Consider the following 56,852-nt stretch of genomic DNA (forward strand, 5'->3'; position numbering starts at 1 on the left):
CGCAGTCCGCGACCGCGGCCGAACATCATATGCAGCTGCTGTGCGTGCAGCGGCTGGACGGCGGCCTGACCATCGGCGACACCCACGAGTACACCGAGCCGTTTGCCTTCGATGTCGACGAGGCCCCGTACGCGCATCTGACCGCGGTCACCGAGCAATTCCTCGGCCGGCGGTTGCCGCCGGTGGTCCGGCGCTGGGCCGGGGTGTACAGCCAGTCCACCGATCCGGCGGCCGTTGTCACCCGGGTCCGGGCCGATACCCACGTCTGGGTCGTGACCGGCCCGGGTGGTCGCGGTATGACCCTCGGCCCGGCCATCGGCGCCGATACCGCAGACCTGCTGAACCTGTGAGGAATACCGTGTCCGAACCCGTACAAGTCGCCGTCCTCGATATGGCCGGTACCACCGTCGCCGACGACGGCCTGGTGGTCGCCGCCTTCGACACGGCGGCCACTGCCGCCGGGCTACCGGCGGACGGACCCCGTCGCGACCGGGCCCGCCGGTATGTGCTCGACACGATGGGGCAGTCCAAGATCGAGGTCTTCACCGCCCTGTTCGGGGACCCGGACCGGGCCGCGGTGGCCAATCGTGCCTTCGAAACCGCCTACGCCGAGCTCGTCGACGAGGTCGGGGTGGCCCCGATTCCCGGTGCGGCCGAAGCGATCCGGACTCTGCGCGGCAGTGGGGTCCGGGTGGCGCTCACCACCGGGTTCAGCCGCGCCACCCAGGACCGGCTGCTGGCGGCGCTGGGCTGGGCCGGCCTCGCCGACCTGACCCTGTGCCCGGCCGAGGCCGGGCGCGGGCGACCGTATCCCGATCTGGTGCTCACCGCCGGCCTGCGGCTGCAGGCCGATGCGGTGCACCGGATCGCCGTACTCGGCGACACCACCAGCGATATCGCCACCGGGCGGGCCGCGGGCGCGGGCCTGGTCGTCGGGACGCTGACCGGTGCGCACCGCGAAGATCGCCTGCGTGCGGCCGGAGCCGGCCACATCGTCGGTTCGGTCGCCGACTTCCCGGACCTGGTGCTCGGCACCGGCCCCTGAACCCGCCGCCCGCGGCGGGCCGTGCCCCTACGATCCCCGTCCCTTCGACTCATCCGCAGATCCATCCGAAAGTTGCAGTAATCATGCGTAATTCGAATGTATTCGGCCGCGGCCTGTCCCGGACCGCGATCATGCTGGCCGCCGCGACCGCCGTCGCCTTCACCGCCGCCTGCGGCGGTACCGGCGCCGGATCGTCCGACGGCGAAACCGTCACCGTGTACTCCGCCGACGGGCTGGGCAGCTGGTACGAGACCCGGTTCGCCGCCTTCGAGGAGGCCACCGGTATCGCCGTCGACCTCGTCGAAGCCGGTTCCGGGGAAGTGGTCAACCGGGTGGACAAGGAGCAGTCCAACCCGCAGGCCGATGTGCTGGTCACTCTGCCGCCGTTCATCCAACAGGCCGCCGCATCGGATCTGCTGGAACCGTCCGGAATCGACACCACCGCCCTCCCCGCCGCCGACCTGGACCCGGCCGGCCGCTACCTGCCGCTGGCCAACAACTACCTGTGTTTCATCGCCAACCCGGCCGTGGATACCACCGGGATGACCTGGGACGACCTGCTCGACCCCGAATACCGGGGCAAACTCCAGTACTCCACGCCCGGCCAGGCCGGTGACGGCACCGCGGTCCTGCTCCTGTTGCAGCAGCAGCTCGGTAAGCAGGGTGCGCTCGACTACCTGGCCCGGCTGCAGGCCAACAATGTCGGCCCGTCCTCGTCCACCGGCAAACTGCAGGCCAAGGTCGACAAGGGTGAACTGCTGATCGCCAACGGGGACGTGCAGATGAACCTGAACACCATCGCGCAGCAGGGTTCGGAGTTCGACCTGTTCTTCCCGGCCGACGCCGACGGACAGCGCGCCACCATCGCCATCCCCTACACGATGGGACTGGCGAAGGGGGCGCCGAACCGGGATGCCGGTATCGAGCTGATGGAGTTCCTGCTCGGCGAGGAGTCGCAGCGCAGCATCGCCACCGAGGCATCCGCCATCCCGGCGCTGGCCGAGCTGCGCGAGACGGCCGAGACCGCCGCCGTGCTCGAGGGGGTCACCGTCCTGCCGGTGGACTGGGACGCCGTGCTGGCCGACCTGGATGCCGATATCGCCGCCTACCAGCGGGCCATCGGCGGCTGACGGCGGCGGGCGAGGGGAGAACCGATGTCCACCGGAGAGCTCCGGACCGGCCGGGTGGCCGGTCGCACCGATACCGCGGCACCGGCCGGTGCGGACCCGGCCATCGTGTTCGACCGGGTCGGGGTCCGTTACGGGCGCGGCCGCAGCGCGGCCGTGGCGCTCGCCGACTTCTCGCTGCGGGTCGCGGCGGGGGAGACGGTGGCGCTGCTGGGGCCCAGCGGCTCCGGCAAATCGACCGCGTTGAAGGCACTGGCCGGTTTCGTCCGGCCGAGCTCCGGGGCGGTGCGCCTGGGCGGGCGTGATGTGACCGGCTGGTCGCCGGCCCGCCGCGGTATCGGGGTGGTGGTGCAGTCGTATGCGCTGTTCCCGCATATGACCGTGCAGGCCAATGTGGCGTTCGGGCTCCGCGCTCAGCGGGTCCGCCGCAGCGAAGTAGGGCCGCGGGTGAGCGAGGCACTCGATATGGTCGGGATGGCCGGGTACGCCGCCCGGTTGCCGCGGGAGCTCTCCGGCGGCCAGCAGCAGCGGGTCGCGATCGCCCGGGCACTCGCGATCCGGCCGAAGGTGCTGCTGCTCGACGAACCCCTCGCGGCCCTGGATGCGCAACTGCGGCAATCGATGCTCGGTGAACTGCAGCAGCTGCGGCGCGCCCTGCCCGATACCGCGATGCTGTACGTGACCCACGACCAGACCGAGGCGCTCGCGCTCGCCGACCGGATTGCGGTGCTGCGCGAGGCCCGCCTGGTGGATCTGGACACGGCCGAGAACCTGTGGCAGCGGCCCCCTTCGGAGTTCACCGCTGCCTTCCTCGGCGGGGCCAACCTCCTCGGCTGCCGAATCGAACGGGTCTCCGGGGGCGCGGCCCTGGTGACGGTGGGCGAGCACACCCTGCGTGCCCGGGCCCCCGAACCCGGTGTCGGCCGCCCGGAATGGGCGTCCGGCGCCGATGCGCTGCTGTGTGTGCGCCCGCACGCCCTCACCCTCGGCGCGCCGGGTGATCGGGAGGTGGTTTCGGGCGTCGTCGAATCGAGCATGTGGCGGGGTGCCGGCACCCGGGTACGGGTCGCCGTGCCCGGCTGGGCCGAGCCGCTGACCGTCGAGGTCGCCGGGCACCATGCGGCCGAAACCGGCGACCGGGTGGGTGTGCGCTTCCCCGATCCCGCCGGGGTTCTGGTCCCGCCCCCGCTGACCACGGCCGGTGGCGCGGAACCGAAGGAGCCGGTCCGATGAGGGCGCGGCATCCGGATCGCCACCGGGTCACCGCGGCGGCGTGGTGCCCGGCTACCGGGCAGCCGCCGGCCCGGCTTCGTCACGCCCCGGCGCTGTCGTCCGGTGCACCGGCCCATCAGGGGCGGCGCCGAATGCGGTGGGCCATATCGCGTGCGGCCGGTCCGGTCCCGCTGTGTGCGGTGCCGGGCGAGCGAGCCGCGAGGGCTCCGGCCCAGAGTCCGCAACCGACGTCGGGTAGCGACCTGTGCCGGAGGCGATGATGAGCACCGCAACAGAGGCGGCTGCCCCGGCCGTCGCAGACCACGCCGCGCCGGTCCGGCGCTGGGGACCGGTGCTGTGGGCCGCGCCGCCGGTACTGATCGTGCTGCTGATCGCCGGGTATCCGGTGCTCCGGATGCTGGCCGAGTCCACGGTGACACCGGACGGTCGCGGCACCGGGACCTGGGCGGCCGTGCTCGGGTCCGAGGCGTTCCGGGATGCCCTGTGGCGCACGGTGTCGATCGCCGTCTCGGCCACCGCGGGCTGCCTGGTACTCGGCACCTTTCTCGCGGTGGTGCTGGCTTTCGTGCCGTTTCCGGGTTCGGCGGTGGTCGGCCGGCTGATCGATACGGTCCTGACGCTGCCGTCGTTCCTGATCACCCTGGCATTCACCTTCCTCTACGGCACCGCCGGTGCGGTGAACGCGCTGATCAACCGATTGACCGGCGGGACCGAGCCGGTGCTGGACTTCCTGACCACGCCGCTGGGAGTGATCCTGGCCGAGATCACCTTCTTCACCCCGTTCGTGGTGCGGCCCCTGCTGGCGGCCTTCGCGCAGGTGCCCCGGGAACAACTGGATGTGGCGGCGAGCCTGGGCGCCTCGCCGTGGCGGGTACTGCGGCAGGTGGTGCTGCCCGAGGCGTGGCCGGCGCTGGCCGCCGGCGGCAGCCTGGTGCTGCTGCTGACCCTCAACGAATTCGGCATCGTCCTGTTCACCGGCGCCAAGGGGGTGATCACGCTGCCCGCCATGATCTACACCCGCGGCATCGTCACCTTCGACCTGCCCGGTGCGGCCGTGCTGGCGACCGTGCAGGTGCTGCTGTCGCTGACCCTGTACGCCGGATTCCGGCTGATCACCGCCCGGCTGACCCGGGCCACCCGAAAGGAGTGACGATGCTGCTGTGGACCCGAGGCGGCCGGGCCGCCGTACTCACGGCCTTCGCGCTGACCGTATCGGTGGTGTTCGGTGCGCCGATCGTCACCGTGCTGGCGGCGGCGCTGGCCGGCAGCTGGACCGGCCCGCTGCCCTCGGACCTCGGCTTCGCGAACCTGGGGCAGGCACTCGAAGGGCAGCAGGCGGCGAGCCTGTCGGTGAGCCTGCAGACCGCATTGCTGGCCGGGGCACTGTCCCTGGTCCTGGGCACCTGGGCCGCCCTGGCAGTCCGGGACGCGCCGGGTTGGCTGCGCCGCGTCACCGATGCGGTGTTCCATCTGCCGGTGGCGGTGCCGTCGGTCGCGATCGGCCTCGGCGTGCTGATCGCCTTCAACGAGCGGCCCCTGCTGCTGGGCGGCACGAAATGGATCGTGATCCTGGCGCACACCGTGCTGGTGCTGGCCTATTCCTACAGCTCCGTTTCGGCGGCGCTGGACCGCCTGGATCCGGCGTATCATCTGGTCGCCGAATCCCTGGGTGCCGGCCCGGTACGGGTGCTCTGCCGGGTGACGCTGCCGCTGCTGCTGCCCGCGCTGGGCGCCGCCGCCGGGCTGTCGATCGCGCTGTCGATGGGGGAGCTGGGCGCCACCGTCATGGTGTATCCGGCGAGCTGGAAAACCTTGCCGGTGAGCATCTTCGCCCAGACCGACCGTGGCGAGGTGTTCGATGCGGCCGCCGGCACCACCGTGCTGGTGGTGTTCACCCTGGTGGCGCTGCTGGTTCTCGGCCGGGTGCGTGGCCGCGCCGCCCTACGCTAGGGGAACTGTGTGGGTGGTCCGGTCGACTCGACCACCGGCCGTCATCGCAGCCTTCCCGGGCCTGACCTCACCATGGCGCCGCTGATTCCTGGGGCCGCCGGTTCCTACCGCCGCTGTGCCGCAGCTGGGGCAGATGTGCTCGCACTGCGATGGGCCGACGGCGTGCAGGCCGACGCAGGGGTCGGGTTCGTCGTGGACCGGCTACCCTGCGGGCGGGCGATCGTTGACGCCGTGCCGGAGCGCGGCTGGGCGGGCCGGCGGTGGCGGGTTCACGGAATGATCGCGAAAACCGTTGCGGGTGACCCGGAGCCGCCACGGTGGATCGCCCCGCCGGCCAGCACCCAGGCCCCGGTCACCGGGAGATCGGCCAGGTGGGCCAGGCATTCCAGGCTGATGCGGTGCTCGCGGTACAGCAGCCGGGATACGGCATAGCTGTCGTCGGTGCCGATGTCGGGTCCGAACGTGTCGATACCGAGGGCGCCGCGCCGGCCGAGCCGCCCGGTGTCCAGCAGCCATTCGACGGCGTCCACCGCGAACCCGGGCTGATGTCCGGCTGCGGCGCCGGTGCCCGCGAACTCGGGGCTGCCCCATTTGGCATCCCAGCCGGTCCACGCAACGATCGCGGCCTGCGCGGGGATCCGGCCGTGTCGGGTCTCCCAATCCCGCAGCAGCGCCGCCGTGATCGCGAAGTCGCGGTCGGATGCGCAGCTTTCGCGCACATCGATTTTTACGGCGGGCAGCAGCAGATCGTCCGTCTCGAGTTCGTCGGCGGCGAGCCCGTCCGGATCGAAATGGATCGGCGCACCCCAGTGGGTGCCGGTGTGCTCGCCCTGGGTGACGCACCGCAGGTAGTAGCCGTCCGCGGCGACGGTTGCCACGGTGTCGGTGCGGAAGGCGGGGTCGCCGGGGTAGATCGGCGTGGTGGCGGGGTCGTGCACATGCGACAGCCGCACCACCCGGCCGAACGGCGCGATCATCGGGCCTCTGGGCGGAGCACCGCAGCGTCGAACCAGTGGCAGAGCAGCAGGGCCATCTCGACGTCGAGGCGGTCCTCGGCGATCGGCCGGCCGCGCCGTTCGACCGCCCGGTTGACCCGGTACTTCACCGAGTTGGCATGCAGATTCAGTGCGGCCGCCGCGGCCTTGTGGCTGGCACCGGCGCCGAGGAAGACCCGCAGCGTCTCGCGCAGCCGCGCATCGTGTTCGTTGTCGGCGGCCAGCGGTCCGAGGACCCGCTGCACCCATTCGCGTGCCTCGTCCAGGTCGCGACCGAGCAGCGCGGCCGCAGCCAGCCCGGGGTCGCTCGCAGCCGTTACCCGGGCACCGGCCGGGCCCGCCGCCAGCGCGACCTCACGGGCCCGGACCGCCTGCCGGTGCGAGGAGCGGAAACCCGCAGTCCCCGGCGCCGGAATACCCGATGCCAGTCGCGGTGCCTCCGGGTGCGCGTCGGCGAAGGCGCGGACGCGCTCGACGATGGACGATGCCGCCGCCGCGCCGAGCGGCAGCCAGCCCCAGCCGGTGAGCCGGTCCGCCGCGACGAACAGCCCGGGCCCCAGCGCATCGACGCCCGCAGCCAGTTCCCGGACGAACCGTTCCAGCCGGGCCAGCTCGTCGCCGCCGTCGGGCACCCAGAGCACCAGACCCAGGTGGGTGCGGTGCAGCGGATACCGGATGGCCTCGCTCACCGCGTCGGTATCGACGGCTGCGCCCTCGAGCAGTTCGCGCACCCGGACCGCGCGGGTGCTGTTGCGGTTCTCCAGCCAGTGGTCACGTTCGTTCTGATAGGTCGCGACGACCTGCTGGGAGATCCAGTCGATGTAGCCGAAGGTGATGGTGGTGATCTGCTCGAAAACGTCCAGCTGTACCTGCGGCGTCAGCTGCAGCGCCCGGACCTCCTCGGACACGATGCCGAGCAGCTTCTGTTGGCCGAGCCGGTAGGCGCGGACCAGGGCGTTGGGCGCGATGCCGTGCTGGGCGAGGCGCCGGGCGTATTCGAGCGCCGCGGTCGGCGGCTCCACGTTCTCTATCGGGATGTCGTGCTGAATCGCGGAGAAGATCGTATCGACATTTCCTTCGACGCTGTCGCGCAGCAACTCACGCAACTGGGCATCGCCGCGCAGATCCTCGATCTCGGCCAACAGATGCACCTGGATCGTGCGGCTGACCTCGTCGAGCCGTCCGGCGAGGCGTTCCACGGCGACGGCGGCGTTCGGGCCGACGGCCGGCGGTTCGGCTGCGGTGGGCATGCCCAACAGTAGAACGCCGTGACCGGGCGGTGGGGTGAATGCTGCGCCGCAATCGGCGAGTTGTCCCGGGGAGACAAGCGGGGCGCCGAGCTTCATCGTCGCGCGACGGTGTGATCGAGGTCTCATCTCCGTACCGTCGGGAATCAGTCCTTATGAGTACCGCCAGGAGTGATCATGACCCTCGCTCTGTTGCCCGATCGCCGGGCCGCGCACGATCCGACCGGCCCGGCCGTGGCCGACGACGAGATCGCATACGACAATGCCGGATTCCTGGCGGCTGTCGGCCGGGCCGCCGGGACGCTGCACGCGCACGGGGTCGGCCCGGGTGACGTCGTGGCCGTGATGCTGCCGAACACGGCCGGCCTGGTCGTCACCCTGTTCGCCGCCTGGCGACTGGGCGCGGCGGTGACCCCGCTGAATCCGGCGATGGTGGCCGAGGAGGTCGGCTACCAGATCGACGACGCGGGCGCCGACGTTCTGGTCGTCGTCGAGCCACCGGCCTACCAGGTGCCCGCCGCGGTGGTGCTGCCGGTCGACCGGCTCACGGCCATGCCCGGGCACACCGAGGTGCACGCCGGTACCGAGGACGACCTGGCGCTGGTGATCTACACCAGCGGCACCACCGGCCGCCCGAAGGGCGTGATGCTCGCGCACGCGAACCTGAATGCCATGTGTGCCATGGTGATCGGCGCCTTCTCGCTCGGCCCGGCGGACCGCAGCCTGCTGGTGCTGCCGCTGTTCCATGTCAACGGGATCGTCATCGGCACCCTGTCGCCGCTGCTGGCCGGTGGCAGTACCTGCATCGCGGGCCGGTTCGATGCGAAGGAATTCTTCGACCGGCTGGCCGAAAGCGGGGCCACCTACTTCTCTGCGGTCCCGACCATCTACACGATGCTCGCCGACCTACCCGACACCGGGCAACCGGACACCTCGCAGGTCCGGTTCGCCATCTGTGGCGCGGCGCCGGCCAGCGTGGAACTGCTGGCGAAGTTCGAATCCCGCTACGGGATCCCGATCGTCGAGGGCTACGGACTGTCCGAGGGAACCTGCGCCAGCACGGTGAATCCGCTGTACGGCGAACGGCGGCCCGGCACCGTCGGGCTGCCGTTACCCGGTCAGCGGATCCGGATCGTCGACTCCAACGGGGCCGACGTCGATCCCGGCGCGGCCGGTGAGGTCATCATTTCGGGCCCGAACGTCATGCGCGGCTACCTGAACCGGCCGGTTGAGACCGAACGGACGGTCGTCGAGGGCTGGCTGCACACCGGCGACATCGGCCGGTTCGACGAGTACGGCTATCTGGTGCTGGTGGACCGCGCCAAGGACATGATCATCCGCGGCGGCGAGAACATCTACCCGAAAGAGCTCGAATCGGTCGTCTACCAGCTGCCCGAGATCGCTACTGCGGCGGTGGTCGGCCGCGCCGATCCGAGGTACGGCGAGGTGCCCGTGCTCTACGTCGCACCCCATTCCGGGACCGAGGTGGATACCGAGCGGGTGCTCGGCCATCTGCGGGCCGCCCTGTCCCGGTACAAGGTGCCCGTCGAGGTCACGGTTCTCGACGAGTTGCCCGTCAATGCCGTCGGAAAGCTCGACAAGCCGGCCCTGCGGCGTCTGGTCCGCGGCGCCGGTCGATAGCAGAAGGAGTCGAAATCATGGGTTTCACGAAACCTGATCTGCCGGCCGTAGACCCGGACGAGTTCCTGCGGCAGCCGCTCATGGAGCGGATGCGCATCCTGGCCACCGACTGGGCCGAGAACGGCTTCGGTTCGCCGAGGATGGTGCATTGCGTCTACATCATCAAACTGATCGTGCTGTACGCCATCGGCGGTGTCACGGTGGCAACGCTGACCTCCGGGCTGCCCCCCTTCTGGCAGGTGGCCGAATGGTGGAACCAGCCGGTCGTGTACCAGAAGCTGATCCTGTGGACCGTGCTGCTCGAAGCCATCGGCATAGCCGGGTCCTGGGGGCCGCTGGCGGGCAAGGTCAAGCCGATGACCGGTGGGATCCTGTTCTGGGCCAGGCCTGCAACGATCCGCCTGCGGCCGTGGAAGTGGGTGCCGGGCACCGCGGGGAACCGGCGGACCTGGTTCGATATCGCGCTCTACCTCGCCCTGCTGACGAGCCTGGTCGTCGCACTCGTGCGGCCCGGTGTGACGACCGACGCCCTCGCCGCGGCCCTGCCGGACAATGTCTCCGGGCTGGTGAGTCCCGCCGTGTTGATCGCCCCGATCGTGCTACTGATCCTGAACGGCCTGCGGGACAAGACGATCTTCCTCGCCGCCCGTGGTGAGCAGTACCTGCCGGCGCTGATCTTCTTCGCGGCGCTGCCGTTCGTCAACATGATCATCGCGCTCAAACTGCTGATCGTGGTGGTGTGGGTCGGCGCCGGGTTCTCCAAGTTCGGCAAGCACTTCTCGAACGTGGTGCCGCCGATGGTGAGCAACAGCCCGTCGATGCCGTTCAAGGCGATCAAGCGCGCACACTACCGCGATTTCCCGCGGGACCTGCGACCCTCCCGGCTGGCCGATGTCATGGCCCATGTCGGCGGGACCACCGTCGAGATCGTGACTCCGCTGGTGCTGCTGTTCTCCCCGAACCCGTGGCTGACCGGGCTGGGTGTCATCGTGATGGTGGTCTTCCACCTGTTCATCACCTCGACCTTCCCGCTCGCCGTGCCGCTGGAATGGAACATCCTGTTCGCCTACGCCACGGTGTTCCTCTTCCTCGGCTTCCCGGCCTGGGAGGGCTACGCCGTATGGGACATGTCGCCGGCCTGGCTGGCGGTGTCGATCGCGGCAGCGCTGCTGTTCTATCCGGTGCTGGGCAATCTGCGCCCGGACAAGGTGTCGTTCCTGCCTTCCATGCGGCAGTACGCCGGCAACTGGGCCTCGGCGGTGTGGGCGTTCGCTCCCGGCGCCGAAGCGAAGCTGGACCGGGTGACCCGATCGGCGAAGAACCAGATCGACCAGTTCGTGGAATTCGGATTCGAGCCGAACTGGGCCGAGGTGAACCTGCAGCGCACCATCGGCTGGCGCACCATGCACAGCCAGGCCCGCGGCCTGTTCTCGCTGCTGATCGCCCGGCTGCCCGATGTCGACACCCGCACCGTGCGGGAAGCGGAGTTCTTGTGCAACTCGCTGATCGGGTTCAACTTCGGCGACGGGCATCTGCACAACGAGGACCTGATCGCGGCCGTGCAGGACGAGGCCCGGTTCGAACCGGGAGAGGTGCTGATCGCCTGGGTGGAATCGGAAGCCTTCGGCAGCGGTATCCAGCGTTACCGGCTGGTCGACCCCGCGGTCGGGGTGATCGAACGGGGCACCTGGAAGGTCGCCGACGCAGTCGCCGAACAGCCGTGGCTGCCCAACGGGCCGATCCCGCTGCAGGTCACCTGGACCCGCCCGGCGCCCGCGGACCTCGGCACGTCGCAGGCCCACCCGGACGATTCCGGCGTACGGGCATGAATCTCCCGGCCGGTCGGCTGCAGCGCCGCAGCGATCGGCCGGGGGCTGGCCCGGACACCATGGCGACGGAGGGCGGCCGCACCGCACCATCGAAGGGGAATGAGGAGTCAGCTGATGAGTACCGCAGTCGTCGTGGGGTCCGGGCCGAACGGACTCGCCGCCGCCGTCACGCTGGCCGCCGAGGGCGTGCAGGTGACGGTCCTGGAGGCGGCGGACGAAATCGGTGGTGGGGCGCGCTCCGGTGCGGCGATCGTGCCCGGACTGCTGCACGATCACTGTGCGGCCATCCATCCGATGGCGGTCGGGTCCCGGTTCCTCACCGGGTACGGCCTGGACCGCTACGGGCTGCAGTGGCGGTGGCCGGAGATCGATTGCACCCATCCGCTGCCGGGCGGCCGGGCGGGGGTGCTGCACCGCTCGGTCGAGGAAACCGCGGCCGGTCTGGGCTCCGACGGTTCGCGGTGGCGGGCGGCCTTCGCCGGACCGGCGGCCCGCTTCGACACCCTGGCCGAGGACATCATGGGGCCGCTGTTGCGGATCCCGCGGCATCCGCTGACCCTGGCCCGGTTCGGAGCACCGACCGCCCTGCCCGCCTCGGTCCTGTCCCGGTGGTTTCGCACCGAGGCGGGGCGCGCACTGTTCGGTGGTGTCGCGGCGCATGCCTTCCGGCCCCTGCACCACCCGATGACCTCCGCCATCGGGATGGGCATCATCACGGCCGGACATCGGCACGGCTGGCCGGTGGCGGCCGGCGGAACGCAGTCGATCACCGACGCCCTCGCGGCGCTGCTCGGCGACCTGGGTGGCAAGGTGGAGACCGGCGTGTACGTCCGGTCCGTGGCCGAGTTGCCGCCCGCCGACGTCACGATCTTCGACCTGGCACCGGGTGCGGTGTCCGACATCCTCGGTGACCGGCTGCCCGGCCGCATCGCCCGCGCCTATCGCCGGTTCCGGCACGGCCCCGGCGCGTTCAAGGTCGACTTCGCGGTCGAGGGCGGGGTGCCCTGGGCCGACCCGCATTCCGGCCGGGCCGGCACCGTCCATCTGGGCGGCAGCTTTGCCGAGATCGCCGCCGCTGAACGGGACATCCAGGCCGGCCGGCTGCCGGAGCGGCCCTTCGTCCTGCTCGGCCAGCAGTACCTCGCCGACCCCGGCCGGTCGGTCGGCGACATCCACCCCGTGTATTCCTACGCCCATGTGCCGCACGGCTACCCCGGTGATGCCACCGAGGCGATCATCGCCCGCATCGAACAGTTCGCCCCCGGCTTCCGGGACCGCATCATCGGCCACGTCGTGCGTACCACTACCGAGATGTCTGTCTACAACCCGAACTATGTCGGCGGCGACATCGTCACCGGTGCGAAGGATGTGCGCCAGCTCGTCTTCGGCCCGCGCACCACGGTGCACCCGTACTCGGTGGGAGTCCCGGGCATGTACCTGTGCTCGGCTGCTACGCCTCCGGGGCCCGGGACGCACGGGATGTGCGGATACCGAGCTGCCCGTCAGGCATGTGCCCATCTCGGTATCCGCTGACGCTCGGAGTCGCCCGGCAACCCATTCGCGGAGTGGAAGCCGTGCCCGCCGACCACGAAGGGTATTATATCAATTCATTTTGATGTAATATCGAGGTGTGTCGGTTTCGGATCGAGCGAACGTCCCACTGGTGGTGCGCATGGCTGCCCACCCGCTGCGCTGGGCGCTGATGACCGAGCTCGCCGCCGGGGATCGGCGGGTGCGGGAGCTGGTCGATGTGGTGGACGAGCCGCAGAATCTGGTGTCGTATCACCTGCGGCTGCTGCGGTCGGCCGGTCTGGTCACCTCGCGGCGCAGTAGCTACGACGGCCGCGATGCCTATTACCACCTGGATCCGGCGCGGTGCGCCACGGCCTTCGGTGCGGCGGCCGCCGCGCTGGGGCCCGATCCGGCGCGACGCAGCTGGCCGGTGGGCACCTCGGTGCTGTTCCTGTGTACCGGGAACAGTGCCCGCTCGCCGATGGCCGAGGCGCTGCTGCGGCACCGTGCCCCCACGGTGTCCGTGGCCAGTGCGGGCAGTCACCCGGCCGCCCGGATCCATCCGAATGCCGTCCGGGTCCTGCACGAGGACTTCGGGATCGACCTCGACATCCGGCCGCCCCGATCGCTCACCGCGCTCGGCGACCGCCGTTTCGATCAGGTGATCACCCTGTGCGACAAGGTTCGTGAGGTCGCCTGGGACCACGGCTCCGCGGTGCTGACCCATTGGAGCCTGCCGAACCCGGCCGCCGATCGGGCCGGATACCCCGAGTTCCAGCGGATCGCTGCGGAACTCGACACCAGAATCGGACAGCTACCGCTGCCGTGCACCATGGAGGGAGAGTCGTCATGACCACCACCGCACCCACCGAACTCGCTCGGGTTCGCTATCTCGTCGACGATGTTCGTACCGCCGTCGACTTCTACACCACCCAGCTCGGTTTCACCGTCGATTTCGATGCGGCGCCGGCGTTCGCCGCGGTGATCCGCGGGCCGTTGCAGCTGCTGCTGGCCGGGCCGAAGAGCTCGGCCGGGCGGCCGATGCCCGACGGCGCCGTCCCGGAACCGGGCGGCTGGAACCGGCTGCAGCTGGTGGTGGACGATATCGCCGCCGACGTGGCCCGCCTGCGATCCGCCGGAGTGCCGTTCCGCAACGACATCGTCAGCGGCCCGGGCGGACAGCAGATTCTGCTGCAGGATCCGGCCGGCAATTTCGTGGAGCTGTTCCAGCCCGCCGCGGCGAGCTGATCCGGGCGATCCGCCGCGGCTATCGGGTCGGCGACGGCTGGGCCGGTTCGGTGGCGTAGGAACGCGGATGCAGGGGGTTCCGGGCATTCGCCAGTCCGCTGACGGTGGCCGAGCCGAGCACCCCGGCCCGATCGAAGACGACGCCGGTGCCGATCGAGAGTCCGTCCCGGTCGATCCGGCCGGTGGCCGACAGGCCCACCTCCAGATCCTGTGGGAGCCGCACCAGGGACAGGGTGACATCCGGGTTGATGAACTCCAGGCCGCGGTCACCGTAGTTGGCCACCAGGTTCATCACGTCCGCGGTGCTCGCGACCAGCTGGAACGGGGTGATCGGCTCGCCGGCGACAACCTGGATCGGCTGCTGCCAGATCTGCTTGCGCCCGTCGCCGCGGGCCCGGTCGGCATCGCCCCACCCGGTGTGCTCACTGAAATAGAGCCGATCGTGGCCGGGCACCATCGGCATCCCGGGGGCCGGTGGGTGTGGCGGCGACGACTCGCCGGACCAGACGTTCCCGGCGGGCGTCTCGCCGGCCAGCAGCCACAGTGCCGAGGCGCGGGCCACCGGCCCGTCCTTCTGTTCCAGGACCGCATCGATCAGCACCAGCCGCCGGCTCTCCCGGACCACCGTGGTGGTCAGCCGGCAGTTCCGCATCCGGGCCGGTCGGAACATGTCCAGGGTCCACCGCACCGGGCGCAGTTCCGGCCGGCCGAGCCCGGCCGCCGCCTGCTCGGCCGCCCGGGCGAGCGCCCCGCTGACCGCCATGCCCCGCAGCTGGTCGGCGCCCCAGCCGCTGCCGGCCCGTGGTCCGGGAATCAGCTCGGAAGCGGGGTCCGGTCCGGGCCGGAAGAAGGCGTCGGTCGTCATCGAAACTCCGGGGTCCCATTCGGCGGCAGGTATGTGCCCGTGACATCAACGGCAGGTATGTGCCGACGACATTACCTGCGTCACGAACGGGACTGCGGCGAGATCCGGCGCCGGACGTCGATGACCGAGCGAGCGCCCGCCGTCGCAGGCTCGCCGTCCCCGGTCGGCCCGGGACGGATAGTCTGGACCCCATGTCCGTGCGCACCCGTGAACCCCTCGTCCCCGGCGTCCAGTCTCCGACCCGGGAGGTACCCCGCAGCATCGAGCGACCGGAGTACGCGTGGAAGGACACCGTGAACGAGGGGCGTGAGCCCTGGGTCCAGACGCCGGAGACGATCGAGAAGATGCGGGTCGCAGGCCGGATCGCCGCCCGGGCGCTGGAAGAGGCCGGTAAGGCGGTGGCACCCGGCGTCACCACCGACGAGCTGGACCGGATCGCGCACGAGTACATGTGCGACCACGGTGCGTACCCGTCCACCCTCGGCTACAAGGGCTTCCCCAAGTCCTGTTGTACCTCGCTGAACGAGGTGATCTGCCACGGCATCCCGGACTCGACCGTGGTACGCGACGGTGACATCGTCAATATCGATGTCACCGCCTATATCGACGGCGTGCACGGCGACACCAACAAGACCTTCCTGGCCGGTGACGTCGACGAGGAGGTGCGGCTGCTCGTCGAACGCACCGAGGAGGCCACCCGCCGGGCGATCAAGGCGGTCAAGCCGGGCCGGGCGCTCAATGTCATCGGCCGGGTGATCGAGTCCTACGCGAATCGCTTCGGCTACGGCGTGGTCCGTGACTTCACCGGTCACGGAGTCGGCCCCACCTTCCACAGCGGCCTGGTGATCCTGCACTACGACCAGCCCTCCGTGGATACCGTGATCGAGCCGGGGATGACCTTCACCATCGAGCCGATGATCAACCTCGGTGGCATCGACTACGAGATCTGGGACGACGGCTGGACGGTGGTCACCAAGGACCGCAAGTGGACCGCCCAGTTCGAACATACGCTCGTCGTCACCGACACCGGTGCGGACATCCTGACGCTGCCGTGAGTGAGATGTCTCCGGGAGCGGGATCCGAGCCCCCGCACCGGCCGCACCGAGGCACGCGCGACCTTTCCGACCTGTCCGCCGCCGACCGGCGGCTGATCGTCGAGTGGCAGCGGGAGCAACGAGGGTTGCCGCCGCTCGGCCCCCTGGGCGGGGTCCCGGACCCCGCCCCCGCACGCGACCGGCCGCGGGGCGGTGGCGCCGGGGGAGCGCTGCTGGTGGCCGGGACGACCTCGGATGCGGGCAAGAGCGTCCTGGTCGCCGGAATCTGCCGGATGCTGGCCCGCCGGGGTGTCCGGGTGGCGCCGTTCAAGGCGCAGAACATGTCGAACAATTCCGTGGTCACCCTGGACGGCGGCGAGATCGGGCGGGCCCAGGCGCTGCAGGCGCGCGCCTGCGGGCTCGAACCCAGCGTGCGGTTCAACCCGGTGCTGCTCAAACCCGGCAGCGATCGCCGTTCCCAGCTGGTGGTGCGCGGGCAGGTCCGCGGCGAGGTCGGCGCGGGCGACTATGTCACGCACCGGGATCGGCTGCGGCAGCTGGTGGCGGCCGAACTGGCCGCGCTGCGCGCCGAATTCGATGTGGTGATCTGCGAGGGCGCCGGCTCGCCCGCGGAGATCAACCTACGGTCCACCGATCTCGCGAACATGGGCCTGGCCCGGGCCGCGAACCTGCCGGTTCTGGTCGTCGGGGATATCGACCGGGGCGGGGTGCTGGCCCATCTGTTCGGCACCCTGGCCGTCCTGGAACCCGAGGACCAGCGGCTGATCGCCGGATTCGTGGTGAACAAATTCCGCGGCGACCCCGGGCTGCTGCAACCCGGCCTGGTCCGGCTCGCCGAGTCGACCGGGCGGCCCACCCTCGGTGTCGTGCCGTTCACCGAGGAGCTGTGGCTGGACGCGGAGGATTCCCTGGGCACGGTCGCGGACACCCCGGTGGGTCGTCCGACCGCACCGTACGGGCGGGAGCGACTGCGGGTCGCCGCGATCCGGCTGCCGCGCATCTCCAACTCGACCGATGTCGAAGCGCTGGCCTGTGAACCCGGGGTGGCGGTGCGCTGGGCCGCCGATCCGGCCGGGATCGAGGATGCCGATCTGGTGGTGCTGCCCGGCAGCAAGGCCACCGTCGCCGACCTGTTGTGGTTGCACGAGACCGGACTGGCTGCCGCAGTGCAGGCCCGGGCCGCGGCCGGCCGGCCGATCCTGGCCGTCTGCGGTGGCTATCAGATGCTCGGTGAAAAGATCACCGACACCGTCGAATCCGGCACCGGCAGGCTTCCGGGGCTCGGATTGCTGGATCTGGACGTCGAATTCGCCGACGCCAAGATCGCCCGGCGGGTGACCGGCGGGCACGGCGGATATCGCCTGTCCGGGTACGAGATCCACCACGGCCGGGTCCGGCGCAGCGGTGATCCCGCCTGGCTCGACATCGAAGGTGTTCCGGAAGGTAGTGTCCGCGAAGGGATCTGGGGAACCCACGTACACGGGTTGCTGGAGTCGGACGATTTCCGCCGGGCCTGGCTCACCGAGGTCGCCGACCGGGCCGGGCGCACCGGTTTCACCGTCGCCCCGGATACCTCGGTCGCCGACGTCCGGGAGGCCCAGCTGGATCTACTGGCCGATCTCGTCGAACGCCACCTCGATATCGCGATGGTGGAGAAGCTGATCGCCTGGGGGGCGCCGGTCGACCTGCCGGTCCTGTCGACGTGGAAGGGACCGGCACTCTGACCCCTCGGCCCACGGCGTGAGCGGCCTCACCGTCCAGGGTCGGGCGACCTCACCCGCACCGCCGGGTGGGGTGTCCCACACGGCGCACCCGCGGCGAACCGACCCGGTACCGTGGGGCGCCATGGAAGCTCGGCAGATCACTGTGGGGGATCGGACCCGGACCGTACGGGTCGACGGCCCGGACTCGCGGCACACCGTGCTGCTGCTGCCGGACCTCGGCGACCCGGCCGACGTGTTCGACGCCGTATGTGCCCGGCTGCACACCTCCGACCTGCGGACCGTGGTACCGGAGACCATCGACGGCCTGACCCCGGCCGGTGTCGGTGAACTGCTCGACCGGGTCGGGGTGCCCTATGCCAACGTCGCCGGTCGCGGCGCCGGGGCGACCCTGGCGTGGCAGGCCTGCGCCGGTCCGTTCGGCCGCTACACCAGCCTGGTCGTCGCCGATCGTGGCCATCCGGCGGCACCGGATGCCGAGGGCACGGTGCTCGATCCGGACTGCCCGGCCATGCAGTTGCCGGTGACCCTGCTGACCGGGAAATCCGTACCGCCCGAGGTGGCCGACGGCAGCCGGCCACTGGTCTACGGCGAATTCCGGGTGGTCGGCCTGGAGGTGGCCGATATCGCCGCCGAGGCGGCGCCGGAGATGGCTTCGGAGATCGTGCTACGCACCAGCCTCTGGTAGCCGGTCCAGCCACGCATCGGTCTCGGCGAACACCTGCGCGCGGACCGGTGCGGTGGACAGGAACAGGTCGTGGCGCGCGCCCTCGATCGGCACGATCTCGGTGCGCTCGCCCAGGCAGCCGCCCCAGCGCTGGATGTGCCGCACATCGACCACCGCGTCGGCGCTGTCCACGGCCGGGCTGTACTCCCGCGCGAAACGGCTCCGCGCCGAACGCAACACCAGCGCCGGCACCCCGATCGACAGACCCCGGTGCAGCTGGGCCTGTCCGCGTCGGATCGCCCGGAGCCAGCCCAGCCGCAGCGGGAACCCGCCCAGCGGCTTCCACTCCAGGTCGTACTCCCATTCGCCGGACCGGCTGATGTGGATGCTGTCGCCGTAGGAGGTGAGTTCGTTGCCGGGCAGCGCCGTGAAACGGCGGAACCGGCCGACCACGTCCAGGATCGGGGTGAGCACCGAGCGGTAGTAGGCGGGGCCCTGCAGGTCCAGCCACGGCCCGTTGAGGATCACCCCGGCCACACCGTCGCTGCCGCGGCGATCCAGCCACAGCGAAACGACCAGCCCGCCGGTGGAATGGGCGAGGAACAGCACATCGCGGCCGGTTTCGGCACGCACGATGCGCAGTGCCTCGTCCAGGTCGGCATCGTAGAGCGCCAGATCGGTGACGAAGTGGGCACTCTGCCCGGGCCGCCGGGAGCGGCCGCATTTGCGCAGATCGAGCGCGTAGAACGCCTGCCCCCGCGCCGCGAAGTGCTCGGCGACGTGGCGCTGGAAGAAGTAGTCGGTGAAGCCGTGTACCCAGATCACCGGACGGCCGGTGGCCGGTGGGCCGTCGGGCGGGGTGTAGCGGACCAGCGTGGCGACGACCTCGCCCTCACCGTCCGGATCGGGCCCCAGAGGCAGGGTGCGCTGTTCGTATCCGGCGCCCAGGACGTCGGGCCGCCATTCGGTGTCGGTGCCGGCGGTCGTGGTGGTGTCTTCGGTCACGGTGGTCAATCTATCCTGCTGGTGGGCGGTCCCGCAGGAGTGCGGGTTCGTCTCCGCCGCCGAACTCGGCCGATGGTTTTTTGTCACATTCGGCAGGTTGGTTGCCGCCCCGGTGCTACCCGAGGTGCACAATTGGCGTTAGGTGAACGACGGGTAACCTACATCCGCCGTGTCACGACGGCGCCGCGCCAGGCGTCGTCACACAACCGACAAGCGCCCGCGCCCAGGCGGTGCACCGGATGGTGGACCGCGCAGAAGGACAAGGAAGTCGATCAACCCGTGTCGAACGCTGCCCAGACCGAAAAGACCGATGTAGTACTCATCGGTGCAGGCATCATGAGCGCAACCCTCGGCGCGCTGCTGCGGCAGCTGCAGCCGGAGTGGTCGATCGCGATGTTCGAACGTCTCGATGCCGCCGCCGCGGAGAGCAGCGATCCGTGGAACAACGCCGGCACCGGCCATTCGGCGCTGTGCGAGCTGAACTACAGCCCGCAGAACGCCGACGGTTCCGTCGACGTCACCAAGGCGATCGACATCAACGAGCGGTTTCAGGTGTCCCGGCAGTTCTGGGCCCACGCGGTGGACACCGGCGTGCTCGGCGATCCGTCGCGCTTCATCAACCCGATCCCGCATGTCAGCTTCGTGCACGGGGCCGACAATGCCGAGTACCTGCGCAAGCGGTACGAGGCCCTGGCACCGCATCCGCTGTTCCGCGGGATGGAGTACATCGACGATCCCGCGGTGTTCGCCGAGCGGCTGCCGCTGATGGCCAAGGGTCGGGACTTCGCCGACCCGATCGCGCTGAACTGGACCGACGGCGGCACCGATATCGATTTCGGTGCGCTCACCCGGCAGCTGCTGGCGCATATCGGCGCGACCGGTGGTGAGATCGCCTTCGGGCACGAGGTGCGGGACCTGGACAAGCAGTCCGACGGCAGCTGGAAGGTGACCGTCCGCAACCTGCGCACCCGCCGGGACCGCACCATCGTCGCGAAGTTCGTCTTCGTCGGCGCCGGTGGTGGCGCGCTGCCGCTGCTGCAGAAGTCCGGCATCTCCGAGGCCAAGGGTTTCGGCGGGTTCCCGGTCAGTGGCCAGTTCCTGCGCTGCACCAACCCGGAACTGATCGCACAGCACGAGGCCAAGGTCTACGGCAAGGCCGCCGTCGGTGCCCCGCCGATGTCGGTACCGCATCTGGACACCCGGGTCATCGGCGGTGAGGCGGGCCTGCTGTTCGGCCCCTATGCGGGCTGGACCCCCAAGTTCCTCAAGGACGGCTCGAATGCCGACCTGTTCAAGTCGATCAAGCCGAACAACATCGGCTCGCTGGTCGGGGTCGGCCTGACCGAGATGGGGCTGACCAAGTACCTGGTCTCCGAACTGCTGAAGTCGCAGACCGGCAAGGTGCAGACGCTCGAGGAGTTCATGCCGCGCGCCGAGGGACGCGACTGGGAGCTCATCACGGCCGGTCAGCGCGTGCAGGTGATCCGGAAGAAGGGCGTCGGCGGGGTGCTCGAGTTCGGCACCGCGGTGATCTCCGCCGGTGACGGCAGCATCGCCGGCCTGCTCGGGGCCTCCCCGGGTGCCTCCACCTGTGTCACCGCGATGCTGGATGTGCTGCAGCGTTGCTTCCCGCGCGAGTACCAGGACTGGACGCCGAAACTGCGCGAGATGATCCCGTCGCTCGGGGTGAAGCTGTCCGAGGACCAGGGGCTGTTCCAGGAGGTGTGGGACTGGACGAACAAGTCGCTGAACCTCACCACCGGTGGCGGCACTGCGGAACGTGTCGGGGTCGCGAGTCTCGCCGAGGTGTGATAGCAAGACGCGATGATGTCAACGGTCGCACTCAAACGGTCGTGGGCGGCGGATCTCGACACCGCCACCCTCTACCAGCTGTTGCAGCTTCGCGTCGAAGTATTCGTGGTCGAGCAGGGATGTGCCTACCCGGAGTTGGACGGACTGGACCTGCTGCCGGAGACCCGGCACATCTGGCTCGACGACGAGGGTGAGGTCATCGCCACGCTGCGGCTGCTCGAAGAGCATCACGACGGTGTGAAGAGCTTCCGGCTGGGCCGGTTGTGTACCGCGAAACCGGCCCGCGGTCACGGCTACACCACCCGGCTGCTGCAGGCGGCGCTCGCCGAGACCGGCCCGGCGACGGTGCGGCTCGCTGCCCAGACCTATCTGGTCGACCTGTACGCGAAACACGGCTTCGAGCCGGACGGTGCGGAGTTCGTCGAGGACGGAATCCCGCACATCCCGATGAAGCGAGGGTGATCCGGGCCGCGTGCGGCAGCCGGTCCGGGCGACTCTAGAGTTGGGGTCGTGCCTGATGTCCGAACCGTCCACGAATCCACCGCATCGTCCGAGTCGAGCGTCCGGGCACCACTCGAGGCCGGTTTCCCGTTCTCGGCCGTTGTCGGACAGGAACAGCTGCAGCTGGCGCTGATCCTGTCCGCGGTGCATCCGGGTATCGGCGGGGTGCTGGTGCGCGGCGAGAAGGGCACCGCGAAGTCGACCGTGGTGCGGGCCCTGGCTCAGCTGCTGCCGCCGATCATCGACGAATCCGGCTCGCGGCCGGCCCGGCTGGTGGAGTTGCCGGTCGGTGCCACCGAGGACCGGGTCGTCGGTTCACTGGATCTGGAGCGGGTGCTCCAGGACGGGCAGCAGGCCTTCCGGCCCGGGCTGCTCGCCGCGGCGCACCACGGCGTGCTCTACGTCGACGAGGTCAACCTGTTGCACGACCACCTCGTCGACGTGCTGCTGGACGCGGCCGCCATGGGCCGGGTGCACGTGGAACGCGACGGGGTGTCGCACGCCTACCCGGCGCGCTTCGTGCTGGTCGGCACCATGAACCCGGAAGAGGGCGAGCTGCGTCCGCAGCTGCTGGACCGGTTCGGCCTGACCGTCGATGTGGCCGCCTCCCGGGAGGTGGATGTGCGGATGGCGGTGGTGCGGCGCCGGCTGGACTACGAAGCCGACCCCGCGGGGTTCGCGGCCGCGTACCACGAGGCCGACCAGGAGGTGGCGCAGCGGATCCGCGCGGCCCGGGATCGCCTCGGCGAGATTGCCCTCGACGACGTCGAGCTGCGCCGGATCGCCGCCCTGTGCGCAGCATTCGATGTCGACGGCATGCGTGCGGACCTGGTGGTGGCCCGCACCGCCGCGGCCCACGCCGCCTGGCGCGGCGCCCCGGCCGTCACCGCGGCCGATGTCCGGGTGGCGGCCGAACTCGCCCTGCCGCACCGGCGCCGCCGCGATCCGTTCGACGAGCCGGGCATCAGCGAAGAGCAACTCGACGAGGCCATGGAGTCCGCCGCCGCGGAGGCCGACCGGGACATCGAGCCCGATGATCCGGCGCCGGCGGACCCGCCACCTGCCGATTCGGATGCCGAAACCGATTCCGCCGCCGAGGCGCCTGCTGCCGGACCCGACGACGGCTCTGCTGCCGCCCCCGATCCCGGTGGCCCCGAAGGCCCGGACGACGGTGGTCCGGACGGTCCCGACGGCGGTGGTTCCGGCGGACCGGGTGGTGCGCCGCCCGGCCCCGGCCGAGTGCCGCCGGTTCAGGCGTCGACGGCTCGGGCGCCGCGCTGGGAGGTGCCCGGCGTCGGCGAGGGTGCGCCGGGGCGCCGCTCCCGGGCCCGCACCCGGACCGGGCGGGTGGTGCGTCCCGACGGTGACCCGGCCGCCGGGCTGCATCTGCTCGGAACCGTCTTCGCCGCGGCGCCGCAGCAGCACGCCCGCGGCCGGCGCAGCGGTCCGCTCGCCCTGTTGCCCGGCGATCTGCGCGGCGCGTACCGGGAGGGCCGGGAGGGCAACCTGATCGTGTTCGTGGTCGATGCCTCCGGTTCGATGGCCGCCCGGGACCGGCTCACCGCGGTGACCGGTGCGGTGGTGGCGCTGCTGCGCGATGCCTATCAGCGCCGGGACAAGGTCGCGGTGATCAGCGTCCGCGGCCGGGACGCCGAACTGGTGCTGCCACCGACGTCCTCGGTCGACATCGCGGTGCGTCGGCTGGCCGACCTGCGTACCGGCGGCAAGACGCCGCTGGCCGCCGGCCTGGTGAAAGCCCGGGAGGTGGTACATCGGGAGCGCGTCCGGGATCCGCGGCGCCGCCCGATGCTGGTGCTGCTCACCGACGGTCGCGCCACCGGCGGAACCGATCCGCTGCCGCGGGCCCGCACCGCCGCCCGCCGGTTCGCCGCGGAGGGACACACCGCCATGGTGATCGACTGCGAACGCGGCATGGTCCGGCTGGGGTTGGCCGCCGAGCTGGCCCGGGAGCTGCGGGCCGGATGCCTGCGGCTGGCCGAACTCACCGGTGAGGCGGTTGCCGATGCGGTCCTCGGCAACACCGGTACCCGCCCGGCACCCCGAGCCGCCTGACCCGTCGCCCACCATCTGCAAACCCGTGCCCGCCGGATCTACCGGAGCGGCCCCGCCCGAAAGGAATTCCGATGCCCAAGGGTGTCCCTGTCACCGTGCCCGACGACGGCCTCACCACCCGGCAGCGCCGCAACCAGCCGGTGCTGGCCGTGCACACCGGCCCCGGAAAGGGCAAGTCCACGGCGGCTTTCGGGATGGCGCTGCGTGCCTGGAACCAGGGCTTCGATGTCGCCGTGTTCCAGTTCGTGAAGAGCGCCAAGTGGAAGGTGGGTGAGGAGGCGGCCTTCCGCGCACTCGGGGCCCGGCACGAACAGGACGGCACCGGTGGCGCGGTCGAATGGCACAAGATGGGGGAGGGCTGGTCCTGGGCCCGGAAACAGGGCACCGAAGAGGACCATGCCGCGGCGGCGCTGGCCGGTTGGCAGGAGATCGCCCGCCGGCTCGCCGCCGAGACCCACCGGTTCTACGTCCTCGACGAGTTCACCTACCCGCTCAAATGGGGCTGGGTGGATGTCGACGAGGTGGTCGCCACCCTCACCGCCCGCCCCGGGAACCAGCATGTGGTGATCACCGGCCGGGACGCCCCGGCCGCCCTGATCGAAGCAGCCGACCTGGTCACCGAGATGACCAAGGTGAAACATCCGATGGATGCCGGGCGCAAGGGCCAGCGCGGTATCGAGTGGTGAGTATTCCGGCGGTGGTGATCGCCGCTCCGGCTTCCGGCAGCGGTAAGACGACCCTGGCGACCGGCTTGATCGGGGCGCTGCGCCGGGCCGGGCACCGGGTCGCGCCGTACAAGGTCGGCCCGGACTACATCGACCCCGGCTATCACGGCCTGGCCGCCGGCCGGCCGGGCCGCAATCTCGATTCCGTACTCGTCGGCGCGGACCGGGTGCGGCCGCTGTTCGGGCACGGCGCCCGGGGCTGCGATATCGCGGTCGTCGAGGGGGTGATGGGCCTGTTCGACGGGCGCATCGACGAGCAGCGCACCGACCCGGTCGCCGAGGGGTCCACCGCGCAGATCGCGACTCTGCTCGGCGCGCCCGTCGTCCTGGTGGTCGATGCCCGTGGACACAGCCAGAGCCTGGCGGCGGTGCTACACGGCTTCGCGACATTCGACGCCGGTGTCCGGCTGGGCGGGGTGATCCTGAACCGGGTGGGCAGTCCCCGGCACGAGCAGGTGCTGCGCGCGGCCTGCGACCGGGTCGGCCTGCCGGTACTGGGAGCGCTGCCCCGGATGGCGGATTCCGCGGTGCCCTCCCGCCACCTCGGGCTGATCCCGGCGGCGGAGCACGGCTCGGCCGCGACCGCCGCCGTCGATGCGATGACCGAATTGGTGGCCGCCCATGTGGATCTGCGGGCGTTCGTCGCCCTCGCCGAGCAGTTCCACCGGCCGGCGGCCCCGCCGGGAACGCCGAGCTGGGATCCCGCCGCGGAGATCGCCGCAACCGCCGAACCGGGCGTCCCGGCCGGGCCCGGCCCGGTCGTGGCGATGGCCGGTGGTCCGGCCTTCACCTTCGGCTACACCGAGCATCGGGAGCTGTTGCAGGCCGCCGGGGCACGGGTGGCGGTTTTCGATCCGCTGCACGATCCGCTGCCCCAGGACACCGCGGGCCTGGTGCTGCCCGGTGGTTTTCCGGAAGAACATGCCGGTGAGCTGTCGGAGAACACGGCCCTGCGCACCGCGGTGGCGGCGGCCGCCGCAGGTGGTCTGCCCGTGCATGCCGAATGCGCCGGGCTGCTGTATCTGACCCGGCGCCTGGACGGGCATCCGATGGCCGGTGTGCTGCCCGCCGACGCCGAATTCGGCCCACGCCTGACCCTCGGCTATCGCGATGCGGTGGCGCTCGCGGATTCGGCGCTGTGGCGGGCCGGGGAGCGGGTCCGCGGCCACGAGTTCCACCGCACCCGGCTGGTCCGGGCCGACGGACTAGTCCCGGCCTGGGGCCGCCGGTCTGCGGAACCGGCCCGGGAGGGCGCACTCGTGCACCGGGTACACGCCTCCTACCTGCACACCCACCCCGCCGGGAATCCGGCGGCCGTGGCGCGATTCGTGCGGGCGGCCGCGGAATTCGCCGCAGCCGGACGGTCCCGGGGCGCCGCGGGCGATCCGGCGGGGGTATGAGCGACCGAGTGATCGTCGGAGTCGGAACCCGGCCCGGCACCCCGGCGGACCGGATCGTGGCCGCAGTCCGGGCCGTGGCCGGTGACGACCCGATCGCCGGTCTGGCCACGTTGGACCGCCGGGCCATCGATCCGGGACTGCGGTCGGCGGCGGCCACGCTCGCGGTGCCGTTGCTCGGCTTCTCGGCCACCGAGCTCGCCGAGGTGCCCACCGCGTACCCGAGCCGCCGGGTGGCGGCCGCCGTCGGTACGCCCAGCGTGGCCGAGGCCGCGGCGCGGCGGGCCGCCGGCGGCCCGCTGACCAGGGACAAGTGCGTCATCGGCGGGGTGGTCGTGGCCGTGGCGCGCTGCTGCCCGGCCGAATGACGGTCCGCGGCGCCCGGTTTCACTGCATCGCAGCGAGCATTTCGGGGCCCGTGTGGTAGAAAAATGCCGTGTTGTTGTGGTCGTCATCGGGTCGGTTCCTGTATAAGCATCGCCACGGGGCCGTCCGGTGGTGAACCGAATGGACGCGCCGGTGGCGCCCGTGCCGAACGCCCCGGCCGCGCCGAACGGAACGAACTCCTACCGCCGAGATCTGGACGGGCTGCGCGGCATCGCGATCGCCCTCGTCGTGGTCTTCCACATCTGGTGGGGCCGGGTATCCGGTGGCGTCGACATCTTCCTGGTGCTCTCCGGGTTCTTCTTCACCGGCTCACTGCTGCGGCGGGCGGAGGCGACCGGCGCGGTGCGGCCGGGCTACACCTTCCGGCGCACCGCCCGCCGGCTGCTGCCCGCGCTGGTGGTCGTGCTCGGTGCCGTGGTCGTCGCGACCGTGCTCACCCGGCCGTTCACCCAGTGGTCGGATCTGTTCGCCCAGACCCTGGCATCGCTGTTCTACTACCAGAACTGGCAGCTGGCCACCTCGGCCGCCGACTACTTGGCCGCCGACCCGTCGGTGAGCCCGTTGCAGCATCTGTGGTCGATGTCGGTGCAGGGGCAGTACTACGTCGTCGCGGTCCTGCTCGTCGGCAGCATTGCCTGGCTGTGCCGCGGGTTCCGCCGTTCGGGGGCCCTGCGTCCGGTGCTCGCGGTCGTGTTCACCGCGTTGGCCGCGGCGTCGTTCGCCTACGCCGCGCACGGCGTGGGCACCCAGCAGAGCTGGAACTACTACGACAGCTTCGCGCGGGCCTGGGAGCTGCTGGCGGGTGCCCTGCTCGGCATGGTCACCTGGGGGGCGCTGCCCCGCCTGGTGCGGGCCGGCCTGGCGATCTTCGGACTGGCGGTGGTGGTGGCCGGCGGATGGCTGGTCGACGGCGCCGCGCAGTTCCCCGGGCCGGTCGCCCTGCTGCCGGTGGGTGCGGCCGCCGCGATCATCCTGGCCGGGCAGGGGTTGCCCGGTGCCGCCCGCCCGGCCGTCAACCGCTGGCTGGCGTCACCGCCGCTGGTACGGCTCGGCGACCTCGGTTATGCGCTGTACCTGTGGCATTGGCCGCTGCTGATCTTCTATCTGGGCGAGCGTGGCATCGATACGGCCGGGCTACTCGACGGCGCCGCGGTCATCGCCGCCTCGCTGGTTCTGGCCTATCTGACGCATCGGCTGGTGGAGGAGCCGCTGCGGCTGCGGTCGGCGGCCCGGCCCGCCTCCGGGCGAGGCCGCTTCACCGGGACACGGGCCTACCGGCGCACGGCGGGCGTGCTGGTCGCGGTGGTGACCGTCGCCGTCGCCGGGACCGCGACGTCCTGGCAGCTGGGTACCGCGCAGGCCCGGCAGGGGCCGGTGCAGCCACTCGAGGTCGATCGGTATCCCGGTGCCGAGGCGCTGGTCTCCGGCGCGCCCGTGCCGGCGGCCCCGATGCGGCCGTCCCTGCTGGAGGCCGCGAAGGAACTGCCACCGCCGACTGTCGACGGGTGTATCGCGGACTGGAACACCCGGGAGGTAGTCACCTGCGTCTACGGTGATCCCGATGCCGAACGCACGCTCGCGGTGGTGGGAAGTTCACACGCCGAGCACTGGGTGCCCGCGCTGCAGGTACTGGCCGAAGAGTATCCGTTCCGGATCCTGGTGGTGCTGAAGATGGGCTGCCCGCTCACCTTGCCCAGCGAGCCGCGGGACCCCGCCACCGAAACCGACTGCCAGGGCTGGGCTCGCGACGCCATCGAATACATCGGGCAGGAGCAGCCGGACTGGGTGTTCACCATCGGCACCCGTCCGACCCCCACCGGCGGCGACTACACCCCGCAGGATTTCGTCAATGTCTGGGCGGCGCTGTCCGATTACGGCTTGAACGTGGCACTGCTGCGGGACACGCCGTGGCTGCGCGACGAGGAAGGCGAATGGTACGAGGGTGTCGACTGCCTGGCGGCGGGGGGCGGACCGGTCAGTTGCGGTATCCCGCGTAGTCACGCATTCAGCCCGGTCAACCCGGCATTGGAACCGGCCGCCGGGTACCCGAACGTGCATCCGATCGAGCTGTCCGATGCCCTGTGCCGGCCCCGGGTGTGCGCGGTGGTGGAGGGCAATGTGCTCGTCTACCACGATGCGCACCATCTGAGCCGCAGCTATTCGCGCACCCTGGCCGGTGCGCTGGGTGGCGAGCTGGGGCCGCTCACCGGCTGGTGGTGACCGGCCGGGCCGAGACCCGGCCGGTCCCGGCTCAGGGAGCCACCGAGCTCCAGTCGGCGAATCCGGTCGGGTCGTGCCGGCCCAGCGAGGCGTGTTCGAACAGGCCCCAGCCCTCGTCGTCGCCACAGCGTGCGGACGCCACGTGATCGGTGACCCCGTAGGGCGCCCGGCCCGCCACCGCGGGGTCGGTGAGGTCGTAGCTGCTCGACAACGACCATGCCGGGCCCATCCAGCGGCCGTGCGACCAATCCGGGTCCGGGCTGTACCCGCAGCCGACGTGCAGCGGGATCCCGGTCCGCGTCTGCACGGTGATCTCCAGCGGCTTGCCGTCCGGTGTGGTGCATGCGATCCGGGCGCCCAGTGGATGCCGGGTGCCGCTGCGATAGCTGAACTCGATCCGGGGCCAGCCGAGCTGTTCCTTGCGGCCGTCGTGCCAGATGCGGACCGCGTTGTTCAGTGTCCGGGTGCCGTCGGGCTCCTCCTGCACGATCAGCACGATCGCGTAGTCGTCGAACCGCAGCGGTACGTACAGCCACCAGAATCCACCGGACGGTTCGCTCGCCGCGCGCCCGGCCGGTTCGGCCTCGCCGACCGGGCGGATTCCCCAGGACCGGTCCCGGGTCCCGGCCCAGTGTTCCGGGTCGACCGGGATATCGCGGCCGTCGACCTGCAGGGTGCCCGCCCAGGAACCGACCTGGGCGAACCGGGAGGCCTCGATGATCGGCCGGCCGCCGGTCAGGATCAGGTGCGGCTGTTCCTGCACCGCCGGGTGTGCGCCGGTCCAGGTGAGATCGGCCGACAGGTCGTCGTGCTCGATCACCACCCGCAGCTGCTGCAACGGCTCGAGTACTTCGAGCCGGTAGCCGCCGACCTGCTGCCGGTCCAGGCCGCGGTCGCCGAGCGCATCGGAGAACCGCACCGAACGGAGGGTGTCGCCGGTACGGACGGCTGCGAATCCGTCGATCACCCCGAGGTTCGGGTAGACACCGAACCCGGAGATCAGCATCGTGTCCCCGGTGCGATCGAAACCGTTGAAGTAGTAGCGGTCGTAGAAGTTGCGGTCGCTGGTGACCACCCGGGCCATCGACAGCGGGGTCTGGTGGATCGGGTACTCGTCCAGCGGTACGGGCATCGTGCTGTTCATCTCAGTCCCATCGGTAGGTTCCGTCGAGCAGCTTCTCCAGGCTCGTCCGGTGCATCACGTAGTCGTCCCGTTCCGCGGGCTCGGTGTCCTCGCCGAAGTGGATCATCCGGCGCTTGATCCGGGCCATCACGATGGCATGCCGCAGGGCCGCGTAGACGATGTAGAAATCCAGGTCGCGCGGTTCGTGCCCGGTCAGCTCCCGGTACTTCGCGATCACCGCATCCCGGCGCAGGAAGTCCGGCAGCCCGGGCTGGTCGAACCGGGTGGCCAGATCCTGGAAGAAGCGGTGGATGAAGATCAGCCAGCCCAGATCCAGCTCTCGGGGGCCGAGCGTGGCCATCTCCCAGTCCAGTACGGCCGCCGGGGTGAACTCGTCGAAGATGATGTTGCCCGGGCGGGCGTCACCCCAGTTGAGCACCTCCGGCCGCGGATCGGCCGGCCAGTGCTGTTCGAGCCAGTCGAAACTGCGCTCGATCAACGGGATGTCGAGGCCGTCGTCGGCCAGAGCCCAGCGGTACCAGGACCGCTGCGCCTCGAAATGCCGGCGCAGCGCGCTGCCGGCGCCGTCGAGCTGCGGAAAACGGGCCGCCGGGGTGTCGATGGCATGGACCCGGGCGATCACGTCGACCGTCGCGTCGGCGACCCGGGCGCGTTCGGCCACGGTGGCGTCGAACAACCAGCCGAAGAACACGTACGGCGGATTGTCGGCCGGTACCCGGCCGTCCACCCGGTCCATCACGAAGAACGGGGCGCCCAGCGCCGCGGGATCGGCCTCCAGCCAGCGCAGCCGGGGGACCGCCACGTCGGTTGCTTCGGCAACCCCCGCCATCACCGCGTACTGCAGGGGCAGGTCGTAGTCCCGGAAGACCGGGAACGAGGCGTCCTCGGGGGCCATCCGCATCACGAACTCGTTGCGCTGCGCCATACCGCCGGCGGTCCATTCGGCCTCGAACAGGACGGTGGTGCTCGACATGCCGCCGGACGCGGGTGTGCTCAGGTTCGAGATCCGCGGCTCCGAGTCGGCCTCCAGCCGGTCCCGCAACCAGGTCGCGAGCTGCCGGGCGAGCGCATCGTGATCGCGTTCGCTGACGGTCAGCGACTGCTGCTCGGTCGGATCGGGGTCGGCGTCGGTCATCTGGTGGTCCTTCGGCTGTGGGAAACGCAATTGCTGTTTCGTCCACCAGGTACCGGACCCGTCGGCTGCCCGGTGAACAACCCTCGCTCATCGGGATTCAGGGTTGACACCGGCCGTTATCGGGGCTTGTCCGATGCGGGGCATCGGATCATCCGATTAGCTTCGCGGGCACGGGATTCGGTGCGGGAACGGGTGCGGCGGGTCACTGATCACGCCGATGGGCTCGTGTCGTGACATCGGACACGCGCACCGGGGGGAGATTCGATAAATGCCCTGTTGGGCAGCAGAATAGGTGATAGCCTGCCCAAGGTATTGGGGGCTGATTCCGGCATGCGGACCGGCGTTCTGTCGGCTAGGTTCACGAACGAATCTGTTCGGTGGACTAGTGGGGCGGTCGTGTCTATTTCGTTGGAGAGCTACGCAGCCGAGTCGGCGGCGGTCGAGGAAGAGCCGCGGCCCAACTGGTCCCCGCCGACGCTGTACGGGTTTCGTTTCCTGACCATCTATCTGGTGCTGTACTGCCTCACCACCGCACAGGTCCTGTTCTCGGTCGCCGGTCCGTTGAAGCAGTTGCTGCCGTCGTCGGTGAACACATGGCAGCTGGATGCGGTGGCTCCGGTAACGGGCTGGGTCGGTGAGCATGTCTTCGGCATCGACACCGGCTATCAACAGACCGCCAGTGGGGACCAGGCAGTGCACTGGGTGCTCCTGTTCTGCCTGCTGGTGGCTGCGGCGGTGTCGGCGGCGATCTGGACGCTGTGTGCCCGACGGCGGGCCTACCCTCGGGCAGCCGCATGGCTGATCACCGGCACCCGGATCGTGCTGGGCGGACAGATGTTGCTCTACGGATGGGTGAAGCTCATCCCGAACCAGATGGGCGAACCGGCATTGGTCACGCTGCTGCAGCCTCTCGGCGAGCGCAGCCCGATGAGCCTGCTGTGGAACCAGGTAGGTGCGTCGCCGACATACGAGATGCTGCTCGGTGCAGCAGAGGTACTCGCGGGCTTGCTGTTGTTCGCGCCCCGGACTGCGCTCCTCGGCGGGATGTTGAGCCTGATCAGCATGGCGCAGGTCTTCGTGCTGAATATGACCTACGACGTACCGGTGAAGATCGGCTCGTTCCATCTGTTGATGTTGTCACTGGTCGTGCTGTCCCCACATGCGCGCCGGTTGATCGACCTGCTGGTGCTCGACCGGCCCGTCGCCGCGCACGAGCCGATGCCGCTGTTCGACTCGCCCAGGTCGAACCGGACCGCAGTACTGATCCAGCTCGTCCTGGGGCTCTGGTTGGCAACCGGCTATGCCGTGGATTCCTGGATCACGTGGCAGAACTCCGCAGCCCGATCCCCGCAGCCTGCGCTGTACGGAATCTGGCATGTCGAACACTTCGAACTCGACGGCCGTCCCCTGCCTCCGCTGACCACCGACGACGAGCGCTGGCAACGCCTGGTCGTCGACAAGCGAATCACCTCGGTGCAGGGGATGGATGGCGGTTTCCAACATGCCGCAGCCGAAGTGGACACCGCCGCAGCGCGCCTCGTGCTGACCGGGCCGCTCATCCCGGCGCCGATAGCCGAATTCGACTATCGGCTCCCGGCGCCGGATCGCTTGGAACTGGCCGGAACCTGGCGCGGCGCCCCGGTCCGGATCACCCTGAGGCAGCAGGACCTGAGTGCCTTCCCACTGCGGGGCGATCGGTTCCACTGGGTGCAGCAGGCTCCGGCGCTGCCCTGACCGCCGGTCAGCTCTCGGTCGCGCTGTGGTTGACCATCCACGAGATGCCGAACTTGTCGGTGGCCATGCCGAACACTTCAGCCCATTCGGTTTTGCCGAGCGGCATGGTCACCTGGCCGCCGTCGGCCAGCGCGGTGAAGACCCGCTCGGCCTCCGCGGTGTCGCTCGTCTCCAGGCAGACATTGAAGTTCGGCCGGTCGGTCACCTCCACGGTGTTTCCGGGCGGGCAGTCCGAGCCCATCAGCAGCTGTTCGCTGCTCGGCAGCGGCAGGGCGACGTGGGCGACCAGGTTCGCTGCCTCGGCCGGCAGACCGCCGGTATCGCCCATATCGGCGAACCGGATCAGCTCCATCCGGGTGCCGAACACGGACTGATAGAAGGTGAACGCCTCCTCGGCGTTGCCGTTGAACATCAGGTACGGATTGACGGATTGCACGAGCGCTCCTCCTCGAAAAATTGGGATCCGGCGGACCTGAGGGGCGGTCCGCCGGTCGAACTGGTGGTGGGATCCGGATCGGCAGTGCACGCCCGCCCCGGCCCCATCGGTACAGACGGCACTCGCTCCGCCGATTCATCGGCGGTCGAACAGCCACCAGGATGCCGGGGATCTGCCCGCTCCCGGCGCAGGCGCGCGGAACACCGATCCGGACATGCCACACCCACCGGGCATGCGGGTCGTCGCACCGGTGGCGAACCGGATGTGCTGTCCCGGATCCGAGGTCGTAGGCTCGCATACCGTGCCGAACACGTCTGACATCTCCGCCGCCGCATCCACCGGTGACCCGAACTACCTGGTCGGGCTCGATCTGCACGGCCGCCGTGTGGTCGTGATCGGGGGCGGCACCGTCGCGCAGCGCCGGCTGGGTCTGCTCGTCGCTTCCGGGGCGGATGTGCACGTGATCAGCCGGACGGTGACGCCGGCCGTCGAGGGGATGGCCACGGCCGGACAGCTGAGCGTGACCCTGCGCGCCTATGCGGACGGCGATCTGGACGGCGCCTGGTACGCCATGGCCTGCACGGACGAACCGGAGACGAACGCCGCGGTGGTCGCGGAGGCGGACCGGCGCCGTATCTTCTGCGTGCGCGCCGACACCGCCCGGCTCGGGTCGGCGGTGACGCCGGCGACCGCCCGCTACGACGGGCTGACGGTCGGTGTCCTGGCGGGTGGCCGGCACAAGCGCTCGGCTGCGGTGCGCAACGCGCTGCTGGAAGCCCTGCAATCGGGGACGGTGACCGACGATACGGCGCCACCGGCGCCCGGGGTCGCGCTCGTCGGCGGCGGTCCGGGCGATCCCGATCTGATCACCGTGCGCGGCCGGCGGCTGCTCGCCCGCGCCGACGTCGTCGTCGCCGACCGGCTCGCACCGCCGGAACTGCTCGCGGAGCTCGGTCCGCACGTCGAGGTCATCGATGCGGCCAAGATTCCGTACGGCCGCGCCATGGCCCAGGAGGCGATCAACACGGCCCTGATCGACAACGCGAAGGCCGGCAAGTTCGTCGTGCGGCTCAAGGGCGGCGACCCCTACGTGTTCGGTCGCGGATTCGAGGAAGTGGAGGCCTGCGCCGCTGCGGGGGTGCCGGTGACCGTGGTGCCGGGTGTCACCAGCCCGATCTCGGTGCCCGGCGCCGCCGGGATCCCGGTGACCCACCGCGGGGTCACCCATGAATTCGTCGTGGTCAGCGGGCACGTCGCCCCCGACCATCCGGATTCGCTGGTCGATTGGCCCGCGCTGGCCCGGCTGCGCGGCACCCTGGTGCTGATGATGGCGGTGGAACGCATCGACCGGTTCGCCGAGGCGCTGCTGGCCGGCGGCCGCCCGGCCGACACCCCGGCCACCGTCGTCCAGGAGGGCACCCTGCGCGGCCAGCGGGTGTTGCGCGCGGACCTGGGCACCGTCGCCGAACGGGTCCGCAGCGAGGGGATCCGGCCACCGGCGATCATCGTCATCGGCCCCACCGCGGGCTTCTCCGCGGAGACTCCGGAACCCGGTACCGCCGGCTGAGCCACCGCGCAGGGCGACCGCGCCCGGTGGCCCCGCTACAGTGACCGGGTGCTCGATAATCCCGCTGCGACGATGCAGTATCCGGTGAAGCAGCGGGCCTTCGGGCTCGCGATCCTGGTCCTGAGCGGCCTCCAGTTCATGGTGGTCCTGGACGGCACGGTGGTGATCTTCGCACTGCCCCGGCTGCGCGACGACCTGGGCCTGTCCAGTGCCGGCGGGGCGTGGACCGTCACCGCGTACGGACTGACCTTCGCCGGGCTGATGCTGCTCGGCGGCCGACTCGGTGACGTCTTCGGCCGCAAACGGATGCTGATCGCCGGTGTCTCGCTGTTCACGGCCGCCTCCCTGGCCTGCGGGCTGGCCACCGGCGCGGGGATGCTGCTGGTGGCCCGGGCCTTCCAGGGCGCCGGTGCGGCGATCGCGGCGCCGACCGCCTTCGCGCTGGTGGCGACGACCTTTGCGCCCGGCCCCGCGCGCAATCAGGCTGTTGCCATCGTCGGATCGATGGTCGGCTTCGGCTCCGTGGGCGGTCTGGTGATCGGTGGCGCGCTGACCGAACTGTCCTGGCGGTGGATCTTCCTGATCAATGTCCCGATCGGTACGCTGATCGTGCTGGGCGCGGTGTACAAGCTCGTCGACACCACTCCGCAGCGGGTACCCCTGGACGTGCGCGGCGCGGTGCTCGGCACGCTGGCCTGTGCCACCATCGTGTTCGGTGCCACCGAGGGCCCGGCGTTCGGCTGGACCAGCCCGGTCATCATCGGGGCGCTGGCCGCCGGTGTCGTGCTGCTGGTGGTGTTCGTCCTCGCCGAACGCAACGCCCGCGACCCGCTGCTGCCGTGGTCGCTGTTCGACAGCCGGGACCGGGTGGCCACCTTCGCCCTGATCTTCCTGGCCGGCGGCGTCCTGGGCGCGATGACCTTCTTCGTCGCCCAGCTGCTGCAGAACGTGCTCGGCTACTCACCGCTGCAGGCCGGTATCGCCTCCATTCCGTTCACCATCGGTATCGGCGTCGGCGGTGCTGCGGCCTCCAAGGCGGCGCTGGTGGTCGCACCGCGCTGGTTGCTCTCCGGTGCCGCGGTGGTGCTCGCCGCCGGGCTGTTGTTCGGTTCCACGCTGGATCGGCACGTCACCTACCTGTCCACCCTGCTGCCGCTGCTGCTGGTGATCGGCTTCGGCGTCGGTGTGGCCATGGTGCTGGCTCCGCTGTGCGTGCTGGTCGGGGTTCCGCCCGCCGATATCGGCCCGTTGGCCGCGGTCGGGCAGATGTTCATGAACCTGGCCACGCCGATGGCCATCGGCCTGCTCGCCCCGATCGCGGCGTCGCGCACCCTGTCGCTGGGCGGCACCGATCAGGTCACCGACGACCTGACGACGCCGCAGATCGATGCCCTCAACAGCGGGTACACCCTGGTGCTGTTCGTCTGTGCCCTGCTCGCCGTGCTGGCCTGCCTGGTCGCCCTGACCCTGCGATTCACCCCGGCGCAGCTCGCCGAGGCACAGGACGCCGAGAAGGCGGCCCAGCAGGGCTGAATCAGGTGAGGATCAGCAGTTCGGCAGGGGAGGCGATCTCGGTGCGCAGACCGGCCTTGGAGGCCACGCGGGCGACGCCGCGGATATCCGAGGGGTCGGCCCGGGTGAGCACCAGGGCCCGGGCCAGCAGGCCCTTGTGGTGTTTGTTGAAATGACTCACCACGGTGCGGGAACCGTCGGGGTGCTCGGTGAGGACGTTGGCGGTGATCGCGCCCGGCACTCGGCCCAGTTGCTGGTATACGCCGGAACGGAGGTCGACGACGAGATCGCCGCCCGCCTCCGCGACCAGCGCATCGGGCAGTACCTCGCGCCACAGGGCCGACAGGGTGGGCAGTCCCGGCAGTTTCGAACCGCCCGAGAGCCGGTAGGCGGGGATGGCGTCACCGGCCCGGACCGCCCCGAACAGTGCCGAGCCGATGCCGATCCGGGCATGCGCCTTGGCCCGCTGGGCCCGGGTGAACGACTTCGCGTCCAAGGCGTCGTACAGCACGCCGGTGTAGCGCTCCAACGCCGGCCGGGTAGGTGCGGTGCGCAGTGCGGCATTGCGGGCGATCTCGGCATCCGCACTCTTGCCCAGCCCGAGCGCGGCCCGGCTGGCTCCCGAATCACCGGCGAGGGTGATCAGTTCGCTGATCAACTTGTCGCGCACCGGCGTGAGCTGCGGCATCGCCAGATCGGCGAGTTCGAGCGGAGCGCCCGATCCGCCGTCGGACTTGGTTTCGGAGGGAGGCAACAGCACCAGCACGAGCGTCAACGGTAATCCGTTGCGACCGCCGCCGGACCAGCGACTACCCTGTGCATCCGTGATCACCCGCCTCTCCCGACTGTTCCTGCGCACACTGCGCGACGATCCCGCCGACGCCGAGGTGCCCAGCCACAAGTTGCTGGTCCGCGCCGGCTACATCCGCCGGGTCGCCCCGGGCGTCTACTCCTGGCTGCCGCTGGGCCTGCGGACGCTGCGCCGGGTCGAGGAGGTGGTGCGGCAGGAGATGGACGGCATCGGAGCCCAGGAGATCTCGCTGCCGGTGCTGCTGCCCCGGGAGCCGTACGAGGCGACCAACCGGTGGACCGAGTACGGCGATGCGCTGTTCCGGCTGCAGGACCGCAAGGGCGCCGACTATCTGCTCGGCCCCACCCACGAAGAGCTGTTCGCGCTGACCGTCAAGGGCGAATACAACTCGTACAAGGATCTGCCGGTCACCCTGTACCAGATCCAGAACAAGTACCGCGATGAGGAACGTCCGCGTGCCGGCATCCTGCGTGGCCGCGAGTTCGTGATGAAGGACTCCTACTCGTTCGACCTCGACGACGACGGCCTGAAGGCCAGCTACGACGCACACCGGCAGGCCTATCAGCGCATCTTCGATCGGCTCGGGGTGCGCTACGTGATCGTCGCCGCCACCTCCGGGGCGATGGGCGGCAGTGCCTCCGAGGAGTTCCTCGCCGAAAGCGAGGTGGGTGAGGACACCTACGTGCGCTGCGCCGAATCCGGCTATGCCGCCAATGTCGAGGCCGTGGTCACCCCGGCACCGGCGGAACTGCCGATCGAGGGCCGCCGCGAGGCCGTCGTGCACGACACACCGGACACGCCGACGATCGCGACGCTGGTCGACTGGGCCAACGGCGCCGGTATCGCCGAACAGTACGGGCGGCCGGTGACGGCGGCCGACACACTCAAGAACGTGCTGGTGAAGCTGCACCACCCGGACGGCAAGTCCGAGATCGTCGGCATCGGCATCCCCGGTGACCGGGAGGTCGACGACAAGCGCCTCGGCGCCGCGATGGAACCGGCCGAGGTGGAGTTGCTCACGGACGCCGATTTCGCCGCGAACCCGTTCCTGGTCAAGGGGTACATCGGACCGAAGGCGCTGCAGGCGAACGGGATCCGGTACCTGGTCGATCCCCGGGTGGTCACCGGCACGACCTGGATCACCGGTGCGGACGAACCCGGTCGGCACGTCGTGGGCCTGGTGGCCGGCCGGGACTTCACCCCGGACGGCACCGTCGAGGCCGCCGAGGTCCGTGACGGCGACCCCTCCCCGGACGGCGCCGGCGCACTGGTGTCCGCCCGCGGGATCGAGATCGGCCACATCTTCCAGCTGGGCCGCAAGTACACCGATGCATTCGATGTGGACGTGCTCGGTGAGAACGGCAAACCGGTCCGCCTGACCATGGGCTCCTACGGCATCGGCGTGTCCCGGCTGGTCGCCGTGCTGGCCGAACAGAGCCACGACGAGAAGGGGCTGCGCTGGTCTGCCACCGCTGCGCCGTTCGATGTGCACGTCGTCATCGCGAACAAGGACGCGGCGGCCCGGTCCGGCGCGGAGGAGGTCGTCGCCGGCCTCGACGCCCACGGTCTGGAGGTGCTCTTCGACGACCGCACCGCCTCGCCGGGCGTCAAGTTCAAGGATGCCGAGCTGCTCGGGATGCCCTGGATCCTGGTGATCGGCCGCGGCTGGGCCGAGGGCAAGGTGGAGCTGCGCAACCGGATCACCGGCACGGCCGAGGAACTCCCGGCGGCGGATGCCGTCGACGCCGTGGTGGCGCGGGTACGCGGCGCCTGAGCCCGGGTGGGTGTGCGCCGGCGCGGCCGCGCGCACCCACCGCCGCCTGGCAACCTACGGTTACGTAGCGGAAAGCTGCAGGTAGAAGGGGGATTCGCGCGTTGATACCGGCCCGGGCACTGCTAGGTTCGGGGGTATGACGAATGGTCTGCTGTTCAACCCCGCCACCTACGATCCGCAGCATTTCGACGCAGAGACGCGCCGGCTGCTGAAGGCCACCATCGAGTGGTTCGAAACGCGGGGTAAGCAGCGCCTGCTCGACGACGACCAGCAGGCGGTGTGGACCGCGGATTTCCTCGACTTCGCCGCGAAGGAGAAGCTGTTCGCGACCTTCCTCACCCCGGCCGCGTATGCCGACGGTGACGAGAACAAGCGCTGGGACGCCGCCCGCAATGTCGTGCTGTCGGAGATCCTGGGCTTCTACGGTCTCGCGTACTGGTACGCGGAGCAGGTGACGATCCTCGGCCTGGGCCCCATCTGGCAGAGCGACAACGAGGCGGCCAAGCGGCGCGCCGCCGCCGATCTGGATGCCGGCCAGGTGATGGCCTTCGCCCTGTCCGAGCGCACCCACGGCGCGGATATCTACAGCACCGACCTGGTCCTCACACCGAGCGAGCCGGGTAGCGCCGACGCCGAGGCGGGAATTCTGTTCCGGGCGAGCGGGGAGAAGTACTACATCGGCAACGGCAATGTCGCGTCGATGGTATCGGTGTTCGGCCGCCGCGACGATGTGGCCGGGGCCGACGGTTACGTCTGGTTCGCCGCCGACAGCCGGCACGAGAACTACCGGCTGATCGGCAACGTGCTGCACGGGCAGATGTTCGTCAGCCACTTCCGCCTCGACGACTACCCGGTGCGCGCCGAGGACCTGCTGCACGAGGGCCCGGAGGGCTTCTCCGTCGCGCTGAACACGGTCAACGTCGGCAAGTTCAATCTCTGCCACGGCAGCATCGGCATGTGCGAGCACTCCTTCTACGAGGCGATCACACACGCGAACAATCGAATCCTGTACGGCAACCCGGTCACCGACTTCGGGCATGTCCGCCGCAATTTCGTCGACGCCTACAGCCGCCTGGTCGCGATGAAGCTGTTCAGCGACCGCGCCACCGACTACTTCCGCAGTGCCTCGCTCGAGGACCGCCGCTATCTGCTGTTCAACCCGATGACCAAATCGAAGGTCACCTCCGAGGGTGAGGTCGTGATGACCCTGCTGCTCGATGTGGTGGCCGCGAAGGGCTTCGAGAAGAACACCTACTTCACCGAGGCGTCCAGGCTGATCAACCACCTGCCCCGGCTCGAAGGCACCGTGCATGTGAATGTCGGCCAGATCCTGAAGTTCATGCCGAACTACCTGCTGAACCCGGCGGAGTACCCGGAGATCGGTACTCGCCTGGAAGCCGGCGACGAGGAGTTCTTCTGGCGTCAGGGTCCCGCTCGCGGCGCGAGCAAGGTGCAGTTCGCCGACTGGACCCGGCCCTACGAGCAGCTCACCGAGCTGCCGAACGTCGCTCGCTTCTACGAACAGGCCCAGGCACTGCGGACACTGCTGCTCACCGCGGCGCCCGATGCCGATCAGCAGCGCGATCTCGACTTCATGCTCACCGTCGGCCACCTGTTCTCACTGGTCGTGTACGGCCAGCTGATCCTCGAGCAGGCCGAACTCACCGGCCTGGACCGGGATCTGCTGGACTCGATCTTCGACTTCCAGATCCGCGACTTCAACTCGCACGCCACCGACCTGCTGGGCAAGCCGTCGGTCACCGAGGCCCAGCGGGACTGGGCTGTCGCGGCCCTGCGCACCCCGGCCGCCGATTCCGACCGCTTCGATCGGGTCTGGTCCCAGGTCGAGGCCTACGACGGCGCCTACGAAATGCGGCCCTGACCGACCTCGGCGCGCCCGACCGGAACAGGATGGACGTCAACGCATAGCGCAACCGAATCCCGGACAGCGGTTTACGAATAGGTACCCCGGAGGTCGATCCTCAACTCGCCGGAGTCCCCGGGAAGGCGACGGTGGCCGGAGTCGCGCCCAGGAGCTGCTGCCAGGTGGCCGTGCGGACGGCAGCGGCGGTGAGCGCCTCGGTCGCGTCGGCGCGGGTCTGCCTCGTGGTGGCCTGTTCGGCTGCGGCCCGCCAGGCGACGGCGGTGTCCTGTTCCGCGAGCACGGCCAGCTCCGCCGCCGGGATCTGGTCGGTGACCTCGATCGGCGGTACGTAGGCGGCATCCGGGGCCGGTACCTGCGCGCCGGCTGCGGTCAGTGCGTCGATCAGGGCGTCCCGCCGGGCCCGGTGCGCGGCGGCGAACTCCGCAACCATCCGGTCGCGCTCCGGATTCGCATACGCGGCGACCACGCCGTAGGCGTATACGGCGGCATACTCGGCAGCCAGCGCATCCTGCAGTGCCTGCTGTTCCGAATCGGTCATCGAGTAGGCCTCCCTCGGTCCTGGTGGTGTGTCTGCTGCGCACCGTGCTCGCGGTGTCCGGTGTGCCGCCGGCGGATCTGTGGTCGTGGTTCTGCTGTCGTGGGTGGTGCCGGCGGAGCTGTGGGTCGTGGTGTTGCTGTCGTGTGTGGTGCTGGCGGGGTTCGCGTCGTGGTGGGTGCCGTGCGGTGTGCTGCGCGCCGTGCGGTGCGTGCGCAGCGGCGTGTGGGGGACAGGGCATGGGCGCGGCGATGCTCGGATCAGGCGAGCAAGACCTCCACCTCAGCGGCGCACGCGGCGGCTATCGAGGCGAGCAGCCCGGCTCGATAGCCGCTCTGGCCCGCAGCCAGCTCGGCCGCGGTGCGTTGCGACTCGGTCAGGCGGTCCCGTATGTCGGCGAGCCCGGTCGGGGCCGGAGTGGCAACCGAGGTCGGGGCCGCGTCGCCGGGCGCAGCCGGGCCGCCGGCATCCGGGGGCACGGCCGGGGCCCGGGTGCGGTGCTCCGGGGTCGTCCCGTCGCCGTAGACACCGATGACGCGCTCGATCTCGGCGCGCAGCGCATCGGCGTGGGCGCGGCGTTCGGTGGCGATGGTGGTGAGTGCCTGGCTGTAAGCGGGCGCGGTGGCGATCGCCGCGGTTGCGGCCTCGGCGTCGGCACGGGCCCGCAGCTCCGGAACGGCCAGCGGATCCGGGTCGTGGACGGTGTCGTCGGCGCAACCGGCAGTGGTGGCCACCGCAAGCGCGGCCGCGCTGCCGGTGAGTGCGAAAAAGGTTCGGCGGGGCACAGGCACGTCGCCCATCGTGCCAGATCCGCACGGCGGCACCGGCGTTCCACTCCGGTGGTGTCGGCGGTGGTCCGAGTGCCGACACTCCCGTTGTGACCGCCCGCTGCGCAGCGGGCGGTCGCCGGTCCATTACACTCTCGGGGCGCGTTACGCTAGACCCTCGGCGTAGAAAATTCCGACCCGCGCCGCATTCGAGACCGCGTCACAACTGAACCAGGAGCTGCCCACATGCCGATGCCGACCGAGGAAGGGGTGAGCCGGCTCGTCGCCGAGCTCGTAGCCCGCCGGGGATTCGACCTCGAGGGCGTGGCGATCACGTCCGCCGGTCGCAACCCGGACGCCGGAGCTCGGCTGACCGTGACCGTGGACAGCGACGCCGGTTCGGACCTCGACGAGCTCGCCGAGCTGAGCAACGACCTGTCGGAGCTGCTCGACGAGACCGGTGAATTCGGCGAGCGGCCGTACCTCCTGGAAGTGACCACCCCGGGCATCGACCGGCCGCTGACCGCCGAACGGCATTGGCGCCGGGCGCAGGGACGCAAGGTCCGCATCCGGCTGCGGTCCGGAGCCGATTCACCCGAGCGCAACGGGCGGTCCGCGTTCGACGCCCGGGTCGGTGCCCTCGGCACCGACGGCACGGTCGCGCTGGTGCTGGGCGGGCGGGCCCGGCCGCACCGGGTGCACGTACCGCTCGCCGATATCGATTCCGCCGTGGTCCAGGTGGAGTTCTCCGCACCCGGTGATACCGAACTCGAACTCGCCGGTGGCGTGGCCTCCGGACGTCCACAGCCCGGGACCGAGGGCAAGTCCGCACAGTCCGATACCGCGTCAGAGGCGCAGACCGAAGGGGTCGTGGAATGAACATCGAAATCGAAGCCCTGCGCGCGATCGTCGCCGACAAGGGGATCTCGATCGAGACCGTGATCTCGGCGATCGAGTCGGCGCTGCTCACGGCCTACAAGCACACCGACGGACATCAGCCCGACGCGCGGATCGATATCAATCAGAAGACCGGTGTGGTCCGGGTGCTGGCGCGCGAGACCGACGCGGACGGCAACGTGATCTCCGAATGGGACGACACCCCCGAGGGCTTCGGCCGGATCGCGGCGACCACCGCCCGGCAGGTGGTGCTGCAGCGGCTGCGGGACGCGGAGAACGAGAAATCGTTCGGTGAGTTCTCCACGCACGAGGGCGATATCGTCGGCGGTGTCGTGCAGCGGGACGCCCGGGCGAACGCGCGCGGAACCGTCGTGGTGCGGATCGGCAGCGATGCCACCGGCGCCGAGGGGCTGCTACCCCCCGCCGAGCAGGTGCCGGGCGAGACCTACGAGCACGGCGACCGGATCAAGTGTTACGTAGTCGGTGTCTCCCGCGGGGCCCGCGGCCCGCAGATCACGTTGTCGCGGACGCACCCGAACCTGGTTCGCCGGTTGTTCGCCCTCGAGGTACCCGAGATCGCGGACGGTTCGGTGGAGATCGTGGCCGTGGCCCGGGAGGCCGGGCACCGGTCCAAGATCGCGGTGCGTTCGACGGTGCCGGGGGTCAACGCCAAGGGTGCCTGCATCGGCCCGATGGGCCAGCGGGTCCGCAATGTGATGAGCGAGCTGGCCGGCGAGAAGATCGATATCATCGACTACGCCGAGGATCCGGCGACCTTCGTCGGTAACGCCCTGTCGCCGTCCAAAGTGGTCTCGGTCACCATCGTGGACCCGGATGCGCATGCCGCCCGGGTGATCGTGCCGGACTTCCAGCTCTCCCTGGCCATCGGCAAAGAGGGGCAGAATGCCCGGCTGGCTGCGCGGCTGACCGGCTGGCGGATCGATATCCGCAGCGATGCGGCACCCGGCGCGGACGGCGGAATGCGGACCGAGGCCCAGCGGAGTTGAACATCTCGACAACTTCCGGGGGGGAGGGGTTCGGCGAATCGGGCGGGTCACCGGTAGAGTGGGGAGAGGTTCGGCACGCGCGACGCTTTCGGGACGGCCCCATACGGACTTGTCTCGGATGTCGAGAGCGTGCGCCGGCCGCCGATCTGTTGCGTATCGTGGCCCAGGGTTCTGCAATCCTGCCCGATCCGCTGCGCAGACTTCCCGGACGGGGTGCCTGGGTGCACCCCGTTTCGGTCTGTATGCGCACTGCAGAGCGGCGCCGAGCATTCGGCAGAGCCCTACGAGTGTCCGGACATCTGGATATCTCAGCCCTGGAGCAGTACCTCGAGAACAGGCACGAGCACTCATGAGCACACCGTGAAGCCCCGACGATGAACGTCCATCGGAGATAACCCGAGGTCGTGCGGGCCGTCGTTCCCCGGAACGCCGGCGCTGCTCGGCCTCTCAGTGAGGAGAGCAGTGGCAGGCAAGGCCCGCGTGCACGAGTTGGCGAAAGAACTCGGTGTCACGAGCAAGCAACTACTCGCAACGCTCAAGGAGCAAGGCGAGTTCGTGAAGTCTGCGTCGTCGACGGTGGAAGCCCCCGTCGCGCGCCGGCTGCGCGAATCCTTCGCGGCGAAATCCGCGCCCGCGAACGGCGACAAGTCGGCGGCCCGTCCCGCCGCGAAGCCCACCCCGGCCGGCCCGCGCCCGGGCCCCAAGCCCGGCCCGGCCACCGCCGCAGCGCCGAAGGAACAGTCCGCCCCGCGTCCCGCCCCCGCGAAGCCGGGCCCGGCGGCGGCCAAGCCGGGTCCCGCGGCGAAGCCCGGCCCGGCGCAGCCGGCTGCCTCGGCACCGGCGGCGAAGCCCGGCCAGGAACGGCCCGCGGCGAAGCCCGGCCAGAGCGCACCGCGGCCCGGCCAGCCCGCGCAGGGTGGTCCGCGTCCGGGGCCCAAGCCCGGTCCCAAGCCGCCGCGCGTCGGCAACAACCCGTTCACCTCCGCCCCGGATCGTGACCGGCCGCGGCCGCAGTCCGGTCCGCGCCCCGGTCCGGCCCAGGGCGGCGCCCGCCCCGGTCCGCGCCCCGGCGCCCAGGGCGGTCCCCGTCCCGGTCCCGCCCAGGGTGGTCCGCGTCCGGGTCCGGCCCAGGGTGGTCCCCGCCCCGGTCCCGCCCAGGGCGGTCCGCGTCCGGCCGCCGCGCAGGGCGGCGGCACCGCCCGTCCCGGCGGTCCCCGGCCGAGCCCGAACTCGATGCCGCCGCGGCCCAGCCCCGGCGCCATGCCCGCTCGCTCCTCCCGGCCGAACCAGGCCGGCGGCCGACCGGGCCGTCCCGGTGGCGGCGGTGGCCGCCCCGGTGCCGGTGGTGGCGGTTACCGCGGTGGCGGTGGCGGCGCACCCGCGGGCGGCGGCTTCCGCGGTCGTCCCGGTGGCGGCGGTCGTCCCGGCGGTCCCGGTGGCCGCGGCGGTGCCGCCGGCGCCTTCGGCCGTCCCGGTGGCGCCCCGCGTCGTGGCCGCAAGTCGAAGCGGGCGAAGCGCGCCGAGTACGAGAACATGCAGGCGCCCGCCGTCGGCGGTGTGCGGCTGCCACGCGGTAACGGCGAGACCATCCGGCTCGCCCGCGGCGCGTCCCTCTCGGACTTCGCCGACAAGATCAACGCCAACCCGGCCTCGCTGGTCCAGGCGCTGTTCAACCTCGGCGAAATGGTCACCGCGACCCAGTCGGTGAACGATGAGACGCTCGAGCTGCTCGGCAGCGAGATGAACTACGTCGTGCAGGTCGTCAGCCCGGAGGACGAGGATCGCGAGCTGCTGGAGAGCTTCGACCTCACCTACGGCGAGGACGAGGGCGACGATTCCGATCTGCAGGCGCGGCCGCCGGTGGTGACCGTCATGGGTCACGTCGACCACGGTAAGACGAAGCTGCTGGACGTGATCCGCAAGTCCGACGTCGCCGAGGGCGAGGCCGGTGGCATCACCCAGCACATCGGCGCCTACCAGGTCCTCACCGACCTGGACGGCGAGGACCGGCTGATCACCTTCATCGACACCCCGGGTCACGAGGCGTTCACCGCCATGCGTGCCCGCGGTGCGAAGGCCACCGATATCGCCATCCTGGTGGTCGCGGCCGACGACGGCGTGATGCCGCAGACGATCGAGGCGATCAACCACGCCCAGGCGGCCGAGGTGCCGATCGTGGTCGCGGTCAACAAGATCGACAAGGAAGGCGCCAACCCGCAGAAGGTGCGCCAGCAGCTCACCGAGTACGGCCTGGTCGCCGAGGAATACGGCGGCGAGACCATGTTCGTCGACGTGGCCGCCAAGCCGGGGCTCAACATCGACAAGCTGCTCGAAGCGGTGCTGCTGACCGCCGATGCGGCCCTGGACCTGCGCGCCAACCCGGACATGGACGCCCAGGGTGTCGCCATCGAGGCGCACCTGGACCGCGGCCGTGGTCCCGTGGCGACCGTGCTCATCCAGCGCGGCACGCTGCGGGTCGGTGACTCGATCGTGGCGGGCGACGCCTACGGCCGGGTCCGGCGGATGGTCGACGAGCACGGTGAGGACGTCACCGAGGCGCTGCCCTCGCGGCCGGTGCAGGTCGTCGGCTTCACCTCGGTGCCCGGCGCCGGTGACAACCTGCTCGTCGTCGACGAGGACCGGATCGCTCGCCAGATCGCCGACCGGCGTAATGCCCGCAAGCGCAACGCCCTGGCGGCGCGCAGCCGCAAGCGGATCAGCCTGGAAGATCTGGATGCCGCGCTGAAGGAGACCTCGGAGCTCAACCTGATCCTCAAGGGCGACAACTCCGGTACCGTCGAGGCCCTCGAAGAGGCCCTGCTCGGGATCGAGATCGACGACGAGGTGCGGCTGCGGGTCATCGACCGCGGTGTCGGCGGCGTCACCGAGACCAACGTCAACCTGGCGTCGGCGTCGAACGCGATCATCATCGGGTTCAACGTCCGGGCCGAGGGCAAGGCGACCGAGCTGGCCAACCGCGAGGGCGTCGACATCCGCTACTACTCGGTGATCTACCAGGCCATCGACGAGATCGAGAAGGCCCTCAAGGGCATGCTCAAGCCGATCTACGAAGAGGTCGACCTGGGCCGCGCCGAGATCCGGCAGATGTTCCGCTCCTCCAAGGTCGGCAACATCGCGGGTTGTATGGTCCTGTCGGGCACGGTCAAGCGCAACGCCAAGGCCCGGCTGCTCCGCGACAACGTGGTGATCTCGGAGAACATGACGATCTCCTCGCTGAAGCGGGAGAAGGACGATGTCACCGAGGTCCGCGAAGGCTTCGAGTGCGGTATGACCGTCACCTACAGCGATATCAAGGAAGGCGACATCATCGAGGCCTACGAGCTGCGCGAGAAGCCGCGCGACTGACAGTCGGCCGAAAAACGAGCACCGCTGAGCACGCCAGGCCCGCACCGCGGGTCCGGCGTGCTCACTGTGTGCGGAAAAGAGTTCCCAGATGTACGTCGGTGCCCTCGAGTTCGATCTGCTGCTCGGTGATGTCCGCTCCCTCAAACAGAAGCGGTCCGCGATCCGGCCGGTGATCGCCGAACTCCAGCGCTTCGGTGTGTCCGCTGCGGAGGCGGGCGATCAGGATCTGCATCGTCGTTCCTCGGTCGGCGTGGCCGTGGTGAGCGGTGATATGGGGCATCTCACCGAGGTGCTGGATCGTTGTGAGCGGCACGTGGCCGCTCGTCCGGAGTTAGAGTTGCTGGCAGTACGCCGCCGCATCTTCGGACCCGAAGACTGAATGCCGAAGGAGGGTTGACCATGGTGGATCAGGCCAGGGCCCGCCGGCTCGCCAAACGGATCTCCTCGATCGTGGCCACCGCGATCGAACACGAGATCAAGGATCCGCGGCTGCGGTTCGTCACCGTCACCGATGCGAAGGTGACCGGCGATCTGCGCGAAGCCACGGTGTACTACACGGTGATGGGGGAAACCCTGGATACCGAACCGGACTACGAGGCCGCGGCCGCCGGGCTGGCCAAGGCCAGGGGAGTGCTGCGGTCGAAGGTGGGCGCCGGCACCGGGGTGAAGTTCACCCCGACGCTGTCGTTCGTCCTGGACACGGTGCCGGATGCGGCCCGGCAGATGGAGGAGTTGCTCGCCCGGGCCCGGGCGTCCGACGACGAGGTGGCCAAGGTCGCGTCCGGTGCCACCCACGCCGGGGAGTCGGATCCGTACAAGTCCGATCGCGACGAGGAAACCGAGCAGTAGATCACCATGCTTCCGGACGACCGCCTCGGCGCCGCGGTGGCCGCGCTGGCGCGGGCCCGGTCGGTCAGCATCGTCTGCCATGTGCAGCCCGACGCCGACACCATCGGCAGCGGGCTGGCGCTGGCGCAGGTGCTGGACCGCCGGGGCGTGCCGGTACAGGTCTCGTTCGCCGATCCGGCCGAGCTGCCGGTGCCGCTGCGCAGCCTGCCCGGACAGCACCACCTGGTCCCGCCGGACCGGCTGGCGCGGGAGACCGACCTGCTGGTGGCGGTCGACTGCGGTAGCGCCGGGCGGCTGGGCGGCCTGGCCGACCGGCTGCCCGGCGCCGCGACCACCCTGGTGATCGATCACCATCGCGCCAACGGCGGCTTCGGCACGATCGATCTGGTGGACGAGTCGGCGGCCTCGACGACGGTGCTGATCACCCGGCTGCTCGACGCCTGGGGCGAGCCGATCGATGCCGGGATCGCGCACTGCCTGTTCGCCGGCCTGGTCACCGACACCGGCTCGTTCCGCTGGTCCCGGCCCGGCTGCCATGCGCTGGCCGAACGCCTGCTGGCCACCGGTATCGACGGCCCGGAGATCACCCGGGTCCTGCTGGACACCCATCCGTTCGCCTGGCTGCCGATGCTGGCCACGGTCCTGCGCACCGCACGGCTGGTGCCGGGCGCGGGCGGCGTGGGCCTGGTCTATGCGCTGGTCCGCAGCGCCGATTCCGCCGAGGTGGGCCCGGAGGAGGTGGAGAGCATCGTCGATGTGGTCCGGACGACGAAAGAGGCCGGGATCGCCGCGGTGTTCAAGGAATGCCGGAACCGCCCCGGCCGCTGGACCGTGTCGCTGCGCTCCCGGGATTCCGCACCCGGTGCGGCCGACGGTGTCGACGTGGCGGCCGTGGCGGCCGGATTCGGTGGCGGTGGCCATCGTTTCGCCGCCGGCTACACCATCTCCGGTACTCCCGACGAGGTCGCCGCCGCGCTGCTGGTGGCGCTGGACTGAGCCGCCGCGCGGCGGTGTCGGTGCCGTATGCCAGGATCGGCGGGACGACGGCGGTACAGGAGGTGCGGTGGCGACGGTGGAGCTCGAGGCGGGCCCGCGCCGGATCCTCGGCATCGCGGTGCCGACCCTCGGTGTCCTGATCGCCGAACCGTTGTATCTGCTGTTCGATCTCGCCGTGGTGGGCCGGCTCGGCGCGCTCGCCCTGGCCGGCCTGGCCGTCGGCGGCGTGCTGCTGACGACGGTGTCCGCGCAGCTCACCTTCCTGTCCTACGGCACCACCGCCCGGGCGGCCCGGCGGCACGGCGCCGGTGACGAGCGCGGCGCAGTGGCCGAGGGGGTGCAGGCCTCCTGGGTGGCGCTCGGGGTCGGGCTGCTGATTCTCGGCGTCACCCAGGCGTTCGCCGGGCCGTTGTGCCACGCCCTCGCCGGTGACGGGCAGATCGCCCGGGAAGCGCTCGGCTGGGTCCGGATCGCGCTGTTCGGGGTGCCGCTGATCCTGCTCTCGATGGCCGGTAACGGCTGGTTGCGCGGTATCCAGGACGTGCGTCGCCCGCTGACCTACGTGGTCGCCGGACTCGGACTGTCGGCCGTGCTGTGCCCGGTGCTGGTGTACGGCTGGCTGGGCGCACCCCGGCTGGAGCTGGCCGGGTCGGCGGTCGCCAACCTGGTGGGTCAGTCGGTGACCGGGGCGCTGTTCGTGGCCGCGCTGGTCCGGGCGCGGGTGCCGCTGCGGCCGCAGCCGGCAGTGATGCGGGCCCAGCTGGTACTGGGCCGGGACCTGATCGTGCGCAGCCTGTCGTTCCAGCTCTGCTTCGTCTCGGCGGCGGCGGTCGCGGCCCGGTTCGGCGCTGCTTCGGTGGCCGCGCACCAGCTGGTGCTGCAGCTGTGGAACTTCCTCGCCCTGGTACTGGACTCGCTGGCGATCGCCGCGCAGACCCTGGTGGGCGCGGCCCTCGGCGCCGGTGATGCCCGGGGTGCCCGTGGCCTGGCGGCCCGGGTGACCAAATGGTCGGCGATCTTCGCGCTCGGCCTCGCGGCGGTGTTCGCGCTCGGCGCCGGCGTGATCCCGGCATTGTTCACCGACGATCCCGAGGTACTGGACCGGGCCCGGGTGATCTGGTGGTTCTTCGTGGCGATGATCCCGGTCGCGGGCGTGGTCTTCGGCCTGGACGGGGTGCTGCTGGGCGCCGGGGATGCCGCCTACCTGCGCACCACGACCCTGGCCGCGGCGCTGCTCGGCTTCCTGCCGGCCATCTGGTTGTCGCTGGCCTTCGACCGTGGTGTGGCGGGGATCTGGACCGGGCTGGTGCTGTTCATGCTCGGTCGCCTGCTCGCCGTCGGGCTGCGCGCCCGGTCGGGCCGATGGGCGCGGACCGGCACCGAGATCCCGCGCACCGCGGTATGAGATACCCGCCCGGCGGTGCGGGTGCGGCGGCACGGCCGGCGATATGCCAATGTGGGTGTGGTGAACCCGAAGTTGATGGCGGTCAGCGATGTGCACGTCGGACATCAGGGCAACCGGCCCGTGGTGGAGCGGATCCAGCCGGATTCCCCCGAGGACTGGCTGATCGTCGCCGGTGATGTCGCCGAACGTTCCGACGATGTGCGCTGGGCGCTGGACCTGCTGCGCCGCCGGTTCGCCAAGGTGATCTGGGTCCCCGGCAACCACGAACTGTGGACCACCGCGAAGGATCCGGTCCAGATGCGCGGCGCCGCGCGGTACGACTACCTGGTGTCGATCTGCCGGGATCTGGATGTCGTGACTCCCGAGGACCCCTTTCCGGTGTGGACCGGCCCCGGTGCGGAACAACACGGCGGCCGGGTGACCCTCGCGCCGATGTTCCTGCTCTACGACTATTCGTGGCTGCCGGAAGGCACCTCGACCAAGGCCGAGGGGCTGGCCGTGGCCCGGGAACGCAATGTGGTCGCCACCGACGAATTCCTGCTCTCGCCCGACCCCTACCTCACCCGCGACGCCTGGTGCGATGCGCGCCTGCAGGTCACCCGGCGCCGCCTGGACGCGCTGCCGGAGGACACCCCGGTGGTTCTGATCAACCACTTCCCACTGGTCCGGCAGCCCACGGATGTGCTGTTCTACCCCGAGTTCGCACTGTGGTGCGGTACCGAGAAGACCGCCGACTGGCACACCCGCTACAACGTGGTGTGCTCGGTGTACGGCCATCTGCACATTCCCCGCACCACCCACTACGACGGAGTCCGCTTCGAGGAGGTCTCGCTCGGCTATCCGCGGGAATGGCAGCGCCGTGGCCTGCCGGACCGGCTGCTGCGCCAGATCCTGCCCGCCCCGGAGTACCCGCCCGGCACCCTCAACGAATGGGGCGGTCATTTCCGGGTGACCCCGGAGATGGCGGCCGCCGCCGCGGAGATGCGGAGGAAGGCGGCGCAGCGCCGCGGGGTCTGAACCGGCGATTGGCCGCCGCCGAGACCGATACGAGAGAATCGACCCGTGATCAACGACATCCTGCCGGCCGGGATCGCCGCGGCCGAGCTGCTGGAGTATCCGGAGGATCTGAAGCCGCACCCGGCCGAGGAGCACCTGATCGCGAAGTCGGTCGAGAAGCGGCGGCGCGACTTCATCGGCGCCCGGCACTGTGCCCGGCTGGCGCTGCAGCAGCTGGGTGAGCCGCCGGTGGCGATCGGCAAGGGCGAACGGGGTGCGCCGGTGTGGCCGCGCGGTGTGGTCGGCAGCCTCACCCACTGCGATGGGTATCGCGCCGCCGCCTTGGGGCATGCCCTGCGGTTCCGCTCGGTCGGGATCGACGCGGAACCGCACGGACCGCTACCCGAGGGCGTGCTGGACTCGGTCAGCCTGGTCGCCGAACGGGACTGGCTCGCCGGTGCCCCGGCCGCCGGCCTGCACCTGGACCGGCTGCTGTTCTGCGCCAAGGAAGCCACCTACAAGGCCTGGTTCCCGCTGACCGGCCGGTGGCTCGGCTTCGAGGACGCCCACATCACCTTCGAGATCACCGACCGGACCGGGACCACCGCCTCCGGCACCTTCCACAGCGAACTGCTGGTCCCGGGACAGACCGGGGACGGCGGTGCCCCGCTGACCTCCTTCGACGGCCGCTGGACGATCGGCGACGAGCTGATCCTGACCGCGATCGCGCACGTCTGATGGCGGGCAAGCGAGTATCACCGGTGGGTCCGCTCGGCGGGTTGGTGATCGTCGACAAGGACGGCGGCTGGACCAGCCACGATGTGGTGGCCCGCGGCCGCCGGCTGCTGCAGACCCGGAAGGTCGGGCATGCGGGCACCCTGGACCCGATGGCGACCGGCGTGCTGGTGCTCGGCGTCGAACGAGCCACCAAACTGCTGGGCCTGCTCACCCTGACCACCAAGGCCTACACCGCCACCATCCGGCTGGGCCGGACCACGGTCACCGACGACGCGGAGGGTGAGGTCACCTCGACCACTCCGGCCGTCGGGGTGACCGATGCCGCGATCGGCGCGGCCGTCGCCGACCTGACCGGCGACATCCAGCAGGTCCCCGCCACCGTGAGTGCGATCAAGGTCAACGGTGAACGCGCCTACGCCCGGGCCCGCGCCGGTGCCGAGGTCGACCTGGCCGCCCGGCCGGTGACGGTTTCGCGGTTCGAGGTGCTGGCCCGCCGGGACATCGGTGTCGATCGGGCCGGTTCGACCGGCGGTGCCGACCGGGCCGGTTCGACCGAGGGCACGGAGCGGTTCGTCGACCTCGACGTCGTCGTCGAATGCTCTTCCGGCACCTATATCCGGGCATTGGCCCGGGATCTGGGCGCCGCGCTGGGTGTCGGTGGGCATTTGACGGCATTGCGGCGCACCCGGGTGGGTCCGTTCACGCTGGAACACGCGCGCACCCTCGACGAGCTGTCCGAGGCCGCCGAGGCGGACCGGCCGCTGCTGAGCCTCACCATCGACGAGGCGGTGCGAACCGCCTTCCCGGAGCGGGAGATCTCCGCGGCCCAGGCCGACGATCTGCGCAACGGCCGCTGGCTCGACCCGGTCGGCCGCACCGGGGTCTACGCGGCCGTGGACCCGGACGGCCGGGCCATTGCGCTACTTCAGGAGAGCGGGCGCCGCGCCGCCTCCGTCATGGTGGTGCGGCCGCCGGGCTTCGACGACTGACTCCGGTGGCGGGACCGACACCGGCTCAGGTCGCGATGCGGCAGGTCGGATCCGTACAGTGGGGGAGACGTGTGTGAAGGGGTGGGCCGAGGGCGGCCGGAAGCGAGGTGGTCGGCAATGGCATCGATGGGGCAGACATCGATCGAGCAGCTGATGGCGGCGACCGGCGCCGCCGGGGTGGAACCGCCGGTCGGCCCCGAGCCGGTCTTCCCGGTGTTCGATGTCAACGGGGCGGGGCGGATCTCGGTGGCGGAGCTGGCGACCATGATCCGGCATGTCGGGGGCGGCGGGATCGATGTGCCCGCGGCCGCACTGCTGGCGGCGGCCGACCGGGACCGGGACGGCTACCTGTCGCCGGAGGAGTTCGCCGTGCTGCTCGACTCGATGGGCCGGTGACGCCGCTCAGGCTTCGTCGGCATAGCGGTGCTGCAACCGTCGCACGGCATCGGCCATATGGTCGGTGAGCAGCTTCTCCGCATGCGCTGCGGGTGCGGTGGCGATCGCCTCGCGTAGCTCGATGTGCTCCCGGGCCTGCTCGGCCAGATCCGGATAGGTGGTCTGCAGGGCGCCCAGACACATCCTGGTTTCGATCAGCAGGGTGCGTGCCGCCCGCACCAGCCGCGAACTCCCGGCGCTCTCGACGAGCGCGGTATGGAAATCCTGATCGGCCTCGGTCACCGCGTCGGCGTCGCCCCGTGCGGCGTGCTCGACCATCGCCGTGACGCTCGGTTCCAGGGCGCGGTAGGCGATCTCGCGCCGGTCGTCGAGGATCAGGGCCAGCGCACCCCGCTCCAAGGCCGCCCGGGCCCGGTAGATGTCGATCAGGTCGTCGAGGGCGAGGTCGATGACGAAGATCCCGCGATTGCGGATGCTCACCAGCAGCCCTTCCGAGACCAGCCGCTGCATCGCCTCCCGCACCGGACCCCGGGACACGCCGAACTGCGTGGCCAGCTCCATCTCGCCGAGCTGCGCGCCGGGGGCGAGGGCGCCGCGCATCACGGCGTCGCGCAGCCGGTCGGCGATAAGTTCCGCGGTGGAACGCCGGTTGACCGGTTCGAATTCAACGTCGGTCATTTCCGGACCTCTCTCTGAACAAGGCGCCCAGTCCGGCACCGGTGGTCGGGCCGCCGCACAGCCGCAACCCCTCCCAGATGGTGACCTGGTTGGCGGTGAGGACCGGCTTGCCCAGCTCCTGCTCCAGGCGGGGGAGGACGGCGAGGGTGTGCATGGCGGTGTCGGGAATCAGCAGTGCCTGCGCGTCGTCGTGGTCGTTCGCGACGGCCAGCGCCAGTACCTGTTCCTCGGTCAGCGTGCCGACCTCGGCGGCCGTGTCGATGCCGGCGCTGGACAGGTGCACCACCTCGATCCCGGCGTCGGCGAGGAACTCGACGAACAGCTTCGCCACATCGTCGGGATAGCTGGCCAGGACGGCGACGGTCTCGATGCCGAGCTGCCGGGCGGCCTCGACGAAGGCGAAGCTGGTGCTGGATGCCGGTACCTCGGCCGCCGCGGCGAGCGCCCGGACCTGCTCGCGGGCACCGTCGGGCCCGTAGACGAAACTGCCCGAGGTGCACGCCCAGACGACGGCATCCGGGTGTTCCGGTGCCAGCAGTTCCGCGCCCCGCCGCAGCTTCTCCGGACTGCCCAGATCGAGGAGTTCGGGAACGGCGTGCAGGTCGGTGCCGTAGATGTGCGCGACCGGCAGGCGGACACCCAGAGCGGCCGCGGCGCGCGGGTAGTCGTCCTCGGCGGCATGGTCCGGGTAGATGAACCCGGCGGTCGGTGCCGGCATGGTGATCCTTTCGTCGGTTCGGCGGGGTCAGAAGACGTCGAGCAGCCAGCGTCCGGGCCCCATCATCGGCAGTTTCATCCGGCCGAGGCAGGCCCACATGGTCAGCTGATTCGCGGTGAGAACGGGCTTTCCGAGGGTTTTCTCCAGCGGTTCGATGATGTCGTAGGTGGGCAGATTGGTGCAGCTGACGAAGATGGCTTCGGCCGCGGGATCGTCCGCGGCGACGATCCGTTCGGCCACCGTGCGGTAGCTGACCTTCCAGATGCCACCGCCCAGGCCGAGATGGTCGGACCGGACCACCGTGCAGTGCGCTTCGGCCAGGAAGTCGTGCAGCTTCCCGGTGAGCACCTCGTCATACGGTGTGATCACCGACATCCGGGAGATGTCCAGATGCTCCACCGCCTCCACCAGCGCTCCGGAGGTGGTGACCGCATGCGGTGCGCCGGCGCGGCAGATGATCTCGCGCAGCTTGCGCTCGTATTCCAGGCCGTGAATGAAACTACCGGAATTACACAGGTAGGCAACCACTTCCGGCTCCACGTGCAATACGTCCCGGGTAGCGGCGGTGAGATGGGCCGGATTGGAGACCAGCTCGGCCATCTGGATCGATACCGGCACCGGTTCGTACGGGGTGCGCGCCAGGTGCAGGCTCACCTCCAGGGGAGCCCAGCGCCAGAGTTCCCGTTCGAGCGCGAGGTCGAACGGGGCGATGATCCCGATACCGCGTTGCGCGACGGGGCCTTCGAAGTCGGCAGAAGCAGTGTCCACTGCGGCCCCTCTCGCGCTCAGCCGGAAAGACCTCCGAACGTCTCGTTCACCATGACGCCGAACGTGCCGGTCACCATGACGCCCGCTCCTTTCGGATTGTTGACAATCATACGATGTGATCGTACCGTGTCAATGTGAAAATGGGTCCGGTCGTCACTGTGGTGCACGGCGAGAGCGTGCCCGACCCGGATGTCATGGCCCGGGTCGAGGCCCGAGCGTCCGTGCGATACACCGATTCAGCAGGTCTTGCCGCGGCATTGCCGGGCGCCGACGTGCTGTACGTCCATGATTTCACCACCGCCGCGGTACCCGGCGCGTGGCCCGCGGCCGACCGGCTGCGCTGGCTGCATATGGGCTCCACCGGGGTGGATGCGGTGATGTTCCCGGAGCTGCTGGCCTCCGATGTCGTGGTCACCAACACCCGCGGCGTCTTCGACCGGGCCATCGCCGAATACGTCCTCGGCCAGATCCTCACCTTCGCCAAGGACCTGTCCGGCTCGCTGCGGTTGCAGCAGCAGCATCGCTGGCAGCATCGGGAGTCCGAGCGGATCGCCGGCGCGGAGGTCCTCGTCGTCGGCACCGGCGGCATCGGCCGCGCCATCGCGCGGCTGCTGTCCGCGGCCGGAATGCGGGTGCGCGGCCTGGGGCGCCGGGCCCGCACCGAGGACCCGGATTTCGGCACGGTCGGCACCGATCTGGCCGCCGAACTGCCTACCGCGGACTACGTCGTGGCGATCGCCCCGCTCACCCCGGAGACCCGCGGGATGTTCGACGCCCGCGCGTTCGCGGCGATGAAGCCGCACGCCAGGTTTGTCAACGTCGGCCGCGGGGAACTCGTGGTTACCGACGACCTCGTCACCGCGCTCGCCGCCGGCACCCTGGCCGGCGCCGCGCTGGATGTGGTGGACCCGGAACCGCTCCCGCCGGAGCACCCGCTCTGGGATATGCCGAATGTGCACCTCACACCACATAATTCCGGTGACTTCTTCGGCTGGCGCACCGAGCTCGTCAACGTATTCGCCGAGAACTTCGACCGGTGGATGGATGGTCGTCCGCTGGTCGATGTCGTCGACAAGACGCTGGGGTACGTGCCCGGCTGAAGGAGGGTCGTCACAGATGAGCTACCCCGATATCGACCGCCCCACCGATCCGGTGGCGATGACGGCCGTGGAACTCGTGACGGCCTATGCCGCCGGGGTGCTCTCCCCGGTCGAGGCCACCGAGGCCACCCTGGCGGCGATCGCGGCCCGGGACACCGAGGTCAACGCCTACTGCGTCGTCGACCCGGAACGGGCGCTGGTGCAGGCCAAGGAATCCGAGGCGCGCTGGCAGTCCGGACACGCCCGCGGCCTCCTCGACGGGGTGCCCGCCTCGATCAAAGACGTGTTCTGGACCGAAGGCTGGCCCACCCGGCGCGGTTCCACCTCCGTCGACCCGGCCGGGCCGTGGCTGCTGGACAGCCCGGTGACCGCTCGGATGCGCGAGGACGGCATG

At 70.4% G+C, this 56,852-nt stretch carries 53 protein-coding genes (2 of these 53 cut by a window edge); 40 read left to right on the forward strand and 13 right to left on the reverse strand.

Translation table 11 applies throughout. The annotated features are described in order from the left end of the window. The 6 genes from AC1HFH_RS09140 to AC1HFH_RS09165 form a co-directional block, all read left to right on the forward strand. Positions 1-350, forward strand: the 3' portion of a protein-coding gene (locus AC1HFH_RS09140) for a TIGR03364 family FAD-dependent oxidoreductase (protein ID WP_480246998.1). The gene continues 778 nt to the left of window position 1, outside the view; the window shows 350 of its 1,128 coding nt (coding positions 779-1,128); its start codon lies off the left edge, out of view; its stop codon occupies positions 348-350. A gap of 41 nt (positions 351-391) precedes the next feature. After that, entirely contained in the window at positions 392-1,045 is a 654-nt protein-coding gene (locus AC1HFH_RS09145; RefSeq protein ID WP_480247786.1) for a phosphonatase-like hydrolase, read from the forward strand. 83 nt (positions 1,046-1,128) lie between these two features. After that, entirely contained in the window at positions 1,129-2,175 is a 1,047-nt protein-coding gene (locus AC1HFH_RS09150; RefSeq protein WP_480246999.1) for a 2-aminoethylphosphonate ABC transporter substrate-binding protein, read from the forward strand. 24 nt (positions 2,176-2,199) lie between these two features. Then, the gene (locus AC1HFH_RS09155; protein ID WP_480247000.1) at positions 2,200-3,405 is read left to right on the forward strand and encodes an ABC transporter ATP-binding protein; all 1,206 of its coding nucleotides are present in this window, start codon (positions 2,200-2,202) and stop codon (positions 3,403-3,405) included. Between the two features lie 259 nt (positions 3,406-3,664). Further along, complete coding sequence (locus AC1HFH_RS09160; protein ID WP_480247001.1) at positions 3,665-4,555, forward strand: 2-aminoethylphosphonate ABC transporter permease subunit; 891 nt, start codon at positions 3,665-3,667, stop codon at positions 4,553-4,555. A 2-nt stretch (positions 4,556-4,557) separates the two neighbouring features. Then, a complete protein-coding gene (locus AC1HFH_RS09165) occupies positions 4,558-5,355 on the forward strand; it encodes an ABC transporter permease (RefSeq protein WP_480247002.1) in 798 nt (265 codons plus the stop codon). A gap of 269 nt (positions 5,356-5,624) precedes the next feature. Here the strand turns inward: AC1HFH_RS09165 and AC1HFH_RS09170 are convergent, their stop codons facing one another. Continuing rightward, positions 5,625-6,332 (reverse strand): cyclase family protein, encoded by a 708-nt coding sequence (locus tag AC1HFH_RS09170; RefSeq protein ID WP_480247003.1) that lies wholly within the window; start codon positions 6,330-6,332, stop codon positions 5,625-5,627. Beyond that, the gene (locus AC1HFH_RS09175; RefSeq protein ID WP_480247004.1) at positions 6,329-7,600 is read right to left on the reverse strand and encodes an RsbRD N-terminal domain-containing protein; all 1,272 of its coding nucleotides are present in this window, start codon (positions 7,598-7,600) and stop codon (positions 6,329-6,331) included. Before AC1HFH_RS09175 ends, AC1HFH_RS09170 begins: the two co-directional genes overlap by 4 nt. A gap of 174 nt (positions 7,601-7,774) precedes the next feature. Between AC1HFH_RS09175 and AC1HFH_RS09180 the strand changes: the two genes are divergently transcribed. The 5 genes from AC1HFH_RS09180 to AC1HFH_RS09200 all read left to right on the forward strand — a co-directional run bounded on the left by AC1HFH_RS09180 (position 7,775) and on the right by AC1HFH_RS09200 (position 13,827). After that, positions 7,775-9,238 (forward strand): class I adenylate-forming enzyme family protein, encoded by a 1,464-nt coding sequence (locus AC1HFH_RS09180; RefSeq protein WP_480247005.1) that lies wholly within the window; start codon positions 7,775-7,777, stop codon positions 9,236-9,238. A 17-nt stretch (positions 9,239-9,255) separates the two neighbouring features. After that, positions 9,256-11,067: a DUF3556 domain-containing protein gene (locus AC1HFH_RS09185; RefSeq protein WP_480247006.1), complete on the forward strand. Its 1,812-nt coding sequence runs from the start codon at positions 9,256-9,258 to the stop codon at positions 11,065-11,067. A gap of 114 nt (positions 11,068-11,181) precedes the next feature. Then, the gene (locus AC1HFH_RS09190; protein WP_480247007.1) at positions 11,182-12,600 is read left to right on the forward strand and encodes a phytoene desaturase family protein; all 1,419 of its coding nucleotides are present in this window, start codon (positions 11,182-11,184) and stop codon (positions 12,598-12,600) included. Between the two features lie 97 nt (positions 12,601-12,697). Continuing rightward, complete coding sequence (locus AC1HFH_RS09195; RefSeq protein WP_480247008.1) at positions 12,698-13,432, forward strand: arsenate reductase/protein-tyrosine-phosphatase family protein; 735 nt, start codon at positions 12,698-12,700, stop codon at positions 13,430-13,432. Continuing rightward, positions 13,429-13,827, forward strand: a complete 399-nt coding sequence (locus AC1HFH_RS09200) for a VOC family protein (protein ID WP_480247009.1) — start codon at positions 13,429-13,431, stop codon at positions 13,825-13,827. The genes AC1HFH_RS09195 and AC1HFH_RS09200 overlap by 4 nt, the downstream gene beginning before the upstream one ends. A gap of 19 nt (positions 13,828-13,846) precedes the next feature. Here AC1HFH_RS09200 and AC1HFH_RS09205 read toward each other — a convergent pair whose 3' ends face one another. Next, on the reverse strand, positions 13,847-14,692 hold the full coding sequence (locus tag AC1HFH_RS09205) for an acyl-CoA thioesterase domain-containing protein (RefSeq protein ID WP_480247010.1): 846 nt from the start codon (positions 14,690-14,692) through the stop codon (positions 13,847-13,849). Positions 14,693-14,883: 191 nt separating this feature from the next. Between AC1HFH_RS09205 and map the strand changes: the two genes are divergently transcribed. The 3 genes from map to AC1HFH_RS09220 all read left to right on the forward strand — a co-directional run bounded on the left by map (position 14,884) and on the right by AC1HFH_RS09220 (position 18,156). After that, positions 14,884-15,747, forward strand: coding sequence for a type I methionyl aminopeptidase (gene map, locus AC1HFH_RS09210; protein ID WP_480247011.1), 864 nt, complete (start codon positions 14,884-14,886; stop codon positions 15,745-15,747). Between the two features lie 5 nt (positions 15,748-15,752). After that, positions 15,753-17,471, forward strand: a complete 1,719-nt coding sequence (locus AC1HFH_RS09215; protein ID WP_480247787.1) for a cobyric acid synthase — start codon at positions 15,753-15,755, stop codon at positions 17,469-17,471. 121 nt (positions 17,472-17,592) lie between these two features. Further along, entirely contained in the window at positions 17,593-18,156 is a 564-nt protein-coding gene (locus tag AC1HFH_RS09220) for an alpha/beta hydrolase (RefSeq protein ID WP_480247012.1), read from the forward strand. Here the strand turns inward: AC1HFH_RS09220 and AC1HFH_RS09225 are convergent. Continuing rightward, on the reverse strand, positions 18,136-19,140 hold the full coding sequence (locus AC1HFH_RS09225) for an alpha/beta hydrolase (RefSeq protein WP_480247013.1): 1,005 nt from the start codon (positions 19,138-19,140) through the stop codon (positions 18,136-18,138). The two genes, AC1HFH_RS09220 and AC1HFH_RS09225, sit on opposite strands and share 21 nt — an antisense overlap. Before the next feature lie 336 nt (positions 19,141-19,476). On the opposite strand from AC1HFH_RS09225, the gene mqo reads away from it, so the two are divergent. The 7 genes from mqo to AC1HFH_RS09260 all read left to right on the forward strand — a co-directional run bounded on the left by mqo (position 19,477) and on the right by AC1HFH_RS09260 (position 28,255). Continuing rightward, on the forward strand, positions 19,477-20,952 hold the full coding sequence (mqo, locus tag AC1HFH_RS09230; protein WP_480247014.1) for a malate dehydrogenase (quinone): 1,476 nt from the start codon (positions 19,477-19,479) through the stop codon (positions 20,950-20,952). 12 nt (positions 20,953-20,964) lie between these two features. Further along, on the forward strand, positions 20,965-21,414 hold the full coding sequence (locus AC1HFH_RS09235) for a GNAT family N-acetyltransferase (protein WP_480247015.1): 450 nt from the start codon (positions 20,965-20,967) through the stop codon (positions 21,412-21,414). 156 nt (positions 21,415-21,570) lie between these two features. Beyond that, positions 21,571-23,526: a VWA domain-containing protein gene (locus AC1HFH_RS09240; protein WP_480247788.1), complete on the forward strand. Its 1,956-nt coding sequence runs from the start codon at positions 21,571-21,573 to the stop codon at positions 23,524-23,526. Between the two features lie 71 nt (positions 23,527-23,597). Beyond that, the gene (gene cobO / locus AC1HFH_RS09245; RefSeq protein WP_480247016.1) at positions 23,598-24,212 is read left to right on the forward strand and encodes a cob(I)yrinic acid a,c-diamide adenosyltransferase; all 615 of its coding nucleotides are present in this window, start codon (positions 23,598-23,600) and stop codon (positions 24,210-24,212) included. Then, entirely contained in the window at positions 24,209-25,651 is a 1,443-nt protein-coding gene (locus AC1HFH_RS09250) for a cobyrinic acid a,c-diamide synthase CobB (RefSeq protein ID WP_480247017.1), read from the forward strand. The genes cobO and AC1HFH_RS09250 overlap by 4 nt, the downstream gene beginning before the upstream one ends. Beyond that, a complete protein-coding gene (locus AC1HFH_RS09255; protein WP_480247018.1) occupies positions 25,648-26,016 on the forward strand; it encodes a cobalamin biosynthesis protein in 369 nt (122 codons plus the stop codon). Before AC1HFH_RS09250 ends, AC1HFH_RS09255 begins: the two co-directional genes overlap by 4 nt. A 139-nt stretch (positions 26,017-26,155) precedes the next feature. Next, the gene (locus AC1HFH_RS09260; protein ID WP_480247019.1) at positions 26,156-28,255 is read left to right on the forward strand and encodes an acyltransferase family protein; all 2,100 of its coding nucleotides are present in this window, start codon (positions 26,156-26,158) and stop codon (positions 28,253-28,255) included. 31 nt (positions 28,256-28,286) lie between these two features. On the opposite strand, the gene AC1HFH_RS09265 is transcribed toward AC1HFH_RS09260, so the two are convergent. Together AC1HFH_RS09265 and AC1HFH_RS09270 are read right to left on the reverse strand one after the other, a co-directional pair. Then, positions 28,287-29,399, reverse strand: coding sequence for an Rv3169 family protein (locus tag AC1HFH_RS09265; RefSeq protein WP_480247020.1), 1,113 nt, complete (start codon positions 29,397-29,399; stop codon positions 28,287-28,289). 1 nt (position 29,400) lies between these two features. Then, a complete protein-coding gene (locus AC1HFH_RS09270; RefSeq protein WP_480247021.1) occupies positions 29,401-30,534 on the reverse strand; it encodes a phosphotransferase family protein in 1,134 nt (377 codons plus the stop codon). A 330-nt stretch (positions 30,535-30,864) separates the two neighbouring features. Here AC1HFH_RS09270 and AC1HFH_RS09275 point away from each other — a divergent pair, with 330 nt between their 5' ends. Next, complete coding sequence (locus AC1HFH_RS09275) at positions 30,865-32,268, forward strand: DoxX family protein (RefSeq protein ID WP_480247022.1); 1,404 nt, start codon at positions 30,865-30,867, stop codon at positions 32,266-32,268. 7 nt (positions 32,269-32,275) lie between these two features. On the opposite strand, the gene AC1HFH_RS09280 is transcribed toward AC1HFH_RS09275, so the two are convergent. After that, on the reverse strand, positions 32,276-32,704 hold the full coding sequence (locus AC1HFH_RS09280) for a VOC family protein (RefSeq protein ID WP_480247023.1): 429 nt from the start codon (positions 32,702-32,704) through the stop codon (positions 32,276-32,278). A gap of 301 nt (positions 32,705-33,005) precedes the next feature. On the opposite strand from AC1HFH_RS09280, the gene cobA reads away from it, so the two are divergent. Next, complete coding sequence (gene cobA / locus AC1HFH_RS09285) at positions 33,006-34,271, forward strand: uroporphyrinogen-III C-methyltransferase (RefSeq protein ID WP_480247024.1); 1,266 nt, start codon at positions 33,006-33,008, stop codon at positions 34,269-34,271. A 48-nt stretch (positions 34,272-34,319) separates the two neighbouring features. After that, positions 34,320-35,804 (forward strand): MFS transporter, encoded by a 1,485-nt coding sequence (locus tag AC1HFH_RS09290; protein ID WP_480247025.1) that lies wholly within the window; start codon positions 34,320-34,322, stop codon positions 35,802-35,804. A gap of 1 nt (position 35,805) precedes the next feature. Here the strand turns inward: AC1HFH_RS09290 and yaaA are convergent, their stop codons facing one another. After that, positions 35,806-36,549, reverse strand: a complete 744-nt coding sequence (gene yaaA / locus AC1HFH_RS09295) for a peroxide stress protein YaaA (protein WP_480247789.1) — start codon at positions 36,547-36,549, stop codon at positions 35,806-35,808. A gap of 58 nt (positions 36,550-36,607) precedes the next feature. Between yaaA and AC1HFH_RS09300 the strand changes: the two genes are divergently transcribed. Then, entirely contained in the window at positions 36,608-38,368 is a 1,761-nt protein-coding gene (locus tag AC1HFH_RS09300) for a proline--tRNA ligase (RefSeq protein ID WP_480247026.1), read from the forward strand. A gap of 136 nt (positions 38,369-38,504) precedes the next feature. Then, entirely contained in the window at positions 38,505-40,250 is a 1,746-nt protein-coding gene (locus AC1HFH_RS09305) for an acyl-CoA dehydrogenase family protein (RefSeq protein WP_480247027.1), read from the forward strand. A gap of 100 nt (positions 40,251-40,350) precedes the next feature. Here the strand turns inward: AC1HFH_RS09305 and AC1HFH_RS09310 are convergent, their stop codons facing one another. Together AC1HFH_RS09310 and AC1HFH_RS09315 are read right to left on the reverse strand one after the other, a co-directional pair. Beyond that, complete coding sequence (locus AC1HFH_RS09310; protein ID WP_480247028.1) at positions 40,351-40,791, reverse strand: DUF4439 domain-containing protein; 441 nt, start codon at positions 40,789-40,791, stop codon at positions 40,351-40,353. Positions 40,792-41,048: 257 nt separating this feature from the next. Next, positions 41,049-41,588, reverse strand: coding sequence for a hypothetical protein (locus AC1HFH_RS09315; protein ID WP_480247029.1), 540 nt, complete (start codon positions 41,586-41,588; stop codon positions 41,049-41,051). A gap of 213 nt (positions 41,589-41,801) precedes the next feature. Between AC1HFH_RS09315 and rimP the strand changes: the two genes are divergently transcribed. The 12 genes from rimP (at position 41,802) to AC1HFH_RS09375 (ending at position 53,194) form a co-directional block, all read left to right on the forward strand. Then, positions 41,802-42,434 (forward strand): ribosome maturation factor RimP, encoded by a 633-nt coding sequence (rimP, locus tag AC1HFH_RS09320; RefSeq protein ID WP_480247030.1) that lies wholly within the window; start codon positions 41,802-41,804, stop codon positions 42,432-42,434. Further along, entirely contained in the window at positions 42,431-43,459 is a 1,029-nt protein-coding gene (gene nusA, locus AC1HFH_RS09325) for a transcription termination factor NusA (protein WP_480247031.1), read from the forward strand. Before rimP ends, nusA begins: the two co-directional genes overlap by 4 nt. Positions 43,460-43,560: 101 nt before the next feature. After that, entirely contained in the window at positions 43,561-43,812 is a 252-nt protein-coding gene (locus AC1HFH_RS09330; RefSeq protein ID WP_480247790.1) for a YlxR family protein, read from the forward strand. A gap of 109 nt (positions 43,813-43,921) precedes the next feature. Beyond that, the gene (gene infB / locus AC1HFH_RS09335) at positions 43,922-46,825 is read left to right on the forward strand and encodes a translation initiation factor IF-2 (protein ID WP_480247032.1); all 2,904 of its coding nucleotides are present in this window, start codon (positions 43,922-43,924) and stop codon (positions 46,823-46,825) included. A gap of 88 nt (positions 46,826-46,913) precedes the next feature. After that, positions 46,914-47,204, forward strand: a complete 291-nt coding sequence (locus AC1HFH_RS09340; RefSeq protein WP_480247033.1) for a DUF503 domain-containing protein — start codon at positions 46,914-46,916, stop codon at positions 47,202-47,204. 20 nt (positions 47,205-47,224) lie between these two features. Then, positions 47,225-47,674, forward strand: coding sequence for a 30S ribosome-binding factor RbfA (gene rbfA, locus AC1HFH_RS09345; protein ID WP_480247034.1), 450 nt, complete (start codon positions 47,225-47,227; stop codon positions 47,672-47,674). A 6-nt stretch (positions 47,675-47,680) separates the two neighbouring features. Further along, positions 47,681-48,670, forward strand: coding sequence for a DHH family phosphoesterase (locus AC1HFH_RS09350; protein WP_480247035.1), 990 nt, complete (start codon positions 47,681-47,683; stop codon positions 48,668-48,670). 67 nt (positions 48,671-48,737) lie between these two features. Next, a complete protein-coding gene (locus AC1HFH_RS09355) occupies positions 48,738-50,075 on the forward strand; it encodes an MATE family efflux transporter (RefSeq protein WP_480247036.1) in 1,338 nt (445 codons plus the stop codon). 60 nt (positions 50,076-50,135) lie between these two features. Next, a complete protein-coding gene (locus AC1HFH_RS09360; protein ID WP_480247037.1) occupies positions 50,136-51,092 on the forward strand; it encodes a metallophosphoesterase family protein in 957 nt (318 codons plus the stop codon). A gap of 45 nt (positions 51,093-51,137) precedes the next feature. Next, complete coding sequence (gene npt, locus AC1HFH_RS09365) at positions 51,138-51,809, forward strand: 4'-phosphopantetheinyl transferase Npt (protein WP_480247038.1); 672 nt, start codon at positions 51,138-51,140, stop codon at positions 51,807-51,809. After that, positions 51,809-52,798, forward strand: a complete 990-nt coding sequence (gene truB, locus AC1HFH_RS09370) for a tRNA pseudouridine(55) synthase TruB (RefSeq protein WP_480247039.1) — start codon at positions 51,809-51,811, stop codon at positions 52,796-52,798. The genes npt and truB overlap by 1 nt, the downstream gene beginning before the upstream one ends. 117 nt (positions 52,799-52,915) lie before the next feature. Continuing rightward, positions 52,916-53,194 carry an EF-hand domain-containing protein gene (locus tag AC1HFH_RS09375; protein ID WP_480247040.1) on the forward strand — a complete coding sequence of 93 codons (279 nt, stop codon included), beginning with the start codon at positions 52,916-52,918 and terminating at the stop codon, positions 53,192-53,194. A gap of 6 nt (positions 53,195-53,200) precedes the next feature. Here the strand turns inward: AC1HFH_RS09375 and AC1HFH_RS09380 are convergent, their stop codons facing one another. Genes AC1HFH_RS09380 through AC1HFH_RS09390 form a run of 3 tightly spaced genes read right to left on the reverse strand, consistent with a single transcriptional unit; the run spans position 53,201 to position 55,358 of the window. Beyond that, positions 53,201-53,872 carry a GntR family transcriptional regulator gene (locus AC1HFH_RS09380; RefSeq protein WP_480247041.1) on the reverse strand — a complete coding sequence of 224 codons (672 nt, stop codon included), beginning with the start codon at positions 53,870-53,872 and terminating at the stop codon, positions 53,201-53,203. Continuing rightward, positions 53,859-54,590 (reverse strand): maleate cis-trans isomerase family protein, encoded by a 732-nt coding sequence (locus AC1HFH_RS09385; RefSeq protein WP_480247042.1) that lies wholly within the window; start codon positions 54,588-54,590, stop codon positions 53,859-53,861. The genes AC1HFH_RS09380 and AC1HFH_RS09385 overlap by 14 nt, the downstream gene beginning before the upstream one ends. Before the next feature lie 27 nt (positions 54,591-54,617). Then, on the reverse strand, positions 54,618-55,358 hold the full coding sequence (locus AC1HFH_RS09390; RefSeq protein ID WP_480247043.1) for a maleate cis-trans isomerase family protein: 741 nt from the start codon (positions 55,356-55,358) through the stop codon (positions 54,618-54,620). 134 nt (positions 55,359-55,492) lie between these two features. Here AC1HFH_RS09390 and AC1HFH_RS09395 point away from each other — a divergent pair, with 134 nt between their 5' ends. Continuing rightward, positions 55,493-56,458, forward strand: a complete 966-nt coding sequence (locus AC1HFH_RS09395; RefSeq protein ID WP_480247044.1) for a D-2-hydroxyacid dehydrogenase — start codon at positions 55,493-55,495, stop codon at positions 56,456-56,458. Positions 56,459-56,489: 31 nt separating this feature from the next. Continuing rightward, positions 56,490-56,852: the beginning of an amidase gene (locus AC1HFH_RS09400; protein WP_480247791.1), read on the forward strand. Its footprint extends 1,023 nt past the window's final position; the window shows 363 of its 1,386 coding nt (coding positions 1-363); it begins with the start codon at positions 56,490-56,492; its stop codon lies beyond the right edge, outside the window.

Source organism: Nocardia sp. KT25-26 (assembly GCF_056627695.1).

What these genes read in the sequence shown, in the direction of transcription:
- AC1HFH_RS09145 (WP_480247786.1), top strand. Translation starts at nt 392, where the DNA reads ATGGCCGGTACCACCGTCGCCGACGACGGCCTGGTGGTCGCCGCCTTC.
- AC1HFH_RS09150 (WP_480246999.1), top strand. Translation starts at nt 1,129, where the DNA reads ATGCGTAATTCGAATGTATTCGGCCGCGGCCTGTCCCGGACCGCGATC.
- AC1HFH_RS09155 (WP_480247000.1), top strand. Translation starts at nt 2,200, where the DNA reads ATGTCCACCGGAGAGCTCCGGACCGGCCGGGTGGCCGGTCGCACCGAT.
- AC1HFH_RS09160 (WP_480247001.1), top strand. Translation starts at nt 3,665, where the DNA reads ATGAGCACCGCAACAGAGGCGGCTGCCCCGGCCGTCGCAGACCACGCC.
- AC1HFH_RS09165 (WP_480247002.1), top strand. Translation starts at nt 4,558, where the DNA reads ATGCTGCTGTGGACCCGAGGCGGCCGGGCCGCCGTACTCACGGCCTTC.
- AC1HFH_RS09170 (WP_480247003.1), bottom strand. Translation starts at nt 6,332, where the DNA reads ATGATCGCGCCGTTCGGCCGGGTGGTGCGGCTGTCGCATGTGCACGAC.
- AC1HFH_RS09175 (WP_480247004.1), bottom strand. Translation starts at nt 7,600, where the DNA reads ATGCCCACCGCAGCCGAACCGCCGGCCGTCGGCCCGAACGCCGCCGTC.
- AC1HFH_RS09180 (WP_480247005.1), top strand. Translation starts at nt 7,775, where the DNA reads ATGACCCTCGCTCTGTTGCCCGATCGCCGGGCCGCGCACGATCCGACC.
- AC1HFH_RS09185 (WP_480247006.1), top strand. Translation starts at nt 9,256, where the DNA reads ATGGGTTTCACGAAACCTGATCTGCCGGCCGTAGACCCGGACGAGTTC.
- AC1HFH_RS09190 (WP_480247007.1), top strand. Translation starts at nt 11,182, where the DNA reads ATGAGTACCGCAGTCGTCGTGGGGTCCGGGCCGAACGGACTCGCCGCC.
- AC1HFH_RS09200 (WP_480247009.1), top strand. Translation starts at nt 13,429, where the DNA reads ATGACCACCACCGCACCCACCGAACTCGCTCGGGTTCGCTATCTCGTC.
- AC1HFH_RS09205 (WP_480247010.1), bottom strand. Translation starts at nt 14,692, where the DNA reads ATGACGACCGACGCCTTCTTCCGGCCCGGACCGGACCCCGCTTCCGAG.
- map (WP_480247011.1), top strand. Translation starts at nt 14,884, where the DNA reads ATGTCCGTGCGCACCCGTGAACCCCTCGTCCCCGGCGTCCAGTCTCCG.
- AC1HFH_RS09215 (WP_480247787.1), top strand. Translation starts at nt 15,753, where the DNA reads ATGTCTCCGGGAGCGGGATCCGAGCCCCCGCACCGGCCGCACCGAGGC.
- AC1HFH_RS09220 (WP_480247012.1), top strand. Translation starts at nt 17,593, where the DNA reads ATGGAAGCTCGGCAGATCACTGTGGGGGATCGGACCCGGACCGTACGG.
- mqo (WP_480247014.1), top strand. Translation starts at nt 19,477, where the DNA reads ATGAGCGCAACCCTCGGCGCGCTGCTGCGGCAGCTGCAGCCGGAGTGG.
- AC1HFH_RS09235 (WP_480247015.1), top strand. Translation starts at nt 20,965, where the DNA reads ATGATGTCAACGGTCGCACTCAAACGGTCGTGGGCGGCGGATCTCGAC.
- cobO (WP_480247016.1), top strand. Translation starts at nt 23,598, where the DNA reads ATGCCCAAGGGTGTCCCTGTCACCGTGCCCGACGACGGCCTCACCACC.
- AC1HFH_RS09255 (WP_480247018.1), top strand. Translation starts at nt 25,648, where the DNA reads ATGAGCGACCGAGTGATCGTCGGAGTCGGAACCCGGCCCGGCACCCCG.
- AC1HFH_RS09260 (WP_480247019.1), top strand. Translation starts at nt 26,156, where the DNA reads ATGGACGCGCCGGTGGCGCCCGTGCCGAACGCCCCGGCCGCGCCGAAC.
- AC1HFH_RS09265 (WP_480247020.1), bottom strand. Translation starts at nt 29,399, where the DNA reads ATGAACAGCACGATGCCCGTACCGCTGGACGAGTACCCGATCCACCAG.
- AC1HFH_RS09270 (WP_480247021.1), bottom strand. Translation starts at nt 30,534, where the DNA reads ATGACCGACGCCGACCCCGATCCGACCGAGCAGCAGTCGCTGACCGTC.
- AC1HFH_RS09275 (WP_480247022.1), top strand. Translation starts at nt 30,865, where the DNA reads ATGCGGACCGGCGTTCTGTCGGCTAGGTTCACGAACGAATCTGTTCGG.
- AC1HFH_RS09305 (WP_480247027.1), top strand. Translation starts at nt 38,505, where the DNA reads ATGACGAATGGTCTGCTGTTCAACCCCGCCACCTACGATCCGCAGCAT.
- AC1HFH_RS09310 (WP_480247028.1), bottom strand. Translation starts at nt 40,791, where the DNA reads ATGACCGATTCGGAACAGCAGGCACTGCAGGATGCGCTGGCTGCCGAG.
- AC1HFH_RS09315 (WP_480247029.1), bottom strand. Translation starts at nt 41,588, where the DNA reads ATGGGCGACGTGCCTGTGCCCCGCCGAACCTTTTTCGCACTCACCGGC.
- rimP (WP_480247030.1), top strand. Translation starts at nt 41,802, where the DNA reads ATGCCGATGCCGACCGAGGAAGGGGTGAGCCGGCTCGTCGCCGAGCTC.
- nusA (WP_480247031.1), top strand. Translation starts at nt 42,431, where the DNA reads ATGAACATCGAAATCGAAGCCCTGCGCGCGATCGTCGCCGACAAGGGG.
- AC1HFH_RS09340 (WP_480247033.1), top strand. Translation starts at nt 46,914, where the DNA reads ATGTACGTCGGTGCCCTCGAGTTCGATCTGCTGCTCGGTGATGTCCGC.
- rbfA (WP_480247034.1), top strand. Translation starts at nt 47,225, where the DNA reads ATGGTGGATCAGGCCAGGGCCCGCCGGCTCGCCAAACGGATCTCCTCG.
- AC1HFH_RS09350 (WP_480247035.1), top strand. Translation starts at nt 47,681, where the DNA reads ATGCTTCCGGACGACCGCCTCGGCGCCGCGGTGGCCGCGCTGGCGCGG.
- truB (WP_480247039.1), top strand. Translation starts at nt 51,809, where the DNA reads ATGGCGGGCAAGCGAGTATCACCGGTGGGTCCGCTCGGCGGGTTGGTG.
- AC1HFH_RS09375 (WP_480247040.1), top strand. Translation starts at nt 52,916, where the DNA reads ATGGCATCGATGGGGCAGACATCGATCGAGCAGCTGATGGCGGCGACC.
- AC1HFH_RS09380 (WP_480247041.1), bottom strand. Translation starts at nt 53,872, where the DNA reads ATGACCGACGTTGAATTCGAACCGGTCAACCGGCGTTCCACCGCGGAA.
- AC1HFH_RS09385 (WP_480247042.1), bottom strand. Translation starts at nt 54,590, where the DNA reads ATGCCGGCACCGACCGCCGGGTTCATCTACCCGGACCATGCCGCCGAG.